Below are 56,783 nucleotides of genomic sequence, written 5' to 3' on the forward strand. Positions count from 1 at the left end.
GGGCCCGGCGGGTCCGTGCGCCGTGCCACCGCGATCAGCTCCGCCGCCAGGCCCTGCGTCCGCCGGGGGCCGTGCCACACCGCGCGCAGCTCGCGGTGCAGGTCCAGGACGGTGGGAACCTGCACCAGGGTGCCGGCGGCCACGGCGTCACCCACCGCCAAGCGGCTGAGCACAGCCGGCCCGGAGCCGGCCTGCACGCTGACCCGCACGGCCGCGTTGCTGGGCATCTCCAGCAGGGAGGTCACTGGCCGGCTCAGTGCCTCGTCCAGGGCCAGGCGGGTTCCGGAGCCGGCCTCCCGGGTGATGAGCGGTGTGGTGGTGAGCTCGGCGGTGGTCACCGGGTCCTGCCGTGAGGCCCACGGGTGTCCCGACGGCACCACGAGCACGAGCTCGTCCCGCGCCACCACCGTGTGGTGCAGTCCGGAGGGGGGCGCGGGCGCCTCGATGAACCCCACGTCCGCGGCACCGCGCAGCACGTCCCGGACCACCTCGTGGGAGTTGTGCACGGTGACGCGCACCCGTGACTCCGGGTGGGCGGAACGCATCTCCGCGAGCCACCGGGGGAGCAGGTGCTCTGCCACGGTCTGGCTCGCGGACACCCGCAGCGAGAGTGAATGGGAAGAGTCCTGCGCGAGGAGGGCGGCGCCGTCGACGAGTCGGCGGGACGCGGCCACCACGTCCCGAGCCCAGTCCGTGACCAGCAGGCCGGCAGGGGTCAGGGTGGAGCCGCGGGTGGAGCGATGCAGCAGGGGAACCCCCACCGAGCGCTCCAGCCGTGCCATGGACCGGCTGGCGTTGGGCTGGGCGGTGCCCACGGCGCGGGCCGCGGCGGCCAGGCTGCCGTGGTCCGCGACCGCCACGAGCAGTTCGAGTGCCGCCACATCCGGCCATTGAGACATATCCGCAGGATATACCCCGGATACGGGATCGAGGGCTACCCGGGCGAGCATGACAGCCGCATCCTGGAGAGATGACCCGCCCTTCCCAGCCCGCTGCTGCGCCCGTGCCCGCGCCCGCTGCTGCCTCCGCAAACGCAGAAACCCCTGCCTCCCGGACCGCCAGCCCGACCCGGTCCCAGAACGTCTCTCGCAGCGCATCCGGGGCGGCACCCGGGAAGAAGTCCACGGTCAACGCCCTCCCGCTGCCGCCCGCCGGCCCGCAGTGGTACGGCTCTCTCATGGGCACAGGCATTGCCGCGACCCTCACGCAGACGCTGAGCGGGGACCTTCCCGGTGCCCAGGCGCTCGCGGTGGTGCTGCTGGTGATCGGGTGGTTCATCTTCGTGGGCCTGACCGCGGCGTTCGCACTGCGGATCGTGCGCCGCCCGGCGGTGCTCGCGGGAACCATCCGGGACCTCCCGGTGCTCGCCACGTGGGGAATGGTGGCCATGGGTGTGCTGTCCCTGGGATCGGCCACCGCCACCGTGGTGCCCGCGCACTGGCCCTCTCTCGCCCCGGCCGCCTGGGCGGTGGACGGGGTGCTCTGGACCGTGGGAACGGTGCTCGGGATCCTCACGGCGCTGGGCTTCGCGGTGCGGCTGATCGGCCGGGACGTGGGGGCGCCCACCACCACGTGGGGTCTGCCGATCGTGCCTCCCATGGTGTCCGCGACCACCGGCTCGGCCCTGGTGCCGCACCTGGCCACCCGCGAGGGTCAGCTGCTGCTGGTGATCACCACCGTGGCGTGCTTCTTCCTGGCGCTCGTGCTCGGCCTGGTGGTCTTCGCCGTGGCCTACCACCACCACTGGCGCGTGGCACCGCTGCCGCTGGCCGCCTCCACGAGCGCGTGGATCCCGCTGGGCGTGGTGGGCCAGTCCACCGCCGCCGCGCAGGCGATCGCGGTGCAGGCGCAGCGCTTCGTGCTCCCGGAGGACACGACCACGCTGGTTCACGTGGCGAACGCCTACGGGATCGTGATGCTCAGCTGCGGCGTTCCGCTGATCGTGTGGGCCACGGCCATGACGGTCCGCGGGTTCCGGCAGGGGATGCCGTACTCGCCGGGATGGTGGGCGCTCACGTTCCCCATCGGCACCGTCTGCCTGGGCCTGCACGGGCTCGAGGGCGGCACGGGGGTCCGCGCCTTCGGCATCGCCTCGGACGCTGTGTGCCTGGTGCTGCTGTGCACCTGGACCCTGTGCACGGTCGCCACGATCCGCGCGGTGCGCGCCTACCTGTTCACCACCGAGGAGGCCGCGGAGGAGCGGATCCCGCGCACCGCGTCCTGACACCCACCGCGCCCGCACGGCGCGCACGGGAGCGGGCGGCGTCGTCGGGCTCGGGGGACGACGACGCCGCACGCCAGGCCCGGGGCCCACGTCACCGACGCGGCCCCGGGCCTCTGCATGCCGCCCCCGAGCGGCATCGCGGACGCGGATGTGACCGCCGCGACACGTTCAGGTTCGGCTCGTTAGCATGGGGATCATGAAGGCCACCGAAGAATCCCTCGTCCGCACCGAGATCGTCGGACACACCGGACTGCTGACCCTCACCCGTGACAAGGCGCTCAACGCCCTGAATCGCAGCATGTACCACCAGCTGGTGGACGCCCTGCAGATGTGGCGTGACGATCCCGCCATCACCGAGGTGGTCGTGCGCTCCGAGCTGCCCAAGGCTTTCTGCGCGGGCGGTGACATCAAGGAGGTGCGCACCGCCGCGCTGGAGGGTCACGAGGACGAGATCCGGGACGCGTTCGGCACCGAGTACTCCATGAACGCGGTGATCGCCCGCTACCCCAAGCCGTACGTGGCCATGATGAACGGGATCGTGATGGGCGGCGGCATGGGGCTCTCGGTCCACGGCTCGCACCGGATCGTCACGGAGACCACGGTCATGGCCATGCCGGAGACCGCGATCGGCTTCTTCACGGACGTGGGGGCCAGCTGGTTCCTGCCGCGCGTCACCCGCGGGGCCGGGGCCGCCATCGACGACGACGCCGCCCGCCGCGAGTCCCTCGCCGTGGCCCGGTACCTGGGGCTGGGCGGTGTGCGGATCACCGGGGCGGACGCGATCGCCCTGGGCCTGGCGGACGTGTTCATCGACTCCTCGGACGTGGACGCGTTCGTGGAAACCGTCACCACGGACGGTGTGGATGCCGCCGTGCAGAAGTACTCCAAGGACGCCCCCGAGTCCGAGTTCCCCGCCCGGTGGGACGACATCGTGGCAACCTACGGCGCGGACACCCTCGAGGAGGTCGTGCGCAACGCGGGCTCGGACCTGGACGGCATGAGCCCCACCTCCCTGGCCCGCGTGTTCGAGCTGCTGACCAAGGGCTCCGAGGACGACGACGTGGTGTCCTGCCTGGAACGCGAGCTGCGCATGGCGGAGGACACCGCGGTGGGCCACGACTTCATCGAGGGCGTGCGCGCCATGGTGATGGACAAGGACAAGTCCCCGCAGTGGGAGCCGGCCACCGCCGCCGAAGTGGACGAGAATCGCATCCGGGCTCTGGTGTCCGAGAAGTCGGAGCTGCCCATCCGGGTCTGAGCCGCCCATCCGGAGCTGAACCGCGCAGACCCCCTGAGACGCCGACACCCCGCACACGAGGACGTGTGCGGGGTGTCGTGCTGCGTGCCGCTGCTGCGGGTTCCCTGTGGCTTCCGGCGCACGCCCGTGTCCGGACCTGCGGGCTCGACCGGGTGGTGTCGGCGCCGGGCTGCCCGGGGGCCGGGTCGGGACCGAGCCCGCGCCCGCATGGTGAGGGTGCGCGCGGGGCCGGCTGTGCGGCGTCGTCGTTCGCGCGGGTGCTGGTAGCTCAGCCCAGGGGCGAGGGGCTCTGCGAGGTGTCCGGGGTGAGCGGGTCCGAGCCCACGGAGCCGCGGGCGCGCGCGATGGCCGCCATGAGGTGGTAGGCCACCAGGGCAGCTGCGGTGCCCAGGGCGATGCCGGCGAAGTCGAGCCCGGCCACGGACCAGGTGTAGTCGCCGATGCCCACGATCATGGCGATGGCCGCGGTGGTGAGGTTGACCGGGTTGGAGAAGTCCACGCGGTTCTGCACCCAGATCCGCACGCCCAGCATGCCGATCATGCCGTAGAGCACGGTGGCCGCGCCGCCCAGCACGCCCTGGGGCACGGTCGCGACGGCCGCGCCGAACACGGGGGTGACGCTGAGCAGGATCGCCACGAGCGCGGCCACCCAGTACGCGGCGGTGGAGTAGACGCGCGTGGCGGCCATGACCCCGATGTTCTCCGCGTACGTGGTGGTGCCGGAGCCGCCGCCGGCGCCCGCGATCATGGTGGCCAGGCCGTCGGACATGATGGCACGGCCGGTGTAGGGGTCCAGGTCGTCGCCGGTCATCAGGGCCACGGATTTCACGTGGCCGATGTTCTCCGCCACGAGCACCAGGATCACGGGGATGAACAGCCCGGCCATGCTGAGGTGGAACTCGGGCGCCTGGAACTGCGGCAGCCCGAACAGTCCCTGCTGCTCCCACGCGGCCTGGATGGCGTCGAACTTTACCTCGCCGCGCAGCACCGCGGTGAGGTAGCCGATGGCCACGCCCAGCAGGATGGACAGCCGGCCCAGCAGACCGCGGAACAGCACGGAGATCAGCACGATGGAGCCCAGCGTGACCAGCGCGGTGACGGGCGCGGCCGTGAAGTTCTCCTTGGCGGACGGCGCCAGGTTGAACCCGATCAGCGCCACGATGGTGCCCGTGACCGCCGGGGGCATGAGCTTCTGCAGCCACCCCGTGCCCGCGACCTGCACGATCACACCGATCAGGAACAGCGACGCACCGGCCATGATCACGCCGCCGAGTGCGCCACCCGGACCGTACTGGTTCACGGACGCGGTGATCGGGGCGATGAACGCGAACGAGGACCCCAGGTAGCTGGGCACGCGCCCCGCCGTGATGACCAGGAACAGCACGGTGCCGATGCCCGAGAAGAACAGCGTGGTGGCCGGCGGGAAGCCCGTGAGCAGCGGCACCAGGAACGTGGCGCCGAACATCGCCACCACGTGCTGCGCACCGATCGAGATGGTCCGCGGCCACGCCAGCCGCTCCCGCGGGGTCACCACGTCCCCCGGGGCCACGTGCCTGCCGTCTCCGTGCAGTCGCCAGTTCAGGCCCAGGCGCTCGACGACGCCGCCGCGCCGGTTCCGCCCGCGCGGCTCGTGCTGCTCGTCCTGCGTGGGCGGGGTGTGGTCGGGGGAAACCGGCGAACTCATGGGTGCTCCTTCTCCTGGGCGGGCCGTGGATGCCGCCCCGAGGATTCTAGTGCGCGGGCGGGGAAGGCCAGCGGGCCCGGAGGGGCATGACGGCGCGGGTCAGGGCCACCGGGGCTGCGCCGCGGGAATCGCGCGATGAGGGGCCCTCGCGGGACCACGTGCGCGCTGGTGAGGGCACCGGGGGAGGCGGCCGTGCGGCGTCGTCGGCCCCTGGCGCGAAACCTACGGGCGAGTACGGTGAGTGACGGGGGCCACGCCCGTGGTCCTCGGGCCCGCGGAGGCCGACTCGCGCGAGCGTGACTCACACAGGAGTGGGGGAACATCATGGCTGAACTGACCAACGTGACCGTGATCGGATCCGGGGTGCTCGGATCGCAGATCGCGTTCCAGGCGGCGTACTTCGGCAAGACCGTGACCGTGTACGACATCAGCGAGGAGATCGTCGGGGCGCTGCCCGGGAAGTGGGAGAAGCTGTCCCTGCTGTACACGCGGGACATGGCGGCCACGCCCGAGCAGCGGAAGGCCGCGACGTCGCGGTTGAGCGGAACCACGGACTTGACGGCGGCGCTCGCGGACGCGGACATCGTGATCGAGGCGGTCCCCGAGAACCTCGAGCTCAAGAAGAAGGTGTGGGCGCAGATCGGGGAGGCGGCACCGTCCGACACGCTGCTGTGCACGAACTCGTCCACGCTGCTGCCCAGCGACATCGCGGAGGCCACGGGCCACCCGGAGCGGTTCCTGGCGCTGCACTTCGCCAACGAGGTGTGGCGCAACAACACCGGCGAGGTCATGGGCCACGCCGGCACGGACCCCGCAGCGGTGCAGGCCGTCCTGCAGTTCGCGGAGGAGATCGGGATGGTGCCCATCCACATCCAGAAGGAGCAGGCGGGCTACATCCTCAACACCCTGCTGGTCCCGTTCCTCACGGCGGCGTCGCACCTGTGGGTCAACGACATCGCCCAGGCGGAGGACATCGACAAGACGTGGCGAACGGCCACCGGATCCCCGCTGGGCCCGTTCCAGATCCTGGACCACGTGGGCATGGAGACGTACTACCAGATCAACCTCAACGCGGGGACCGAGGAGTCCCAGCGGGTGGCGGAACGCGTGAAGCGGGAGTTCATCGACCAGGGCCACATGGGCCGCAGCTCGGGGCAGGGGTTCTACACGTACGAGTGAGGGGTGGTGCCCCGGCACCAAGCCGCGCACGGCCACTGCCTAAGCCGTGCAATAACGGAGCAAGTGCAGATCTGAGCGCCATTTCCTGCATTTGCTCCGTTGTTGCACGCCTCCTGCGAGCAGAAGCTCCGCTGCAGCGGCTCGGCGTGGGTCCTCGGTCTCTCCCGGGGTCCATGAATAATGATCGGCATGACCCAGGACGCATTCGGTGAACTGCTCGACAAGCTCTACTACGGGGCGCTGGACACCCGTGACCGCGGAGACAAGTTCGAGCGGCTGATGCGGTCCTACCTGCTCACGGACCAGGCGTACTCGTTCTCCAAGGTGTGGCTGTGGAACGAGTACCCGGAGCGGGGCAACCGCTCGGACATCGGCGTGGACCTGGTGGGCGTCCGCGCAGACACGGGCGAGAAGGTCGCGATCCAGTGCAAGTTCAAGGATCCGGACAAGGTGATCGCCAAGGGGGACATCGACTCCTTCATCTCCGCGTCCGCCACGGCTGAGTTCGGTGAGCGGCTGATGGTCTCCACCTCCCTCAAGGAGCTGGGCGGCAACACCCGCAAGACCATCGACAACCTGGACAAGCCGTGGTCCACGGTGGGGCTGGCCCAGCTGGCGGATGCCCCCATCGACTGGTCCCAGTTCAACCTGGACCAGCCGGAGCACATGGTCCGCACGGACGAGGGCAAGTCCCCACGCCCGCACCAGCTGCAGGCCATGGCGGCGGTCAAGGAGGGGTTCGAGAGCCACGACCGCGGCAAGCTCATCATGGCGTGCGGCACGGGCAAGACGTACACCTCGCTGCAGATCATGCAGGAGCAGACACCGGAGAACGCCACGGTGCTGTTCCTGGTGCCGTCCATCTCCCTGCTCTCGCAGACGCTCACCGAGTGGAAGCGGGACGCCTCCGAGGAGTTCCGCGCGTTCGCGGTGTGCTCGGACGTGAAGGTGGGCAAGAGCACCGCGGATGACATCTCCTCCACGGACCTGGCGCTGCCGGCCACCACGAGCGCCGAACGTCTGATCACTCAACTGAATCGCTTCCCGGACTACGCGGGCCGCACCGTGGTGTTCTCCACGTACCAGTCCATCGACGTGCTGCACCAGGCGCAGCAGATGGGTTTCCCGGACTTCGACCTGATCGTCTGCGACGAGGCCCACCGCACCACCGGCGCCACGCTGGCCGGTCAGGAGGACTCCGCGTTCGTGCGCGTCCACGACCAGTCCTTCATCCGCGGCACCAAGCGCCTCTACATGACGGCCACGCCGCGCGTGTTCGACGAGGGCACCCGGAAGAAGGCGGAGGAGAACTCCGTGGTGGTCGCGTCCATGGACGACGCAGCACTGTTCGGCCCCGAGTTCCACCGCCTGGGCTTCGGCGAGGCCGTGGAGGGCGGTCTGCTCAGCGACTACAAGGTCCTGGTGCTCGCGGTGGACGAGGCCGCGATCACGCGCCAGTTCCAGGAGCTGCTCACGGACGAGGACGGCCAGCTCAGCATTGACGACGTCGCCCGCATGGTCGGCTGCTGGAAGGGCCTGTCCACGCGCGGTTCCGAAGCTGGAATGCAGGCCTCCCCCCCCCGAACGCCCCCATGAAACGCGCGGTGGCGTTCGCCTCCAACATCCGCGAGTCGCAGCGGGTTGCTGACGCGCTGGAGCGGGTGAGCGAGCAGCTCACGCAGGACAACCCGCAGGATCTGCTGCTGCGCGCCGAGCACGTGGACGGCACCATGAACGTGGCGCAGCGGGGCGGCAAGCTGCGGTGGCTGGAGGCGGAGCCTGAGCAGGACGAGTGCCGCATCCTCACCAACGCGCGGTGTCTCTCCGAGGGCGTGGACGTTCCCAGCCTGGACGCGGTGATGTTCCTCAACCCCCGCAACTCGCAGGTGGACGTGGTGCAGTCCGTGGGGCGGGTGATGCGCCGGGCCAAGGACAAGGACTACGGGTACATCATCCTGCCGGTGGGCATCCCCTCCGGGGTGGCGCCGGAGGCCGCACTGAAGGACAGCAAGAAGTACAAGGTCATCTGGTCCGTGCTCAACGCGTTGCGCTCGCACGACGACCGTTTCGAGGCGATGGTCAACCACATCGACCTCAACCAGGACCGGGACGACCGCCTGGACGTGATCCCGGTGACCGTGGACGACGACTCCACGGTGGTGGTCCCCACCAACGAGCACGGCGAGCAGACCGTGCTGGACCTGCCGTTCGAGAATGCGCAGGAGTGGCGGGACGCCATCTACGCCAAGATCGTGCAGAAGGTGGGGGACCGCGAGTACTGGGAGAACTGGTCCGCGACCATTGCGGAGGTGGCGGCCAAGCACACCGAGCGGATCACCGCCCTGGTCACCCAGGATCCCACCCCGGAGGTCGCGGAGCAGTTCGACACGTTCGTGACGGCGCTGCGGGCCAACCTCAACGACGGCATCTCCGCCACGGACGCGATCTCCATGCTGTCCCAGCACCTGATCACCAAGCCGGTGTTCGATGCGCTGTTCGAGGGCTACGACTTCGCGGCGCACAACCCGGTGTCCGTGGTGATGCAGCGGATGGTGGACACGCTGGCCGGGCACAACCTGGAGTCCGAGACGACCACGCTGCAGTCTTTTTACGACAGCGTGCAGCGCCGGGCCACGGGAATCGACAACCCCGAGGGCAAGCAGCGGATCATCACGGAGCTGTACGAGAACTTCTTCACCAAGGCGTTCCCCAAGCAGGCGGACGCCATGGGGATCGTGTACACCCCGGTGGAGATCGTGGACTTCATCTTGCGCTCGGTGGACGAGCTCTCCCGCCGGCACTTCGGGGCGGGGCTCACGGACCGGGACGTGCACGTGCTGGACCCGTTCACGGGAACCGGAACGTTCATGGTGCGGCTCATCGAGTCCGGGATCATCTCCCCGCACGACTTTGCCCGCAAGTACGCGGAGGAGCTGCACGCCACCGAGATCATGCTGCTGGCCTACTACATTGCCGCGATCAACATCGAGGCCACGTACCACGGTGTGCAGGGCGGGATGTATGTCCCGTTCGAGGGCATTGTGCTGGGGGACACGTTCCAGATGTCCGAGGACCGGGACGTGATCGACAGCGAGGTGTTCACGGGCAACAACTCCCGCGCGCAGAAGCAGCTGGACGCGGACATCCGCGTGATCGTGGGTAACCCGCCCTACTCGGTGGGGCAGACGAGTGCGAACGACAACAACGCGAACCTGGCCTACCCCACGCTGGATGCGCGGATTCGGGACACCTATGCGGCTCTGGGAAGCGGCCAGAACAAGAACAGTCTCTACGACTCCTACGTGCGCGCCCTGCGCTGGGGGTCGGACCGGATCGGGGACCGGGGCATTCTGGCGTACGTGACCAACGGCGGGTACATCGACGGAAACTCGGCGGACGGCATCCGCAAGTCGCTGGTGCGGGACTTCGACCGGTTGTACGTGTTCAACACCCGCGGCAATGCACGCGGCGCGGGAGACCTGCGCAAGAAAGAGGCGGGAAACGTCTTCGGTGGGGGCAGCCGCACTACGGTGGCCGTCCTGCTCGCGGTGAAGGACCCCGCGCACACCGGGGACTGTGAGCTGCACTACCGGGACATCGGGGACTACCTCTCCCGCGAGGAGAAACTCGACATCATCCGCACTGCCGGTCTGAGCGACGAGGGCTGGCAGACCCTGGAGCCCAATGCCAAGGGGGAGTGGCTCAACCAGTCCACGGACGAGTTCCAGGAGTACGCGCCGCTGGGGGCCAAGAATACCGGATCAGAAAAGTCGACAGTTTTTCGTACGTTTTGCCGCGGATTGGAGTCGAGCCGCGACGCTTGGGTCTACGAGTTCTCAGCCCGTGATCTTGTCGAAAATATCGAGGGCATGACAGCCGCGTATGAAATTGCCCGTAAGCGCTTTGCACAGCAACGGACTGTGTCGCCGAACGAGTCCGCGGTGGCCCAATGGCTGAAATCCTCGCCCACCCACGCAGATCCCACACGGCTTTCGTGGAGCCGGTCGCTGCGTCAGTTGGCCGCCAAAGATCGCGCACTCACTCCATCGCCGGGGGCGGTGCGACAGAGCATCTACCGCCCATTCACGAAACAGCACCTGTACTTTGCGCCGGGATACAACCACGAGCGTGGGCAGCTGCCCAAGATGTTCCCGACCCCGGAGCACGAGAACTACGGGTTCTACATCCACGGGATCAATCCCGGCCAGCCTTTTGCCTTGATGGCGGTGAACGAAATCCCGTGTCTGGACCTCTTCGGCAAGGCGGGCCAGTTCTTCCCCCGCTACACCTACGAACCCCTGGGCACCCCCGCCGAGAACGAGAATCCCACGGAACTGGACCTGGGGCTGGGCGGGGGCGAGAGCGGCGTCGTCGTGGGTGGGTACCGGCGGATCGACAACGTGACGGACGAGACCCTGGCGCGCTACACGGAGGCGTTCGGGGAGGGCGTGAGCAAGGACGAGATCTTCGCGAGCGTGTACGCGCAGCTGCACGATCCGACCTACCGCCAGAAGTACGCGGCGGACCTCAAGCGGCAGCTTCCGCGCATCCCGCTGCCCGGCTCCGCCGAGAACTTCCGCGCGTACGCGCGGGCGGGGCGCGAGCTCATGGACCTCCACATCGGCTACGAGACCGTGGAGCCGTACCCGCTGACCGAGTCCCACAGCACGGGCGACGAGTCCGACCCCGCGTTCTACCAGGTCACGAAGATGCGCTGGGGCGGCACGGGCAGGGCCAAGGACCGTTCGGTGATCGTGTACAACGGCAACATCACGCTCAGCGGCATCCCGGAGGCGGCGCACGAGTACATGCTGGGCTCGCGCTCGGGGTTGGAGTGGCTACTGGACCGGTACCGGGTGAAGACGGACAAGGCGTCGGGGATCGTGAACGACCCCAACGACTGGGCGCTGGAGCACGAGAACCCCCGCTACATCGTGGACCTCGTCAAGCGCGTGACCACGGTGAGCGTGCGGACCATGGAGATTGTGAAGGGGCTGCCGGGGACCGTGTGAGGTGGGCCGGTCGGGGTGGTGCGTGTGTATGCCACGGTATACACTCGTATTATCAAGACCGGTTCCGCCCCCTCGGGGGTCCAGGGCCGGTCCTCTTTTTTCGTAGCATGGTGCCATGCGAACAGACGGTGGTGTTCCAGAACGGGAAAGGCCGCCCAAGGTCTTCCAGACCTACTCGGAGCAGGTTCGTCTGTTGCAGTCACGTGGGATGCAGGTGGCGGATCCCGCATTGGCCGAAAGCGTGCTCCGCACGACCAACTACTACCGGCTCAGTGGGTACTGGTACCCCTACCGCCGCCGGCACCTCGATGGTGAGGGCATGAGCAACACGTTCCTGGAGGGCACGTCCTTCGACGATGTGATGGCTCTCTACGAGTTCGATGCCAGATTGCGCGCGGCGGTTCTGGCTGCTCTCGGTCCCATCGAGCTCGCCATGCGGGCACTGCTGGGTCACGAGCTGGGGCGGATCGACCCGTGCGCTCATCTGGAGCCCCGACTGCTGGGGCCGACTGCGCGCGTGCAGGGCAGTGCTGCCGAGCCCTCGCTGCAGTATCGGCGGTGGTTCACACGTCACGCCGAAGACGTCAGGTGTTCACGTGAGGACTTCGTCGCGCACCACCGCGAGCACTACGGAAGCAAGTTGCCGATTTGGGCCGCCGTCGAGGTGATGGACTGGGGCAGTCTCTCCGCCTTGTACCGGCTTTCCCCGCTCAAGGTCCAGACTGTGTTGGCTGAGAGCGTGGGGCTCTCCTCCGCTCAGCTTGGATCGTGGTTGAAGTCCATGAACATGCTGCGCAACTACGCGGCCCACCAGGGCCGGATGTACAACCGCGTCTACACCCTCGTTCCCAAACTACCGCGCTCTGCCCACCCGGACTTCCCCGCCGGGGGCGAAGACGAGAACGCGCGGTGTTTTACACAGCTCACTGTGGTGCAGTACCTCGTGCGGACCCTCGGTGTGGGCAAAGCCAGGTTGTTGCCGGCTGTCCTGAGAAGTTTTCCGTCCGTCGCTCGTCTGGACATCACATCCATGGGCGCTCCGGACGGGTGGGAACGTCAATCGCTGTGGTCGTCATGACACCCACGGCCTGGTGCCAGTCACCACGGGATGGCAAGGACCGGCGGCCATGAGCGAGGATGACCCCATGCCCAGCCACCTGCACCGCTCCGGACCCCAGGTCGAGACTCTTCGCGCCACCCTGCGACGCATGGGCCTGCCCCTCGTGCTGGAGCCTCGGGCACGCCTGCAGGGGCTGCTGGGCCGCAGTGCCCCCGCGCTGCTGGGGGCCCTGACCCTCTTGCTGGGGGACACCATCGTGGAGGCCGCCGCGCGCGGGCTCACCCCCGCGCAGCTGGAGCACCCCTCCGAGGACGTACTGGTGGCCCTCGGCGTGGGCACCCTGGTGTCGTTCTGCTTTCCCCTGGTGTGGTGGCTCGCGAGCCTGGTCCTGCGGTGGTGTCCTCCGATGGTTCGGACGGTGGTGGGTGTCCTGACGGTGGCGGGCCTGGTGCTGCTGCCGTGGCTGGGCCCGGTGGGTGGCGGGTCCGGGTTCGCGGAGACGCTCGTGCTCCTGGCCGTGGTGCTGCTCGGTTCGTACTTCGGCGTGGGCACCGTGACCACGTGGGCGTTCCGCCGGGCGGCGCGGGAGCTCAACCACCTGGGGTCCATGGTGGGCCGGGTGCTGCCCATCCTGATGCTCGCGCTGCTGTTCTCCTTCTTCAACGCGGAGATCTGGCAGGTGGTGGCGCAGCTGTCCATGGGACGCACGTGGGCGATCGTGGGGGTCATGGCGGCCCTGGGGATCGCGCTCGCCACGCTCAACGCCCGGGACGAGATCTCCCAGATCATCCGCACGTACGACGACCGTTCCGGGGCCCGGGACCTGCGGTTCTCCGAACGCGTCAGCATCACCGCGATGTGCGTGCTCATCAGTCTCATCCAGGTGACCCTGCTGGGCGTGGTGGTCTTCGTGTTCTACGTGGTCTTCGGGGTGCTGTCGGTGTCTCCCGTGACGGCCACGCAGTGGATCGGCAGCCCGCCGGAGACCTTCGGCGGCGTGTTCGCGTCCCTGCCCTTCAACAAGCCCCTCGTGCAGGTCTGCCTGGTGCTGGCCGCGTTCAGCGCCCTGAACTTCATCGTGAGCATCGGCACGGACGCCACCTACCGCACTACGTTCCTGGAACCCGCGCTGGACGAGGTCCGCCACGGCCTCGACGTGCGGGACGAGTACAGGGCCCTGCGCGCGGGCGCGTCCCCGTCACAGGACCTGACGACGCCGCACGGTGACCCCTCGCGCGCAGCCCACGGCGCGGCGTCGCCGGGTGCCGCGGCGCCCGAAGCGACCCCGGACGTGAGCCCGGGCGCGGCCTCGGGAACGGACCGAGCGGCGTCGCCCCCGCCCGCCGTCCCTGGCGCGAACGCCGCGGGGCGAACCCTTGGGGACGTCCCCGGCGGGCCGCTAGCCTGAACCCGTGCATCCCGCAGAGCTGAGCCCGTCCACCCAGGACTACCTGAAGACCATCTGGCGGCTCGGGGAGTGGGAGCCGGAGCGGGTGACCACCACCTCGCTGGCCGCGCGCATGGGCCTGGCGGCCTCCACCGTCTCGGAGGCGCTGAAGAAGCTGACCGCGCAGGGCCTGGTGACCCGGCCCTCCTACGGGGTCGTGGAGCTCACCGAGCAGGGGCGGGACGTGGCCGTGCACATGGTGCGCCGCCACCGGATCCTGGAGATGTTCCTGGCCACCGAGCTGGGCTACTCGTGGGACGAGATCCACGACGAGGCCGAGGTCCTCGAGCACGCCGTCACCGACCGTTTCATCGACCGCCTGGACGCCAAGCTCGGCCACCCCTCCGAGGATCCGCACGGGGACGCGATCCCCTCACGGGACGGGGTGGTCACCCCCGCCCCGGCCGTTCCGCTCGCGGACGTCACCCACCCGGAGCCCGTGCGGGTCACGCGCGTCTCGGACGAGAGTCCCGAGACCCTGCGGGTGCTCGCCGAGGCGGGGATCCGGCCGGGCGCGGTGCTGCGGGTGCTTCCGGGCCCGGCCCGCAGCGCCACGGTGCGGGTGCGCGTGTCCGCAGGGGGCACGACGCCGGACGGTGGCCTTCTCGAGGACGGATCGCCCGTCACGGGGGATGCGGACCTGCCGGGGGACAGCTGCTCCGTCGCGCCGGACACTCGCGTTCCGGGGGGCGGCTCGCCCGCCGCTCGGCACATGCGGAGACCGCCCGGCACCGCGGGGACGGACGCAGCCGGTGGCGAGGCTGTGGACCTCGGCATCCTCGTGGCGGAGGCCGTCTGGGTGCAGGCCCTCACCCACGCGAGCTGACCGGGACGGACGCTCCCCGGGCCGGCAGCGGACAGCGTCAGCCTCGCGCTGGACCGACCGACGCCTCCCCAGGCTGTGGATTCCCCGCCGTGCCCGGCGCCGTCGCGGGCCTGCAAGATGAACAGCAGGTGACCGGAGCATGTCCTACCCTTGAAGAAACACGAACGCGAACGCGGCGGCACACCATGCCCGGGCCGCGGCGGTGCGGGCTGGCACCGGATGATCCAGGAACACGAGGTCCAGACATGTCCGAGGGTTTTCTGCGCGTGGGCAGGCGAGTGGGCCGCTGGACGGGCCGCGGGCTCTGCTACGGCCTGATCTGGCTGGGACTGACCCTGCTCGCGGCGGGCGGGATCATCCGGCACTACTGGGGCCAGATCTCGGTGGGGCAGATGCGCATGAACCTGATGTCCGTGCAGACGGACGGTGGCGGCGGGTCCGTGGTGTGGATCTCCGTGCTGGTCATCGGGGTACTTCCCGTCCTGGTCACCGTGGGCATCGCCCTCGCGCGCCGGGTGTGGCTGCGCAGAGCACGACGCGAGCACGGCACCCGGCCGCCCCGCGGCGTCGTGCGCTCCGCCTCCGCCGTGACCGTGGCGGCGGTGTTCGTGGCCGGGAGCACGAGCTTCGCGTCCGCGGTGGACCTGCCCCAGTACGTCAAGGCCGTGAAGTCCCCTCACGACATCGGCTCCACGTACGTCCAGCCCACCATCACGAGTGACGCGGACAAGCGCAACCTGGTGGTCATCTACCTGGAGTCCGGGGAGGCCACGCTCGCGGACGACCAGCTGTTCGAGAAGAACGCCTTCGCCCCGCTCGAGGACGTCACCCGGCCCGAGGACGGGTGGCGCAGCGTCGAGGACTTCCAGCAGTACGAGGGCGGTGGCTGGACCATGGCCGGGATCGCCTCCACGCAGTGCGGGATCCCTCTCAAGGAGTCGGGTGACGCGAGCTCCACGGACATCGGCGCCGGGCAGGAGCAGTACCTGGGCGGCGTGACCTGCCTGGGGGACGTGCTGCAGAACCACGGGTACACCAACACGTTCCTGGGCGGGGCCAACTCCTCCTTCGCGGGCAAGGACACGTTCCTGCGAAGCCACGGCTACACCGAGGACAAGGGTCTGGAGGACTGGCGTGCGGCGGGCGAGCCCGCGGAGAACTTCCGCAGCGACTGGGGCCTGAGCGACGAGCGGCTCATGGCCCACGCCAAGGACGAGGTGGACCGCCTGCACGCCGAGTCCGAGCGCACGGGCCAACCGTTCAACCTGTCCATGCTGACCCTGGACACCCACGAACCCGTCCACATCTACGACTCCTGCGATGTTGACACCCAGAACCAGGTGACCTCCGTGTTCGCGTGTTCCATGACCCAGGTGGCCGGTTTCGTGGAGCACATGAAGGCCCAGGGCTACCTGGAGGACACCTCCGTGGTGATCATGGGCGACCACCTCAAGCACATGAGCGCCGGGGACGCCTTCCACGAGCAGCTGGACCACCACCCCAACCGCACCGTGTTCAACCGCGTGTGGATCCCGGGCGAGACCGCCGAGCAGCCCCTGCGGGCCGGCGCGGACCAGCTCAGCATGTACCCCACCCTCCTGGAGGCGGCGGGTCTGTCTGTGCACGACGGCGCCGCGGGCCTGGGTGTGTCCGTCCGGCAGCAGGAGCCTCCCCAGGGTTCGGCGCAGGCCATGGACCCGGAGGAGTACCAGCAGCTGCTGGACTCGCGCTCCGCGGACTTCTACTCCCGGGCGTGGGACCCCGAGAACCCGGTGGGATGACCCCCTGACCTCTCCGGGAGGCTACTTCCCACCCGCCTGCTTCCCGCCGGTCAGCCCGGCACGGATGCGGCCGGTCGTCTCCCGAGCGCGCGTGCGCGCAGAGCCAGCCTCGTCCCGGGCGCGGCGGGCGGCGCGGTAGGCCGTGTAGCGGGGGAGACTGACGGGCACGTCCCACGTGCCGCCCAGTGCCACGTCCGCACCGCCGAAGGAGCGTTTGAACGCGCTGAACCCGGTCCACGGGTGCGCGGGGTCGCTCAACGGGGCGATCCCGAAGAGGTCGCCGATCGCGAGACCCTGCTCGGCGGCGTCGAGCAGCGCCTGGGCGATGAGCGGCTGGTTGGGGCGCAGCTTGCGCATGCTCGCGTCCATGCCGGAATGGGCGAAGATCCGGGTGGTGGGGGAGTCGTAGGTCAGCAGTGCGCTGACCACGGTGCCGTCCACGGAGCTCGTGTAGGCCGTGGAGTTGCCCGTGGCGCCCAGGCTGCGGGCGGCGGTGCGGAGGTAGTCCTCGCTGTGGGCCGTGAACCCCTTGCGCCCGGCGGTGCGGTGCTGCAGCTCGATCACCGCCTCGGCGGCGTCCGGGTGGGAGTCCGAGGCCAGGGTAATGCCCTTGTCCCGGTGGCGCCGCCACAGGTTGCGGTTGGTGCCCGTCATGGCGGACAGGATCTCCTGCGGCTCGCGGGACAGGTCCACCCAGCGCGTGTACGCGGGCTGGATGTCCCGAGGGGCCGGCCGTGCGCCGAGCCGACGCAGACCCGCCCCGAGGGAGGGCGCCGTGGCGTTCTGCCGCTGCACGGCTGCCGCGAAGGGCGTGCCCACCGGGGACGGCACCTGTGGCTCCACCCGCAACCACGCCACCGAGTGCTCGCGTGCCGCGGAGCGCAGCTCGCGCAGCGCCTCCGGCAGAACCTCGGGGTGCGCCAGGACCGGGCCGTACGGGGCGTACCAGACCACCCCGGCCCGGGAGCGCTCCTCGATGACAAGCGCGTGCCACCCGGCCCCGTCAAGAGTGTGAGTGCGGCGCGAGAGACCGGCCTGGAAGTGCTGCCAGGGCTCGGCCTGCAGCACGCTGGACGGGCCGAGAAGTGTGCGGGGGTCCGGTTGGGCGTGGGTGTGCCTCATGCGGGGTGCTCATCCTTGAGTGTCTGCCCCCGCTGCGAGGGATCGTCCTGGGGTCGCGGGGGTCGATCCTCATTAGATAGCCAACCTCGCCGTCCCGCAACAGCACCCGTGCGGCGTGTTCCCATGTGACGACGGCGTGTCCAGCGGCAGCAGCCCGTGGAACGTGTCCATGCCATGCCATGCCCCGCCGGCCGTTCGGATCCCGGGAGGGTCCGCGCGGCGGGTCAGAAGTCGCGCGAGTCCTCCGGAGCTAGTTCCGGGGAGATGCGCTGCAGGTGCACCCGCCGGGTGATCCGGATGCTGGGTCGAACCAGCATGAGTGCGCTGCCCAGCACGAACAGCCACGTCCCGGCGTAGACGGTGGCGTCCTGAAAGAAGAGGATCGAACCCACCAGGAAGATCAGGCCGATCAGGATGTCGTTGACGATCGACAGGGTCTCGTACCGGCCACGGATGACCAGCTCGCGGTGCCCCACACGGACCTCGATCGGCTTGGCGGCCCTGGACAGGGAGTCGGAGGTGGCGCTGGCGGAGGGAGTCACTGCTCGGTTCCTTTCACGAAGGCGCAGACCGGGCGGGCCGGCGGGAACGGCCGGTGGGTCACGCCTGCGGCGCGCACCACCGGCCGACCAGCCTACGGGAGGAGCCGGCGGCTCAGCACGCGGCGTGCTCGCCGCCGGTGTCGTCCCCATCTCATGCCCAGGGCGTCACTGCCCCTCGACCACCGCCGGGTGCAGCAGGGCGAGCCCGCCCTGAGCACTCGGCACGGTGGCGAGCGACGTCCCGGGATCGAACGACGCCGCGGCCCCGCTGTGCTGCAGCGTGTGGAAGCGCTCCAGCAGCGCGGGGTCGTGGCACCACCAGGTCCGGGTGCTGCCGTCTGGGAAGGCGGCCTGCACCGTGTTCCCGTGCGGCGCGCCGAGCTCCACCTGGACCCACCGGTCCTGGCTCTCGATGGCCAGGCGGGACTGGATGTAGTGCGCGTTGTGCCCCGGGTGGTAGCTCCGGCAGGCGGAGTCTCCCGCCGCGTGGACGCACGGGTGTTCGGGAGTGGGAGCGGAGTTGCTCATGATGGTGACCTTTCGCAGACTTCCGCGCGGCGGGTGCCGGGCGGCGGATCTTCCTCCGGGGGCACCGGGTGCGAACAACCGGTTGCCAGCCGACCAGCCGGAGGGCTGATGGTCGGGCTTCTTGATCCGGGAACATCACAGTACAGCGCTCCGACACGCACAAGCGTCTGCGCCGTTCGGTCACGACGAGGGGCCGCCGAGCAGCACGGGAGAACCCCGTACCGCTCGGCGGCCCCTGCGCAGCAGGCCGGTGCGGGAGCCCCGCACCACGGCCCTCAGCCGATGACCGAGTCCACGAGAGCCTTGGCCTCCTGCTGCACCTGCTTGAGGTGCTCCTCGCCCTTGAAGGACTCCGCGTAGATCTTGTAGACGTCCTCCGTGCCGGAGGGGCGGGCCGCGAACCACGCGTTCTCCGTGGTGACCTTGAGCCCGCCGATCGCCGCACCGTTGCCGGGGGCCTCCGTGAGCTTGGCGGTGATGGGCTCACCGGCCAGGGTGTCCGCGGTGACCTGCTCGGCGGAGAGCTTCTTCAGCGCCGCCTTCTGCTCGCGGTTCGCCGGGGCGTCGATGCGCTGGTACACGGGATCCCCGAACTGCTCGGTGAGCTCGCGGTAGCGCTGGGAGGGGGTCTTGCCCGTGGTGGCGGTCATCTCCGCGGCGAGCAGCGCCAGGATGATGCCGTCCTTGTCCGTGGTCCACACGGAGCCGTCCCTGCGCAGGAACGAGGCACCGGCGGACTCCTCCCCGCCGAAGCCGATGGAGCCGTCCAGCAGACCCGGCACGAACCACTTGAAGCCCACGGGCACCTCGTCCAGGCGGCGACCCAGGGACTGCGCCACGCGGTCGATGATCGAGGAGGACACCAGGGTCTTGCCCACCCCGGCGTCACCGCGCCAGCCATCGCGCGTGCGGTAGAGGTAGTCGATGGCCACCGCGAGGTAGTGGTTGGGGTTCATGAGCCCGGCATCCGGGGTCACGATGCCGTGGCGGTCGCTGTCCGCGTCGTTGCCCGTGGCGATGTCGTACTTGTCCCGGGCCCCGATCAGAGAGGCCATGGCCGAGGGGGAGGAGCAGTCCATGCGGATCTTCTCGTCCCAGTCCAGGGTCATGAACGCCCACTGCGGGTCCACGGTGGGGTTCACCACTTCCAGGTTCAGCCCGAAGCGCTCGCCGATCTCCTGCCAGTACGCCACCGACGCCGAGCCCATGGGGTCCGCACCGATGCGCACCCCCGCAGCCTTGATGGCGTCCAGGTCGATGATCTCCGGCAGCGCGGACACGTAGCTGTCCAGGAAGTCGAACGTGCCGGTGGTCTCCGCGGCCTTCGCCTCCTCCAGGGACACGCGCCGCACGCCCTCCAGGCCCGCCTCGATCAGCTCGTTGGCGCGGTCCGCGATCCATCCGGTGGCGTCCGTGTCCGCGGGGCCGCCGTGCGGGGGGTTGTACTTGAAGCCGCCGTCCGTGGGCGGGTTGTGGGACGGGGTGATCACGATCCCGTCCGCGCGGTCCTTGGGCCCGGACGCGTTGTACGTGAGGATCGCGTGGGACAGCGCCGGGGTGGGGGTGAAGCCGCCCCGGGAGTCCAGCAGGGTGCGCACGCCGTTGGCGGCGAGCACCTGCAGCGCGGTGTCCTGCGCGGGCCCGGACAGCGCGTGGGTGTCCTTGCCCATGAACAGCGGACCGGTGATGCCCTGCCCGGCGCGGTACTCCACGATCGCCTGCGTGATCGCGGCGATGTGGTCCTCGTTGAACGAGGTCTTCAGCGAGGAACCGCGGTGCCCGGAGGTTCCGAACGCCACCCGCTGGTCCGGGTTCCCGGCATCCGGCGTGCGGTCGAAGTACGCCGCCACGAGGTCGTCGATGTCCACGAGGTCACTGGGTTGGGCAACGGTGCCCGCACGGTTGGTCATGCCACCAACCTAGTCCCGAAAGCGCGCCCCGTCAGGCCGTGCGCCGCTCGGTTTCGGGCCCCGGCCCTGCCCCGGCGGACGACGACGCCGCGCGGCCACCTCCCGCGCCGAACCGCCGCTGCCCGCGGGGAGACGGCGCGGCGTGGACTCCACGAGCCCTTGCGCAGACCGGGCCGAACCGTCGGTCTGCCCGCGGAGCCCAGGACCGGTGGGCCGTCAGCAGCCCGGTGGGGGGCGCTGGACCGGGCTGCGGCCCTCCGTGGGCAGGTGCGCTCAGGCGACGAGGTGCGCGTGCGGCGTGGTGGGCGGGTCCAGCTGGGCGGCCAGGGCGAGCAGCTGCGCCTCACCGGACGCGCGCCCCACGAGCTGGACGCCCATGGGCACCGGACCCGGGTATTCGCCGGTCTCGGGGGTGCGCCACGTGGTGGGCACCGTGATCGCGGGCAGCCCGATCACGTTCACCACCGAGGTCCACGGCGTGTACTGGCACTGGCGCCTGTAGTCCTGGTCCGCGCCCGCCGGATCCGCGATGTCGAAGCCCTCGTGGAACCAGCCCACGGGCCGTGGCGGCATGGCCAGGGCCGGCGTGAGGATCATGTCGAACCGGGAGAACTGGCGGATCAGGTCCGCCTCGATCCCGCGCAGCACGGCGAAGGCGTCCGCGAGCTCCACCGCGCTGCGGGACAGGGCGCGCTCGCGGAACGAGCGGGCCAGCCCGGTGAGCAGGTGCTCGGTGCCATCGAGGGGCAGCTGACCCATGGCCGTGGTCCAGAGCCGCGAGAAGGCCTCGGGGTAGGAGGGGTCGTAGAGAACGTCCGCGTCCTCCACGGTGTGGCCCAGTGCTCCGAGCGCGCGGATCCCCTCGTCCAGCGCGGCCCGTGCCTCGGGGGACACCGTGATCTCGTACGTGCCGTCGAACGGAGAGGCCGTGCTCACCCCGATGCGCAGGGACCGCTCACCCCACGGCGCATCGCCCTGCCGAGCACGTTCCACGACCCGCGAGAACGACGCTTCGGGCGCGGCCACCACGGGCCGGTCGATCCGCTCGTGGCCCGGTGTGTGACACAGCACGTCCAGGAGCAGGGCGGCGTCCGCGGCGGTGCGGGTGATGGGTCCGTTGACCCCCAGCTGCCCGACGTTGGACAGCGCATCGCTGCTGGGCACCCTGCCCCGGTTCGGTTTGAGCCCGATGAGCCCGCATGCCGCAGCGGGGATCCGCACGGAACCGCCGCCGTCCGAGCCGATGGCCGCGGGGAGGATGCCGGCGGCCACGGCGGCGGCCTGGCCACCGGAGGAGCCGCCCGCCGAGCAGTCCAGGGCAAAGGGGTTGCGCGCTGGAGGGTATGCCCGGTTCTCGGAGTAGCAGTTGAGCAGGAACTCGGGCACCTGGGTCTTGCCGAGCAGCACGGCTCCGCTGTCCTGCAGGGTGGCGGCGAGCTCGTCCGAGCGTTCCGCCCGCGGGATGCTTCCGTCCTCCCCGCGCGCGGTCAGCGAGCCCCAGGAGGTGGGCATCCCGGCGACGTCGTGCCCGTCCTTCAGGGACAGGGGGACGCCGCGCAGGACGGCCGCTTCCGCGCGGCCCCGGGATGGGACCGCGGAGGGACGCGTTCCGCCGTGCCGGGTGGCTCCGCCGGACTGCTCGGATTCCGGTGCCCGAGGGTCGTCGAGGAGGCCCCCGCAGCGCAGCCGCTGGTCCGCGTCGCGCGCCGAGGTCAGAGCGGCCTCCCGCTCAACGTGCACGAACGCCCCGAGGTGATTGTTCAGGGCATCGATGCGATCCAGTGCCGCGGTGGTCAGGGCTTCACTCGTGGTCTCGCCGTGGCGCAGGGCGGCCACGGTCTCGGTCAGGGTGGGGAAGTGCGCCACGGGATCCTCTCGGGCGGTCGGTGGGCGGTGGCGGATCAGGCCGTGGGCGTCGCGGCGGGAGCCGCGGTGTCGGCTGCCCGGCGGCGTCGCAGGTTGCGGCGCACGAGCGGCCAGAACACGGCGAGCACGGCGACGGCCACGAGGCTCGTCCACACCTGGGTGCGGCTTGCATCGTCCGCGACCAGCATGACCACCACGATCCCCGCGACGGCCACGATCACCAGGATGCCGAGCCACGGGTGCAGCCACATCTTGAGCTTCAGGTTCGCGCGCTCCTCGGGGCTCATCTGAGAGCGCAGCTTCATCTGGGTGATCGCCACGAACACGTACACGAACAGGGCCACGAGACCCGCCGAGTTCATGATGAAGTCGAAGATCCCGGACTCCGGGGCCAGGAAGTTCACGAACACCGCCGCATAGCCGCCCAGGGTGGAGGCGAGCACGGCCACCACGGGGACGCCGTTCTTGGACTTCCGTGCCACGATGCGCGGAGCCAGGCCCTCGCCCGCGAGAGCGGAGAACATGCGCGCTGCGGAATACAGTCCGGAGTTCAGCACGGAGCACACTGCGGTGAAGATGACGATGCTCATGATCATCTCCGCGCCGGGGACGCCGAAGAGGTCGAAGACGTACACGAACGGTGCCTGCACGTCCGGGTCCGGGAGTTCATTCCAGGGCACGATGGTCACGATCAGCAGGATGGATCCCACGAAGAAGATCAGGATGCGCCACACCACGGTCACGGTGGCCTGGCGGATGCCCTTGGCGGGGTCCTCGGACTCCGCGGCCGCCATCACGGCGATCTCCGTGCCGAAGTAGGAGAAGATCACCACTGCCACGCCCGAGATCACGGCCCAGCCGCCCTGCGGTGCGAAGCCGCCGTGCTGCCACAGGTTGGGGATCGAGAAGTCCGCGCCCGGCCAGAGCCCGAACGCGAACAGCGTGCCCACGGCCAGGAACGCGACGATCACCGCCACCTTGACGCTGGCGAGCCAGAACTCGACCTCCCCGAACGAGCGCACGGAGATCAGGTTGGTGGCGGTGAAGATCAGCAGCAGGATCACGGAGCCCAGCCACACGGGCATGGCCGGGAACCACCCCGCGAGCAGCGACCCGCCCACCACGGCCTCGAACGCGATCACACCCACCCAGAAGTACCAGTAGAGCCAGCCCACGAAGTACCCGGCCCAGTCGCCCAGGCCCACGCGCGCGTACTCCATGAACGAGCCCACGGCGGGGCGCGACGCCGCCATCTCCCCGAGCATCCGCATGGCCAGGAACACGAGCAGCCCGCCCAGCAGGTAGGAGAGCACCGCGGCGGGACCTACCATGCGGATCACGTTGCCGGAGCCCACGAACAGGCTGGCTCCAATGATCCCGCCCAGCGTGATCATGGTGACGTGGCGCGAGCGCAGCGCCTTGTGGGTGATCTCGGGGGAGTCCCCGCCCGCGGCGGCAGAGCTGCCGGCCGGTGCTGGTCCCTGTGGTGCCTTGCCGGTGCTCATGGCTGGTCCTCTCGACTGCTGGAAACGGGGCCCGCAGAACGGCCGGGTCTGGGTGCGGATAGGTGAGTTCTACCACACGAGAGGCGCGGGCGGCGTCGTCGTACGCCGTGCGGCGCACGGGTGGATCTGCGCCGTTGCCGCAGGTCCGGGCCGGCCCCCGTGGAACGGTGCCGGACCGGGCGCGGTGCCGCAGCAGGTCCCAGCAGCGCGGCGTCGTCGTGCCGGGCAAGCGAGTGGCACGCGAACGGGCGGCCACCGGAGAACCGGTGGCCGCCCGCGGTGCACGTGGCGTCAGATCAGCAGGCTCAGGCGCCGGCCTCCTGGATGGCCCCGGCGAACACGCCGAGGGCGTCGCGCAGCAGGTCCATGTCGATGACCAGCGGCGGGAGCAGGCGCACGATGTTGCCGTACGTGCCGCACGTGAGGATTGCGACGCCCTGCGCGAGGCAGCGCGCGGCGATCTGCTTGGCGGCGTCCGGGTTCGGGTCCGTGGTGCCGGGCTTCACGAACTCGAGCGCGATCATCGCGCCGCGGCCGCGGAGGTCTCCCACCACGGGGGAGGACTCCGCCACGGAGCCCAGCTCCTCACGGACGACCTTTTCGATCTCCCGCGCGCGCTCCACGAGACCCCACTCCTCGATGGTCTCCAGCGCGCCGAGGGCCGCGGCGCACGCCACGGGGTTGCCGCCGTAGGTTCCGCCCAGGCCGCCGGGGTGCACGGCGTCCATGATCTCGGCGCGGCCCACCACGCCGGACAGCGGCATGCCGCCGGCAATGCCCTTGGCGAAGGTCACGAGGTCCGGCTCCACGCCCTCGTGCTCGGACGCGAACCACGCGCCGGTACGCGCAATGCCGGCCTGGACCTCGTCCGCAACGAACACGGCGCCGTTCTCACGGCACCACGAGGACAGTGCGGGCAGGAAGCCCTCGGCGGGGACGATGAAGCCGCCCTCGCCCTGGATGGGCTCGATGACCACGGCGGCCACGTTCTCCGCGCCCACCTGCTTCTCGACCATGGTGAGCGCGCGCTTGGCGGCCTCCGCGCCCGTCATGCCCTCGGGGTCGCGCAACGGGTAGGACATGGGCACGCGGTAGACCTCGTTGGCGAACGGCCCGAAGCCCTGCTTGTACGGCATCACCTTGGCGGTCATGGCCATGGTGAGGTTGGTGCGCCCGTGGTAGGCGTGGTCGAACACCACCACGGCCTGGCGCTTGGTGTGCACGCGCGCGATCTTCACGGCGTTCTCCACGGCCTCGGAGCCCGACGTGAACAGCGCGGTGCGCTTGTCGAAGGACCCGGGGGTCAGCTGCGCCATCTTCTCGCCCACGGCCACGTAGTCCTCGTACGGGGTGACCATGAAGCACGTGTGGGTGAACTTGGCCACCGCGTCCTGGACGCGCGCCACCACCTTGGGGGCGGAGGCACCCACGGACGTCACGGCGATGCCGGAGCCCAGGTCCACCATCTGGTTGCCGTCCACGTCCTTGATCACGCCGCCGTCCAGCTCGTCCGCGAAGACGGGCAGGGAGGAGGCGACGCCGGCGGCAACGGTCTGTGCGCGGCGCTCGGCGAGCGCCTGGGACTTGGGCCCGGGAATGCTGGTCACCAGCTCGCGCTTCTGCGGGAGCCGGTACTCGATCTCTGCCATCTCAGATGGTCCTTTCATGCTGTGCGCGGTGCTGCGCCGCGGGATGCGGTGCGGGCGGATCGGGCCCGCGGTGTCAGGTGCGGGATCAGGCCCAGGGGGAGGGCATGCCCATGTACTGCACGGTGGTGTACTCGGCGATGCCCTCGGCGCCGCCCTCGCGGCCCACGCCGGACTCCTTCACGCCGCCGAACGGTGCCGCCGCGTTGGAGATCACGCCCACGTTCAGGCCCAGCAGGCCGTACTCAATGCGCTCGCCGATGCGCAGCGCACGGGAAATGTCCTCGGTGAACACGTAGGAGGCCAGGCCGTACTCGGTCGTGTTGGCCAGGCGCACGGCGTCGTCCTCGTCCGTGAAGGTGATCACGGGCGCCACGGGACCGAAGATCTCCTCCTGGAACACGCGGCAGTCCTCGGTCACGCCGGTGAGCAGGGTGGGCTCGAAGAAGTAGCCGGGCCCGTCCACGGGCTTGCCGCCCACGACGGCGCTCGCGCCCTTCTCGAGCGCGTCCTGGACGAACTCGGTGACCGAGTCCAGGGCCTTCTTCTCCACCATGGGGCCCACGGTGGAGTCCTCGTCCAGGCCGTCGCCGGGCTTGAGCGCCTTGAGCTTGGCCGCGAACTTCTGCGAGAACTCCTCGGCCACGGACTCGTGCACCAGGAAGCGGTTGGCGGCGGTGCAGGCCTCGCCCATGTTGCGCATCTTCGCGGCCATGGCGCCCTCCACGGCCTTGTCCAGGTCCGCGTCCTCGAACACGATGAACGGGCCGTTGCCGCCCAGCTCCATGGAGGTGCGCAGCACGTGGTCCGTGGCCGTCTTCATGAGCTGCTTGCCCACGGGCGTGGAGCCCGTGAAGGACACCTTGCGCAGGCGCGGGTCCGCCATGATCGGGTCCGAGACGTTGGACGCGGACTTGGAGGACACCACGTTCAGCACGCCCGCGGGGATCCCCGCCTCGATCATGAGTTTGGCGAAGAACTGCGAGGTCAGCGGGGTCAGGCGTGCGGGCTTGAGGATCATGGTGCAGCCCGCGGCCACCGCGGGGGCCACCTTGCGGGTGGCCATGGCCAGCGGGAAGTTCCACGGGGTGATCAGCAGGCACGGGCCCACGGGCTTGTGGGACACGAACATCTTGAGGTTGCCCTCGGGCGTGGACGCGTAGCGGCCGTAGTGGCGCACCGCCTCCTCGGAGAACCAGCGCAGGAACTCGCCGCCGTAGACCACCTCGCCCTGGGCCTCCTTCAGCGGCTTGCCCATCTCCAGGGTCATCAGCAGCGCGAGGTCCTCCTTGTGCTCCTGGACCAGGTCGAAGGCGCGGCGCAGGATTTCGGAGCGCTCGCGGGTGCTCGTGCGGGCCCAGGACTCCTGGGCGTTCGCGGCGGCGTCCATGGCCGCGCGCGAGTCCTCCTCGGTGGCGGAGGCGAGCGTGGCCAGGATCTCCCCGGTTGCCGGGTTCTCGACGTCGAACGTGCCGCCGTCCGACGCATCGCGCCACTCGCCGTTGATCAGCAGACCCTTGGGCGTGGCCTCGAGGACGGCGGAAACCTTGTCGTGGATGCTCATCTGATTCCTTTCACGCGCTCGGGTGCGCTGCGGACTCTGGGTTCTGGGGACAGGGCTGTCTGCGATCATCGTATGCCCGGGCGCAAGGGGCTCCGGGCTCGAACCGTCCATTGTCCAGGGGGTGGACGCCCGCGCGCCGATTGTTCCGGTTCGTGACGCCCGTCATGCTGGTCCTGGTCCTGGTCCTGGTCCTGGTCCTGGTCCCGCGTGCCTCTCGCCCGTGACCCCGCACGACGCCGCACGGTGCGGTCCGCGACCGGCGTGCCGCGGCGTCGTCGTCCTCGACTCTCGCCCTCGGTGAACCCCCCTGCCATCGCGGTGTGACGCGCCATACGCTGGAGCCATGGCTTACGCAACCACCAACCCCGCGACCGGGGAGACCGTCAAGACCTTCGAGACCGCCACGGACGAGCAGATCCGCGATGCCGTGGCCCGTTCCGCCAAGGAGTACACCTCCTGGCGCACCGTCCCGGTGGCGGAGCGCGCGCGGCTGATGCACACCATGGCCGGGCTGTACCGCGACCGCGAGGACGAGCTCGCCGCCCTGATCACCGAGGAGATGGGCAAACCGCTCGCGCAGTCCGTGGAGGAGGTCCGGCTCGTGGCGGACATCTACGACTACTACGCGGACAATGCCGAGGAGTTCATGAAGGGCCGCACCCTGACGCCCTCCACGGGTGGCGAGGCCCGCGTGGTGCTCGACTCCACGGGCGTGCTGCTGGGGATCATGCCGTGGAACTTCCCCTACTACCAGGTGGCGCGCTTCGCCGCCCCCAACGTGATGCTCGGCAACACCGTGCTGCTCAAGCACGCGGGCAATGTGCCCCAGGCCGCGCTGGTGCAGGAGGAGCTCTTCCGTGACGCAGGCTTCCCGGAGGACGTCTACATCAACATCTTCGCGTCCAACGAGCAGATCGCGGACATCGTGATCCCGGACCCGGCTGTGCAGGGCGTGTCCCTCACGGGCTCGGAGCGCGCGGGCTCGGCCGTGGCCGCCGCCGCGGGCAAGAACCTCAAGAAGGTCGTGCTGGAGCTGGGCGGCTCGGACCCCTTCATCGTGCTGGACGCCGAGAACGTGGAGCGCACCGTCAAGCAGGGTGTCTTCGGGCGCATGCTCAACAACGGCCAGGCGTGCACCAACTCCAAGCGGTTCATCGTGCTGGAAGAGGCGTACGACGCGTTCGTGGAGAACTTCGCGCAGGCCGTGCAGGGCGTGACCCCCGGGGACCCCATGGACCAGAAGACCTTCCTGGGTCCGCTGTGCGCCGTGGAGGCACGTGACGAGATCATGGAGCAGGTCCAGGACGCCGTGGACAAGGGCGCCACCGTGCTCGCCGGCGGCAAGAAGCTGGACAAGCCCGGGGCCTGGATGGAGGCCACGGTGCTCGCGGACGTCACCCCCGAGATGCGCGCGTACGCCGAGGAAATCTTCGGCCCCGTGGCCGTGGTCTATAAGGTCAAGGACGCGGACGAGGCCGTGGAGCTCGCCAACTCCTCGCCGTTCGGTCTGGGCGGTTCCGTGTTCGGCGCGGACGAGGAAGCCGCGCTGGAGGTCGCGCAGCGCGTGGACTCCGGGATGGTCTACGTCAACGAGGTCACCGGCACCGCCCCGGACCTGCCCTTCGGCGGCGTCAAGCGCTCCGGCGTGGGCCGTGAGCTCGGCCCGTTCGGCATCGAGGAGTTCGCCAACAAGAAGCTGATCCACACGCCCAAGAAGAAGTAGTCGGCACAGGCACCCCGTGTCCGCCGCCCCTGCGCCTGCACAGGTGTGGGGGCGGCGTCGTACCCGGGGGCGGTGACGGCGCCGGGCCCGGTGGGTGGGCCGAGGCCCCGGAGTCCGGGCCAGGCGTCCCGCGGGCCGCTGCGGGCGGCGTCGTACGCGGGGACGGCGACGCCGCGCGGTACCGGCCGCGCGCGGGCGTCAGTCCTCGCGCTGGTAGCGGATCTGGGAACCCACCACCGTGGCCTCCACCACGGTGTCCCGCACGGCCTCCGCGTCCACCGCGAAGATGTCCCGGTCCACGCACACGAAGTCCGCGAGCATCCCGGGGGCCAGGCACCCCTTCTGGTTCTCCTCGTAGGAGGCGCGGGCCACGGAGTGGGTGTAGTGGGACACGGCCTCCGGGCGGGAGATGATCTCGTGCGGCTGCCACCCGCCCTCGGGGGAGCCGTCCCGGGTGCGGGTGATGGCCGCGTGGATGCCGTGGAACGGGTTGGGGTCCTCCACCGGGGCGTCGGAACCGAAGACCAGCTCCGCGCCCGCCCGCCGCAGGCTGTTCCACCCGTAGGCCACGAGGTCCCGGTCCTCCAGGAACCCGTTGAGGGGGATGTCCGTGGTGCAGTGCATCGGCTGCAGGGAGGCGGTGACCTCCAGCTCCCGGAACCGGGGGACGTCGGTGCGCTTGACGTACTGCGCGTGCTCGATCCGGTGGCGCAGTCCGAAGGCCCGGGAAATGGCCTGGTTCGCCTCGATGGCGTCCAGCGCCTCCGTGGCCGCCTGGTCCCCGATGGCGTGCACGGCGGCGGCGATCCCCGCCGAGGCCGCCCGGTGGATCCAGTGCTCCAGCTCCTCGGGCTCCATCACGGCCATCCCGTGGTCCTGGGTTCCGGGCCACGCCTCGGACATGTGGCACGTGTGGGAGCCCAGGGCGCCGTCCGCGAAGAGCTTGAGCGGGCCCATGGAGATCCACTCGTCCCCGGAGTGGGTGCGGATCCCGCGCCGGATGAAGTCCTCGATCTGCTCCTGCCGAAGGATCTTGTGCACGCGGATGTCCAGCTCACCGCGGTCGTGGAGCTTGCGGTACGCGTGCAGGCAGTCCACGCCGTCGATGTCGTGGATGGAGGTGATGCCGCGCTGGAGCAGCTCGCGCTGGCCCAGGGGCAGGTAGCTGTCGATGCTCCCGGAGACGTCCGACTGCATGAGACCGTCCCGGATGGGGATCGCGGCGGCCTCCTTGAGCACCCCGGTGAGCTCCCCGTGCTCGTCCCGCTCGAACTCGCCGCCGTCCGGGTCCTTCACGGTGCGGTCCAGCCCCAGCTCGGTCAGCGCGCGCGAGTTCAGCCACAGTGTGTGCAGGTCCAGGGAGCTCAGCGCCACGGGAACGTCCGGCGCCACCGAGTCCAGCACGTGGCGGTCCGGACGCTCGGGGCTCGTCCACGCGTTGATGTTCCACTGCCCACCGAAGATCCACGTGATGGACGGGTCCGTCCTGGCCTGCTCCACGTAGGGCCTCAGCACCGCCAGGGCCTCGTCCAGATTCACGCAGCCGCGCATGTCCGGCTCGATGAGGGAGCGCGAGTACATGGCCGAGTGGATGTGCCCGTCGCCCATGCCGGGCAGGACGTAGGCGCCACCCAGGTCCATGCGCTCGGTGCCCAGCGGGGCCATGTCACGCAGCCGCCGGTACTCGCCCACCGCCACGATCCGGTCCTCCGAGGTGAGGATGGCGTCGGGGTGCGGCATGTCGTGGGAGTGCCACTGGCCCTGCGGGGTCCAGCCCGTGGCCGGGTTCATGGCGTGGACGGTGGCGTTGTGGAACAGGCGGTGCATGGGACTCCTCGTGGTGCGCCGGGGCGACGACGGCGCGGTGGCCTCCGGTCGTCAGGCACCACCCTACGACGACGCCGCCGCCCACCCGAGGGGCGCGGTACGTCGTCGTTGCGGGGACAGCTACATGCCGGGCAGGAGCTTCGCGGGGTCCGCGACCACGTGCACCACGGCCGGGATCCGGTCCTCGGTGACGGCCCGCACGGCGTCGGCGACGACCCCCTCGATGTCCTCGTTGCGCTCCAGGCGCGCCCCGAAGGCCCCGTAGCCGCGGGCCACGGTGGCGAAGTCCGGGTTCTCCAGCTGGGTTCCCGAGACCCGCCCGGGGTAGTGGTTCTCCTGGTGTGCGCGGATGGTGCCGAACTGGCCGTTGTCCAGCACCAGGATGAGCGGGTGAGCGCCGAACTGCCGGGCGGTCGCCAGCTCCTGCGAGTTCATGAGGAACTCGCCGTCGCCGGCCACCGCGACCACGAAACGTTCGGGCTGCTCCAGGGACACGGAGACCGCGCCGGGCACGGAGTAGCCCATGGTGCCGTTGCGCACCGACAGCTGCGAGGGGTAGGCCCCCGTGGGCACGTACGTGTTCGCCCACGCGGTGTGGTTGCCGGAGCCGTAGACCACCGCCGCGTCCTCGGGCAGGTGGGGGATCAGCGCCTTCATCACCAGGGTCATGTCCGCGGTGCCGGGCGCGTTGTCCCCCGCGGAGGCCGGGATCTCGTAGCGGGCGCGGCGGGCGGCCACGGGCTTCTCGAGCCACTGCGACCAGTCCGGGTGCTCACCCAGCTGGAGGCCCTCCAGGGCTCGGCCGAACGCCACCGGGGAGGCCAGGATCTGACGGGTGACGGCACCGGAGTGCTGGCGCAGCGAGGTGTCGATGTTGACGATCCAGTTCACGGCGGAGCGGTCCTGGCGCACGGTGAACCCGTCCGTGGGGATGTCCGAGAGCGTTCCGCCGACCACGAGCAGCACGTCCGCGTGCTCCAGGGTCTCGATGGTCTCCCGGCTGCGCCCGTAGCCGGTCTCGCCCGCGTTCACGGGGGAGGTGCCGGGGACCCGGTCCGCCGCCCGCCAGTCGGAGACCACGGGGATGCCGTGGCGCTCGGCGAAGTCCGTGACCTGCCGCGCGGCCTCCGGGCTCCAGCGGGGTCCGCCCACGAGGATCGCGGGATGCTCCGCCGCCTCCAGTGCGCCCCGCAGCTCGGCCAGCTCGTCCGCACCCACGGCACCCTCGGCCACGGGGACGGGCGGAACCACGGGCGCGTCCGTGAGCTGGGTGATGACGTCCTCGGGCAGACCCACCACCACCGGCCCGGGCCGTCCGGAGCTTGCGGCGAAGAACGCCTCGGCCACGTACTCGGACGCACGGTCCGCCTCGTCCAGGACCATCACGCGCTTGGCCTGGGAGCCGAACCACTGGTGCGGGTCGAACTCCTGGAACGCCTCCTTCTCCCGGTGGGCCACCGGGACGAGGCCCACGAAGAGCACCAGGGGAGTGGAGTCCTGCCACGCCAGGTGGATGCCCACGAAGGCGTTAGAGGCCCCCGGACCGCGGGTCACCATGGCCACCCCGGGGCGACCGGTCAGCTTGCCGTGCGCCTCCGCCATGTAGGTGACCCCGCCCTCCTGGCGGCACACCACGTTCTGCACCCCGGAGTCGTAGAGCCCGTCCAGGACGTCCAGGAAGCTCTCCCCGGGCACGCTGAACACGCGGTCCACGCCGTGGGCCTTGAGGGACTCGACGATGAGGTGGCCGGCGGACTGCTGGGGCATGGGGTTCTCCTGACTCCGGATCGAGTGTGGCCCGGATCACCGTTCTGGGGCTTGTCCGGCGATCCTACCGCCGGAGCGTCACACGGAGCCGTGCGCCACCTCGCCGCCCACCACCGTGGCGGTCACCCGCAGGTCCCGGATGGTCGCCGGGTCCACCGTGTAGAGGTCCTCGGAGAGGACCGCGAAGTCCGCGAGCATCCCCGGCACCAGCCGCCCCTTCTCGTGCTCCTGGTGGGAGGCGTACGCGCTGCCCACGGTGTACGCGTGCACCGCCTCGGCCACCGTGACGCGCTCCTCCGGCACGAACGGGGCGCCGGAGGACGTGGACCGGTTGACCATGTCGTGGATATTGGCCAGCGGCGGGTAGTCCACCACGGGTGCGTCCGTGGAGGCGGGGACCACCATCCCGGCGTCCAGCAGGGACCTCATGCGGTAGCAGAACCGGGTGCGCGGCTCGCCCATGGCCCGGGCGATGCCGTCCCCGAGCTCGTTCACGAACCGGCCCTGGGGCACGGGGACCACGCCGAGCCGGGCGGCACGCGCCACCTGTTCGTCGCTGGCCACGCCGAAGTGCTCGATGCGGTGGCGGCAGTCCTCGCGGGGGAACCGCCGCTGCGCCGCCTCGAGGACGTCCAGGACCACGTCCACCGCCCCGTCCCCGATGGCGTGCACGGCGAGCTGCCAGCCGTTCGCGTGCGCGGCGGTCAGCCGCTCCTCGAGCCACTCCCGTGGGAACTGCAGGTACCCGGCGTTGGCCACTCCGGCCTCGGTGTCCGCCGCGTAGTCCTCGGTCATGAACGCGGAGCGGCCGATGAGCGAACCGTCCGCGAGCACCTTCACCGCGCCGATGCGCAGCCGGTCGTCCCCCAGCCCCGTCCGCAGCCCCAGGTCCAGGCCGAAGGGCCGGTCCGCGTGGTCCCCGTCCGCACCGGCCGCGCCCGCGCCGGAAGGGGACCCAGCGGCGTCGTCACACCGGGCGTCTGCGGCGCCCGGCGCGTCCGGCGCGCCCACCGGGTGCAGCGTGGTGAGGTACGGCATGACGGTGGCGCGCACGCCCAGCCGCCCCTGCTCCCGCGCGAGCTGGTATGCCGCGAGGTCCGTGACGGACTGCCCCAGGTGCTCGGGGGCGCCCAAGCCGGGTTCCGTGACGGACGTTATCCCAGCGGCCAGGGCGACGTCGCTCGCGGCCCCGATCTGCTCGGCCACCTGTGCGGCGGTCTTGGGCGGCATGGCCCCGGAGACCAGGCCGCGCGCCGTCTCTTCGAGCAGCCCCAGCGCGGCGCCGTGCTCGTCGAGCGGCACGCTGCCGCCCTCGGGGACGGTGAACCCGGTGCGTCCGGGGTACCCCGCGGCCTCGAACGCGGCGGTGTTGACCACGGCCATGTGCCGGGAGTTGTGCCACAGCCACACGGGGTTCTCCGGCGCCACGGCGTCCAGCGCCTCGGCGGTGGGGTGGGAGCCGCCCAGGTGGTTCTGGTCGTAGCCCTGCCCCAGGACCCACTCGCCGGGTGCGGCGTCCCGCGCGGCGGCGGCCACGGCGTCGAGCAGCTCGGCCAGGGTCGGGACGGTCGTCGGCCGCAGGTCCACCTGCACGAGGGCCTCTCCAAGCATGGTGAGGTGGCAGTGGGCGTCGTGGAAACCGGGGACCACGGTGGCGCCGCGCAGGTCCATCGTGCGGTCGAAGAGCTCCGGTGCGAGGTCGTCGTCCAGGCTCACCACCCGGCCGTGGTGGACCCCCAGGGCACGGGCCACGGGGCGCTCCGGGTCCTGGGTGTGGATGGTGCCGTTCGTGAAGATGACGTCGAGGGCCATGGGTGCCGTCCTGCTTCCGGTCGGTTCGGGCCGCACGTGCCCGCTGCGTGCCGCGCGGGTCGGTCCACGACTCGCGGGCAGAGGCCCATCGTCTCGCGCGCCGTCGCCCGTGTCACGCCTCGCGCCGCGCGCGACGACGGGCCCCGCGCCGTGCGCGACAACGCGCCGTGCGCCGTGAGCGACGACACGCCGCGGGCACCGTGGCCGTGAACGGCGCGGAACGCGGTCCGTCCCGCGGCGCGGATGCCGTCCAGGTCCCGTCCAGGTCCCGTCACGACGCCGCACCGTCACCCCGGGCGCACCGTGTGCCGCTAACCTCGTGGACAACGAAGTGTGCTTCCGGTGCGAGTGCCGGACGCCGGGCGCATCACGAGCGCCACGGACGCACACCCCCTCCCACCCAGGAGAACTCATGCCCTTCGACCCCAAGGCGCCGGCCACCGGCCCCATGCCCGTCTACAAGGAGAGGGGCGACCAGGGGTACAAGAAGTCCCTGGGCAACTTCCAGATCCAGATGATCGGCATCGGCGGTGCGATCGGAGTGGGCCTGTTCCTGGGCATCGGCGAGCGCCTGGCCACTGCTGGACCTGCCCTGGTCCTGTCCTACCTGGTGGTCTCCACCGTGGTGTACCTGCTCATGCGGGCGCTCGGGGAGCTCGTGATTCACCGCCCCACCACGGGTGCGTGGGTCTCCTACGCGCGCGAGTTCGTGGGCAACCGGTTCGCGTTCATGACCGGGTGGATCTACGTGGCGCTCTCCGCGGTGGCCGGCGTGGGGGAGATCGCGGCGCTCGCCGTGTACGTGCAGTTCTGGTGGCCCGAGATCCCGGGCTGGATCCCCTCCCTGGTGGCGGCCATGACCATCGTGGGCTGCAACCTGCTGAGCGTGAAGCTCTACGGGTTCATCGAGACCTGGGCCGCGGCCATCAAGGTGCTCGCCATCCTGCTGTTCCTGGGCGCGGGCATCATCCTGGTGGTGGCCGGCGACATCTTCAACGCCCCCACCGCGGCGTCCGTGTCCAACCTGTGGAACCAGGGCTTCGCACCCAACGGGGCGCTGCAGCTCGTGGTGGTGATGACCGGCGTGGTGTTCTCCTTCTCGGCCATCGAGATCGTGGGCGTCTCCGCCGGCGAGGCCAAGGACCCCGAGGAGTCGATGCCCAAAGCCATCAACTCCGTGGTGCTGCGCATCGCCATCTTCTACATCGGCTCCATCCTGGTGCTGTCCATGCTGCTGCCCACCTCCGAGTACTCGGGTGAGCAGTCGCCGTTCGTCACCGCGCTGTCCTCGCTCAACATCCCGGCGCTCGCGGGCATCATGAACTTCGTGGTGCTCACGGCGGCGATCTCCGGTGTGAACGCCACGCTCTACGCGTGCGTGCGGCTGCTGCGGAACCTCGCGGCCCACGGCCAGGCCCCGGAGGTGATGTCCAAGGTCTCCCACCGCGGAGTCCCCTCCGGAGCCCTGCTGTGCATCTTCGTCTTCGACCTCTTCGGGATCGTGCTCATCTACGCGCTGGGTGCCGCGGACGCGTTCGAAGTGGTGCTGAGCGCTTGCTCCGTGTTCGTGCTCTTCGGGTGGATCTCGATCTTCGTGTCCCACCTGGGCTACCGCCGTCAGGTGGACCGCGGCCAGGTGGCGCCGGTGCACTTCAAGATGCCCGGCGCACCGGTGACCAACTACGTGTGCCTCACGTTCCTGGTGGTGCTCTCCCTCTACATCATGTTCGACTTCAGCAACCCGCACTGGTACTACAGCCTGCTGGCCGGTGTGCTGATCATCGTGGCCACCACCGTGGGCTACGAGTTCTCCAAGCGCCACGTGGCCAAGAAGGGCCTGCCCGAGCTCAAGACCACAGGTGAGGACGACGACCACGTGGCCGCCGAGCCCGGCGAGAACGAGGTGCGCTGAGCGGCGTCGTCCCCGGCGGTCGGCGCGGCGCACCAAGGGCGGCGGGGCGACGGCGCACGGCACTCGGGCGTTCGGACGAGGGTGCCGCGCCGGGTCCAGCTCGCGCTGAACCGTGGCGCGGAACGTGATCACGCTCATGGGCACTATGGTGGGGCACCGGAAGAAACGCCCGGGCCCACTACGGAGGAACCCATGGACAACGTGAACAACCTGCCGTCCGCAACCGTGGACGAGATCCCGGCGGACGCTCCCGTGCTGGACGTGCGCGAGCAGAACGAGTGGGACGCGGGGCACATCGAGGGCGCGCAGCACCTGCCGCTGTCCGAGCTCGCGGAGCGCTCCGAGGAGGTCCCGCTGGACCAGGACGTCTACGTCATCTGCCGTTCCGGCGGTCGCTCGCTGCGCGCCACCGCGTACCTCGCGCAGTACGGCTACGACCCCGTGAACGTGCTGGGCGGCATGGGTGCGTGGGCGGACGCCGGCAAGCCCATCGTGTCCGAGACCGGGGAAGCGGCGCGCGTTCTGTGAACGCCGCTGTCTCCGGCGTGGCCCCGGGTCCGGTGGACCCGGGGCCACGTGCCCGTCGGTACGCGTTCCTGGGCCCGGCGGGCACGTTCACCGAGGCCGCCCTGATGCAGGTCCCGGGCGCCGACGCCGCCGAGCGGACTCCCATGAACTCGGTGCCCGCCGCGCTGGCCGCCGTTCGTGAGGAACGCGTGGACGCCGCCGTGGTGCCCATCGAGAACTCGGTGGAAGGTGGCGTGACCGCCACGCTGGACGACGTCTCCTTCGGCGCCGAGTTGCGGATCCTGCGGGAGATCGTGGTCCCCATCCGGTTCTCGCTCGTGGCGCCGACGGGTACCGAGCTGGCGGACGTCCGCACCGTGTCCACCCACACGGTGGCGTGGGCGCAGATCCGCCGCTGGGTGGAGAAGAACATGCCGAATGTGGCATACGTTCCGGCACCCTCCACTGCGGCGTCCGCCGTGGCCATGCTGGACGGCGCGGGCGGGGTGAGCACCGAGGGCCTCGGCTACGACGCCGCCGTGTGCTCACCCGTGGTCGTCACGGCCCACCCGGAGCTGCACGTGCTGGCCGAGGACATCGGGGACAACAAGCAGGCCGTGACCCGCTTCGTGCTCGTGGCCCGCCCGGACGCTCGGATGCCCGCCCCCACCGGAGCGGACAAGACCTCCCTGGTGGTACCGCTGTGGCAGGACCGCCCCGGGGCGCTGCTCGACATCCTCGAGCAGTTCGCCACCCGCGGGGTCAACCTCACGCGCATCGAGTCCCGCCCCGCCAAGACCCACCTGGGCGACTACTTCTTCTCCGTGGACATCGACGGGCACATCCAGGACGACCGGGTGGCCGACGCCCTCATGGGCGTCCGCCGGATCTGTCCCCGCACCCGGTTCCTCGGGTCGTACCCCCGGGCTGACCAGCTCGTGGTCCCCGTGGCCTCGCACCACAGCGACGCCGCATTCGTCCAGGCCCGTTCGTGGGTCGACAACCTGAAAGGACAGTGACGTCCATGGAGATCGAGGGCTGGAGCCAGACGCTGACAGCGGGCCCGCTCCTACTCATCGCAGCGGCGGCCATCGCGGTGCTGCTGGTGCTCATCATCAAGTTCCGGGTGCACGCGTTCCTGGCTCTGATCATCATCTCGGCCCTCACAGCCTTCGTCACGGGAATCCCCACCGACCAGGTGGTCCCCGTGATGCTCTACGGCTTCGGCAACACCCTGGCCAACGTGGCGCTTCTCGTGGGCCTCGGGGCGATGCTCGGGCGCCTGCTCGAGACCTCGGGCGGTGCGCAGGTGCTCGCGGACAAGCTCATCGGGGTCTTCGGTGAGAAGCGGGCACCGCTCGCACTGGGGGTGGCCTCGCTGCTCTTCGGCTTCCCCATCTTCTTCGACGCCGGCCTGGTGGTCATGCTGCCCGTGGTCTTCTCGGTCGCGCGCCGGCTGGGCGGCAGCGTGCTCACGTATGCTCTGCCCGCCGTGGGCGCGTTCTCCGTGATGCACGTGTTCCTGCCGCCCCACCCCGGGCCGGTCACGGCGGCCACCTTCTTCGAGGCGAACGTGGGCTACATCATCCTGGTGGGCCTGATCTGCGCGATCCCCGCGTGGTACCTGTCCTCCTACCTGTTCGGCAAGATCGTGGGCCGACGCATCAACCTCCCCGTGCCCACCATCCTGGGCCGCGCTGAGGACGTGGCGAACCTTCCCGCCGTGGGCACCGTGGTGGGCATCCTGCTGCTGCCCATGCTGCTGATCTTCCTCAACACCGGGCTGGGCACCCTGGCCAAGTCCGGGGCCGTGTCCGAGGAGACGGCGTCGCAGACCTGGTTCCAGCTGCTGCGCGCGATCGGTGAGACCCCGATTGCCCTGACCCTGACCCTGATCGTCGCGGCCCTGGCCATCGGCAGGGCCCGCGGGCTCAGCGGTTCCGCGATCGAGAAGACCTTCGAGTCCGCCCTGGGCCCGGTCTGCTCCGTCATCCTCATCACCGGCGCCGGTGGCATGTTCGGCGGTGTGCTGCGCACCTCCGGGATCGGCGACGCCCTCGAGGACGTCCTCTCGGACCTCGGCATCCCCGTGATCCTGGCCGGGTTCCTGATCGCCGCCGTGATGCGCGTGGCGCAGGGCTCCGCGACCGTGGCGCTGACCACGGCCGCCGGTCTGATCGCCCCAGCGGTGCTGGCCGGGGGCTACAACGAGGTCCAGCTGGCCGCCATGGTGGTGGCCGTGGCGGCTGGTTCCGTGGTGCTCTCCCACGTCAACGACTCCGGGTTCTGGCTGGTGGGCCGCTTCCTGGAGATGGACGTGCGCACCACGTTCAAGACCTGGACGGTGCTGGAGACCATCATCGGCGTGGTGGGCTTCACGGTGGCCGCCGTGATCTTCGGGCTGGCCGGCGCCTTCTGACGCGCCTCTGCCTGAACGAGAGCGCCCCGGCCCGGAAGAACATCTTCCGGGCCGGGGCGCCCTCCGTTCTGGACGGGGGGCCGCTCAGGCGCCCCGTGCGGGATCCCGCTGACGGATGCCGGCGTCGTCGGCCTGGGACGGTGGGACGCGCACCTTGAGCGAGCGGTGGTCAATGGTGGTCTCGAAGGCCTTGACGTCCCCCAGGGGGTCGCCGTCCACCTCGGACTCGATGGGCTCGTGGAACTCCACCCGCACGGTCTTGCCGCTGAAGTAGTTGATTACCGGCGGCTCGTGGCGGTGCTGCAGCACCACCTTGGCCATCATGCGCAGCCAGCCCACCACGGAGCGGGGGGTCATGACCACGAGGTCCAGGAAGCCGTCGTCGAGCTTGGCGTTGGGCACCAGCACGATCCCCGCTGTGAGCTCCCCGCAGTTGCAGATCATGACGGAGCGCACCAGGCGCGAGACCCACGGCCCGCCGTCCAGGCTGAAGCGGGCCCACCGGGGGCCGCTGAACAGGTGGCGCGCCCCTGCTTCCGCGTACGCGGCCCAGCCCACGAGGTCCTTGAGGTTGTCCTTGGTGTCGGCCATGATCTGCGCGTCGAAGCCCGCGCCGCCCATGACCAGGAAACGGTGGTCCTCGGTGCGGCCGTCCGCGGTCTCCAGGTGCATGACCACGGTGTCGATGGACCTCTCCGAGCCGAACAGGGCCACGTCCACGGAGTGGTGCGGATCCGCGAGGTCCGCCTCGAGGTTGCGGGCCAGCAGGTTGCCCGTGCCCAGCGGCACCAGGCCCAGGGGGACGTCGCCGCCGGCGAGGGACTCGCCCACCGCGCGGATGGTGCCGTCACCGCCCGCGGCCAGCACGACGTCGGCGCCCTGCTCCACCGCGCGGCGCGCCATGGAGAAGCCGGGATCGTCCGCCTCGGTCTCGTAGAACACGGGATCTGCCCAGCCCGCCTTGCGGCACGCGATGATGACCGAGTCCCGGGCGACGTCGGCAAGGGCCTTGATGGGGTTGACCACGACGGCCACTCGCTGGGGTTCCCACGGATGATCCTGCACGGGCACCCTTTCCTGGATCGGTTGAGAAGGGGGTGGAGACGGTAGCGGCCAGTCTACGGTGGCGGGGCCGCCGTGGCGGCCCGGGACGCTGTATCGCGCCCCCGAGCATCCGTTGGATACCCTGGACGGGTGATCGACATCAACGAGCTGCGCGCCGACCCTGACACCTACCGTGCCTCCCAGACCGCCCGCGAGGCGGACCCGGGACTCGTGGACCGCATCCTCGAGGCGGACTCCCGGCGCCGCAGCGCGATCACCGAGTTCGAGTCCCTGCGGGCCGAGCAGAACGCGTTCGGCAAAAAGGTGGCCAAGGCCCAGGGCGAGGAGAAGCAGCAGCTGCTGGCGCAGGTCAAGCAGCTCGCCTCGGACGTGAAGGCCGCCCAGGCCGCGGCGGACGAGGCCCAGGCCACGCAGCAGGAGCTCGTGGCCCAATTCCCCAACCTCATCGTGGCGGGCATCCCCTCCGGCGGTGAGGACGACTTCGTGCAGCTGCGCACCGAGGGCACGCCCCGGGACTTCGCGGCCGAGGGCTTCGAGCCGCGCGACCACCTGGCCATCGGCGAGCTGCTGGACGGCATCGACATGGAGCGCGGCGCCAAGGTCTCCGGCTCCCGTTTCTACTTCCTCAAGCGGGACGTCGCGCGGCTGGAGACCGCGCTGCTGATGGCCGCGCAGGACCTCGCCCTGGACAACGGCTTCATCCCCATGACCACGCCCAACCTGGTGCGCCCGGGCATCATGAACGGCACGGGTTTCGACGTGGAGCACGACGACGAGATCTACCGCGTGGGCAAGGACGACCTCTACCTGGTGGGCACCTCCGAGGTGGCACTGGCCGGCTACCACGCGGACGAGATCCTGGACCTCTCAGACGGCCCGCTGCGCTACGCCGGGTGGTCCTCGTGCTACCGCCGCGAGGCCGGTTCGGCGGGCAAGGACACCCGCGGGATCATCCGCGTGCACCAGTTCAACAAGCTGGAGATGTTCGTCTACTGCCACCCCGAGGACGCCGCCGCGGAGCACGAGCGGCTGCTCGCGTGGGAGGAGCAGATGCTGCAGGCGTGCGGGCTCGCGTACCGCGTGATCGACACCGCCGCAGGTGACCTGGGCACGTCCGCCGCCCGCAAGTTCGACTGCGAGGCGTGGATCCCCACCCAGGGCAAGTACCGCGAGCTGACCTCCACCTCCAACTGCACCACGTACCAGGCCCGCCGCCTCAACATCCGCGAGCGGCTGCCCGAGACCACGGACGCCGGTGGAAAGGTCAAGAAGGGCGGCACCCGCGCCGTCGCCACCCTCAACGGCACGCTGGCCACCACCCGCTGGCTCGTGGCCTTGCTCGAGACCCACCAGCAGGCCGACGGCTCCGTGACGGTCCCCGAGATCCTGCGGCCCTACCTGCGGGGCCAGGACGTCCTGCGTCCCGTCGCCTGACCGCGTCCTGCCGCGGCCCGTCCACGACGCCGCCCGCCCACCGTGCCCGCGCGCGGCGAGCGGGCGGCGTCGTGCGTGGCGGTGCGCAGGGGACTTCACCCCCGCGTCACCCGGGCGTCCACCGGCGGACATGCCCCCGTGCTCATGTGACACCATGACTCTCATGACTGACATCCAGGCCGGCACCGACGACCGGCGCACCGACGACCGCGCGAAGAGCGCCGCGGACGCCTTCGCGCCCATGAAGCTCCAGACCCCGCGCTCCAGCTCCTGGACCAGGGAGGACGGCGTCCAGTACCTCGTGGCGCTGGACGTGGACGGCACGCTCGTGGACCACGACGGACACATGTCCCGCGGGGTCAAGGACTCCCTGCGCGCCGTGGTGGCCGCCGGGCACCACGTGGTGATCTCCACGGGCCGCTCCATGGGCGCCACCCTGCCCGTGATCCGGCAGGGCCACATCGAGTCCGGTTTCGCGGTGTGCTCCAACGGTGGCGTGACCCTGCGGCTGGACCCCGAGCTGCCCGAGCACTACGAGGTCACCAACCGCGTGAGCTTCGACCCCGCCAACGCCCTGAAGGCACTGGCGAGCAAGCTGCCCACCGCCAAGTTCGCGCTGGAGGGCGCGGACGGGCGGTTCTACTCCACCGAGCGCTTCCAGGACGCCTCCTTCGGCATCGAGGCCGTGGGCGTGGACATCCACGAGCTCGCCGAGATCCCGGCCGTGCGCCTGGTGGTCTACAGCGCCACGGACGCCCCCGGGGACTTCGCGGACGCGATCGAGCAGGCCGGTCTGCACGGCGTGGCCTACTCCGTGGGCTGGTCCTCGTGGCTGGACGTGGCCGCGAACGGCGTCTCCAAGGCCAGCGCCCTGGAGCAGATCCGCGAGCACCTGGGTGTGGACCCCGCCCACACCGTGGCCATGGGGGACGGTCGCAACGACATCGAGATGCTGCAGTGGGCCGCCCGCGGCGTGGCCATGGGCCAGGCCCCGGACGAGGTGGCCGAGGTCAGCTGCGAGGTCACGGGCAGCGTCTACGACGACGGCGCGGCGGCCGTCCTGCGCACCCTGCTGTGAGGTCCACGCCCACCGGCGCGGGACACGACCTGTGAAACCTCATGGAACTGCGATACTGAGACCGTGTTCGTCCTGACCCTGACCCAGCGCGTGGCGGACGCATCCCGCCCGGATCCCGACACGGACCGCGAGGTGTGTCGGCGGCTCAGCGCGCTGCCCACCCGCGCACCGTTCCAGCCCTCGGCCCCCGGTGTGGTCCGCGGTCTCACGGAGGACCCGCAGGCCGCGGTGGACGCGGCCATGACCGGGTTGCGGAACAGCGCCTACGCCGTGGGCATCGGGGTGGGGGACGTGTACCTCACGCGCGTGGACCAGCCGGACGGCCGGGTGGCCGTCACCGCGGAGGGCCCGGGCATGGGCTTCGGGCACCACGCCGCCCAGCACACCCGCAGCACCGACCGTGTGGCCGTGCGTGTGAGCGCGGCGGACCCGGAGGCCGCGGCGCAGGCTGAGGCCGTGCTGCGGATCGTGGGCCACATCGTGGCCGTGCGCAGCGAGGCCGAGTGGCGCGTGGTGGACCTCATGGTCCCCGGTGCGCGAGGACAGCAGAAGGCCGCCGCGCAGCAGCTGGGAATCACCCCGCAGGCGGTGTCCAAGGCCGTGGTCCGCTCCCTGTGGAACGAGGAGTGGCGGGCCCGCCCCGCGGCGGCCACGCTGCTGCGGCTGTGCGAGGCCCCCGGGACGTTCGAGGGATAGCGCCCTGGACCAAGAGCGCACGCTCCCACCCCGGGGAGAACCCGTCCCCGGTTCTCACCACCAGGTGTCCACGGGATGTCCGGCCCCCGTCAGGTCCGCCGCCAGCAGGGGCAGGCACTCTGCGGGCAGCCGCAGCGAACCAGCCACGTCCCGGGCGTCGAAGTAGCCCGTGAGCCACGAGAACGCGGGGTGGTCCTGCGCCAGGGCCTCGCAGCGGGCCACCACGGCCGGGACGTCCTCCTCGGGAGGGAACACCCAGAAGGACTCGAGGTCGGTCAGCTGGAACAGTCCGATCCCGTGGTGCCGCGACCCGGCCGGACCGTGCGTCTGCGCGGGAGGCCTGGCAGCTGCGGGCTGGTCCCAGGCCCGGGACGGACTGCGCACCCACCCGCCCGACGCCGCCGGACCCAGGGCGGGGGCCAGTGGATCCAGTTCCCAGCGAGGTGCGCCCGCGAGCCAGTCCGGAGTGGTGGGTGGGAACAGGGGCGCCTGCGGTGACTCCGGCCACCGGTCCCGCCAGGTGGCAAAGCTGCCCGCCTCGATCCGGTCCCAGAACCGCTCGGCACCCAAATCCACGGAGACCTCGGCCACGCTGCTGCGCTCCCGCGACCACGGGGCGGGCCCGGTGTCACCGGGCAGCTGAGCGGCCTCCGAGGTGAACGGTCGGGAGGCGATGTCCGGGTGGGCGGTGGGTGAGGGCAGCGGCACGGCGCCGGCCGCGGAGATCAGGGTGCGGACCCGGTCCATCAGGTGCTCCGGACCGAGCACCTGGGTGGAGTCCGTGCCGTGGAAGACGTAGACGCGCGCGGCGCTCTCGTCCTGCGGGTCGTGCACGGTCACCTCCGGGGTGGGCAACGGGTGTGCGGTGGGGGTCACCGCCGCGGGAGAGCTTCGTCAGAGACCATCGCGCCGCCGAGCCCTCCAGGTGGCGCCGCGATCATTCAGGATCATCCGACCACGGCCCGGTGACACGCATAAGGAGCCGTGAGACGACGGGGTCCCCGCCGCCGGAGCGCTCCGGCAACGGGGACCCCTCGGAGTCCTGTGGGAATCAGCCGTCCTGCTCGGCCTCCGCGGCGGAGTCGTACTGCGACTGCTCGAAGCGCTGCTGGGCCTCGACGATGAGACGCTCGGCGGTCTCCTTGCCCTCCCAGCCCTCACCCTTGACCCACTTGTTGGGCTCCAGGTCCTTGTAGCGCTCGAAGAAGTGCTGGATCTCCTTCTGGCGGAACTCGTTGACGTCCTCCAGGCCCTGGATGTCGTCGTAGCGCTTGTCGGTGGACACGCACAGCACCTTGGCGTCCCCGCCGGCCTCGTCCGTCATGTTGAACACGGCAATGGGACGGGCCTCCACGATCACGCCGGGCATGATGTCCACGTCCATGATGACCATGGCGTCCAGGGGATCGCCGTCCTCGCCCAGGGTGTCCTCGAAGTAGCCGTAGTGCGTGGGGTACTGCATGGAGGTGAAGAGCACGCGGTCCAGGCGGATCCGGCCGGTCTCGTGGTCGATCTCGTACTTCACGCGAGAGCCGCGGGGGATCTCGATGGTGACGTCCAGCTCCATGGTGACACTCCTTGAGTCGTGATGATGTGACCCGGGCAGCGCGCTCACCCGGCACCCACGGCGCACCGGGCGCGTGGGCAGATGACTCCACGATACCGGCCACGCCCGTCACGGTCCCACCGGCCGCCGCGGGGCCCGGGAACCGGGAGGTGCGTTGTCCCCGTCGGAGCGGTGCAGAACAATAGGGCCATGCCATCTCCCTCCCGGCGCTCGCCGGCCGCCCGCCTCGCGTGGGTGCTCGTGTGCGTGCTGCTGACGCTCGCCGTGGCGGTGGCGGGTGTGCTCGCGGTCCCCGCGATCGCGGGCGAGCTCGCACCCGCGGCCCAGTGGCGGCGGACCCACGCGGAGCTCGAGGCCGGCGCCTCACCGGAATCGTCCTCCTCCGGATCGGACGCTCACGACGCCGCCGCGGGAGAACCGGGGTCCGGAACCTCGAGCGCGTCCGCAGGGGCGGAGGACGCGGGGCCCCGGGCGTCGTCGTCGTCCGAGGAAGCCGCCGCCCCCGCGCCCCTGGACCCCGCAGAGGTGGAGCGCGCTCTGCACGCGGGGCTGGACGGGGCGCCGGGCACCGCGGCGGCCACCGTGAAAGAAGCTGGGCAGGACACCGCGCTCGCGGGGCGGTCACCCGGAAAGCCCATGGTCCCGGCCTCCAACCAGAAGGTTCTCACGGCCCTGAGCGTGGCCGATCACGTGGCGCCCCAGGAGCGGCTGGCCACCACCGTGGTCGCGGGCGAGGAACCCGGGGAGCTCACGCTCGTGGCGGGCGGGGACACGCTGCTCGCCCCCGGCGCGGGGGACCCCGGGGCCGTCAACGGCCACGCCGGGCTGGGCACGCTCGCCCAGCGCACCGCCGAGACCATGCGCCAGGAGACCCCGGGAGGCGTCTCGGGGTCGGTGACCGTCACGGTGGACACGAGTCTGTTCGCGGGACCGGACCGCAACCCCGCGTGGGAGGACGAGGACGTGGCGTCCGGGGAGATCACGCGGGTCTCCCCGATCGCCCTGTACTCGCACCGTGTGCCCGCCCGGGACGGCACGGATCCGGGGGCCGCGGGGGAGCGGCCCGAGGATCCCGCGGTGGCGGCCCTCGACGAGTTCGCGCGCCAGCTGCAGGCAGAGCTCGGCGACGCCGCCCGGGTCACCGCGCGCGGCCGGGCCGGTGCGCCCGCGGAGGCCCGGGAGATCGCCCGCGTGGAGTCCGCGCCCGTGCACGAGCAGAGCGCCTACATGCTCGCGCACTCGGACAACTCCCTCGCGGAGACGCTGGCCCGTGTGGCCGCCGGGCGCTCCGGGCAGGAGGCCGGCGTGGCCGGCGTCCAGGACATGCTGCCGGCCACCCTCCGGGAGCACGGGATCGATACCACCGGCCTGCACGTCCTGGACGCCAGCGGCATGGCACCGGGGAACAGGGTCACCCCCACCACGCTGGCGGGCGCCCTGGACACGCTGCTCACCGAGCCGCGTTTCGCCCCGTACGCCCGGGGTCTCCCCGTGGCCGGGGGCACCGGCACGCTCTCGGAGCGCTTCGACGATCCGCAGGAGGCTGCCGCCCGTGGCGTCTCGCGTGCCAAGACGGGCACGCTGCTGGACGTCGTGGCGCTCACCGGGTACGTGCAGCGGGAGGACGGGCGCGTGCTGGTGTACTCCGTGGTGCTCAACGGCGTCACGGGGAGCACGGACGAGGCCAAGGACCACGTGGACCGCACGGTCGCGGAGCTCGCGCGGACCGGGTGACTCCGGGTCGCACGCAAGGTCGTGCGGGACGGCCGACCCGGGCGTGCCGGCGTGGTGCGCTCCCTCCGTTCGGCGGTCTGCGGCGGGTGACTTCCCACCGAGCACGTCAGTCCGGTGTGGTTGAGTGAGCGCATGAGCCGAGAACTGACCCGCCGCTCGCTGGTCGACTGGGACGCCGCCGCCCAGATCGCCGCCAAGGTGACCCCCGCAGGACCCACCCCCTCCCCGCGGGAGATGTCCAGAGCCGTGGAGTCCCTGCGCTACTTCGCGCACGAGTCCGTGCACCACGTGCACGCCATCACGGGACTGGACGCGGCCGAGAACCTGCGGGACTCCACGGTGCTCGTGGTGGACCGGGCGGGGTGGTCCAAGGCCAACACGCAGACGTTCTCCGTGCTCCTGCAGCCGGTCTTCGACAGGCTCCGCAGCAAGGACCCGGCCACGTTCGACGCCGCCGGGCGCGGGATGGCACCCACGGCCGCCGCCGCGGAGATGGGTGCGCTGGTGGGCTTCCTGTCCTCCAAGGTGCTGGGGCAGTACGACCCGTACGCGGGCCTCGTGTCCGAGCAGGCGGCCCGCTCCCACCCGGGCGGGCGGCTCATGTTCGTGGCCCCCAACGTGCTGTGGACCGAGCGGGAGCTCAACGTGTCCCCGGAGGACTTCCGGCTGTGGGTGTGCCTGCACGAGCAGACGCACCGGGTGCAGTTCGCGGCCGCGCCGTGGCTGCGGGACCACATGCTGGGCCAGATCTCCCAGCTGGGCTCGCTGGATGCGACCGCGTGGCAGAGACTGCGTTCCGTGGGCGCCTCGCTTGCGGGCCGCTCCAAGGACCCCCGCCCGGACGCGGGACTCGGTCCCATGACCCACCTCCTCACGGACGCCGAGCGTGCCACGCTGTCCCACGTGACCGCGGTGATGTCCCTGCTGGAGGGGCACGCGAACGCGGTCATGGACGCGGTGGACGCGAGCATCGTGCCCTCGGTGAAGACCATCCGGCGCCGGTTCGACTCCCGCTCCTCCACGCACGGGGCCCTGGACCGCCTGGTGCGCTCCCTGCTGGGCATGGACGCCAAGATGCGCCAGTACAGCAACGGTCAGAAGTTCGTGGAGCACATCGTGCAGCGGGTGGGGATGGAGCAGTTCAACACGGTGTGGAGTTCCCCACAGACGCTGCCCACCGAGGCCGAGATCCACGACCCCCAGTCCTGGATGCGGCGGGTTCTCGGCTGAGACCCCGTTCCACGCCCCGGGGCGGCGTCCAGCTCCGGTGTGTCAAGATGAGCCCGTGAGCTCTGAAAACATCAATCAGCAGATTCGGCTGTACGGTCAGCCGTTGTCAGAGCGTTTTGGCGCCGTGGTGGGGGCCTACGGCATTACGCAGCGCAGACTGGCCCAGGTCCTGGGCCTGTCCGCGCCCATGCTCTCCCAACTCATCAGCGGCAGACGCATCAAGATCGGAAATCCGGCCGTCTACGAACGGCTGGTCATGCTCGAGGACAGCACGGAGGCCTCGGACCTCGAGGCGGTCCTCACCAGGGTGGAGGCATCGCAGCCGGTGCTCTCCACGTCCCAGATCCGCACGGGGATCACCAAGGACACGGATGCCGTGTCCGCGCTGGCCGGCGTGGTGCCGACGGGGGAGCTGGAACGCGCCCTGGTGATGCTCGGGGACAGCACCCCGGTGCTCTCCAAGGTGCTGGCCATGGCCGAGGAGTGCGCTCGGCGCACCGGCACCACCCAGGACTGAGCGCGTGCAGCAGGGACGCACCGGGCGCTTGAATCCCGCCGTGGCACGGGCGCGGCGCGCGGTGCAGCGCACCGTGGACGCGGCGCTCGGGCCGGACCTGGGGAACGGCACCGCCCCGCCCCTGGTGCTCGTGGGCTGCAGCGGAGGCGCGGACTCTCTCGCCCTTGCGGCGGCCACCGCCCACCTGCTGCGCCGGGGAAGGCTGCGGGTGGGGGCCATGGTGGTGGACCACCAGCTGCAGGAGGGCTCGGCGGAGGTGGCCTCACGCACGGCCGCCACCCTGCGGGGCATGGGACTGGATCCGGTTTACGTGGAACGGGTGCACGTGGCCCGCACCGGCACCGGTCCGGAGATGGCCGCACGCCTCGCCCGGTACGAGGCGTTCCGCGCCGTCGCCGAGCGCACGGGCGCGGCCGCGGTGCTGCTGGGCCACACCCGCGACGACCAGTCGGAGACCGTGCTGCTGGGTCTCACCAGAGGATCGGGCACGCGCTCGCTCTCGGGCATGCCCGAGAGCCTCGTCAAGGACGGTGTGCGCTACCTGCGTCCGCTGCTCAACATCACCCGCGCGGAGACTGAGACGGTGTGCGCGGCGGAGGGTCTGCAGCCCTGGCACGACCCCAGCAACGCGGACACGGCCCTCACCCGGTCCCGGATCCGCCACGAGGTCCTGCCGTTCCTGGAGTCCCAGCTGGGTCCCGGCGTCGCGCGCGCCCTGGCCCGCACCGCGTCTGTCCTGGGGGCGGACGCCGACTACCTCGAGGAACAGGCCGCCGCCGCGTACGACGACGCCCGGGTGCAGGTGGAGGGCACAGCGGCGTCGTCCGTGCTGCTCGACGGCGCGGGGCTCCAGCAGATGCCGGCCGCGCTGCGGCGTCGTGTGCTGGCCCGGGCGTGCGTGGACGCGGGCGGGGAGACACCCACGTTCGAGCGGCTGGGCGCACTGGAGGACTTCGCCCTGGGCTACGGCGCCGCCGGGCCCGTGCAGATGGCGGGTAAAGTGGCCGCGTGGCGGCACCGCTCGGACGCGGACCACGCGCGGGGGTGCCTGGAGCTGCGCGGGGAGCCCACCCCGGCGGCTCAGCAGACATCGTCCACCCAGAACAACCCCGGGAGCGCCCAGTGAAGGCCGAACACGTCAAGGACGACCTCAGCGGCGTCCTGTTCACCAAGGAACAGATCGCCGAGAAGGTCCGCGACCTCGCCCAGCAGATCGACCGCGACTACGAGGGACGCGACGTCCTGCTGGTGGGTGTGCTCAAGGGTGCGGTGCCGATCATGGCTGACCTCATGCGCGAGCTCGACGGCCAGTACCCCATGGACTGGATGGCGGTGTCCTCCTACGGCTCCGGGACCAAGTCCTCCGGCGTGGTGCGCATCCTTAAGGACCTGGACACGGACCTGCACGGCAAGGACGTGCTGATCGTGGAGGACGTCATCGACTCCGGGCTCACGCTGTCCTGGCTGCGCACCAACCTGGAGTCCCGCGGCACCAGGTCCGTGGAGATCTGCACGCTGCTGCGCAAGCCGGACGCCATGAAGACCAGCGTGGACGTCCGCTACGTGGGCTGGGACATCCCCAACGAGTTCGTGGTGGGCTACGGCCTGGACTTCGCGGAGAAGTACCGGAACCTGGACTGCATCGCCACGCTCTCGCCGCACGTCTACGAGTGAGTGGGCGGCGCACACACCCGGTCCAGGGTGCGCTCGCACGACTCCTAGAGAACACCGGGACGGCGCGTGTACCGTGATCCGATCGTGTGCGCTGTGAAAGAACGAACGGCACCCGAGGCGCTGCGGCGCCACTCGAAACGATAGATTGTGCGATACGCGCCACGGCCGCCGTGTCCGCCCCGGGCCCCGGGGACGGCACTCAGAAACGGTGAACCGCGGCAGAGCGTGACACGTCCACGGGAGGATCAACGGCTTGGCCACGGCAAAAAAACCCACCAGTTTCTTTAGAGGTCCCCTCTTCTGGATCCTCCTGGCCATTGTGGTCCTGGTGCCCGTGGGCGCCAGCTTCTTCAGCCCCACCACTGCGCGTGTGGACACCAACGTGGGCCTCGAGCTGCTGGACGAGGGCCAGGTCAACGAGGCCAAGATCTACGACGGCGAGCAGAAGGTGGAGCTCTCCCTCAAGGAGGACTACCACCAGGGTGACCAGAACCTGGGCAAGGAGGTGGAGTTCTACTACGTGAAGCCCCGAGCCGAAGAGGTCGTCAAGACCATGGACGAGGCCAACCTGGAGGGCTTCACCGACCAGCCGGTGGAGAACAACTGGTTCCTGTCCCTGGTGCGCTTCCTGCTCCCGTTCCTGATCATCATGGGCCTGTTCTGGTTCATCTTCTCCCGCATGCAGACCGGCGGGCAGGCCATGAAGTTCGGCCGCTCCAAGGCCAAGATGTTCAACAAGGAGAACTCCGAGGTCACGTTCGCGGACGTGGCCGGCGCGGACGAGGCCGTGCAGGAGCTCGACGAGATCAAGCAGTTCCTGGTGGAGCACGACCGCTTCACCGCGGTGGGCGCCAAGGTGCCCAAGGGTGTGCTGCTCTACGGTCCTCCCGGCACGGGCAAGACCCTGCTGGCCAAGGCCGTGGCGGGTGAGGCCGGCGTGCCGTTCTACTCCATCTCCGGCTCGGACTTCGTGGAGATGTTCGTGGGCGTGGGTGCCTCCCGCGTGCGGGACCTCTTCCAGCAGGCCAAGGAGAACGCCCCCGCGATCATCTTCGTGGACGAGATCGACGCCGTGGGCCGCCAGCGCGGCGCCGGCATGGGCGGCGGCAACGACGAGCGCGAGCAGACGCTGAACCAGCTCCTGGTGGAGATGGACGGCTTCGACGCGAACACCAACGTGATCCTGATCGCCGCGACCAACCGCCCGGACGTCCTGGACCCCGCGCTGCTGCGCCCGGGCCGGTTCGACCGTCAGATCGGCGTGGACGCGCCGGACATGAAGGGCCGCGAGCAGATCCTGCGCGTGCACGCCAAGACCAAGCCGCTGGCCGAGAACGTGGACCTGGCCTCGGTGGCCAAGCGGACCCCGGGCTTCACGGGTGCGGAGCTCGCCAACGTGATGAACGAGGCCGCGCTGCTGACCGCCCGCTCCCACGCCCAGCTGATCGACGACCGCGCCGTGGACGAGGCCATCGACCGCGTGATCGCGGGGCCGCAGAAGCGCTCGCGCGTGATGAAGGAGCTCGAGCGCAAGGTCACGGCCTACCACGAGGGCGGCCACGCCCTGGTGGCGGCGGCCCTGCGCAACACGGACCCGGTCACCAAGATCACCATCCTGCCGCGTGGCCGGGCCCTGGGCTACACCATGGTCATGCCCTCGGACGACAAGTACTCGACCACCCGCAACGAGCTGCTGGACCAGATGGCCTACGCCATGGGTGGGCGCGCCGCGGAGGAGATCGTGTTCCACGACCCCTCCACCGGGGCCTCCAACGACATCCAGAAGGCCACGGACACCGCGCGCAAGATGGTCACCCAGTACGGCATGAGCTCCAAGATCGGCTCCGTGAAGATCGGCGGGGACAACTCGGACCCGTTCGTGGGCCGTGAGATGGGCTCCGGCTCCAAGGAGTACTCGGATCGCACCCTGGCCGTGGTGGACGACGAGGTGCGGCTGCTGCTCGAGCAGGCGCACGACGAGGCCCACCAGATCCTGCTGCAGAACCGGCCCGTGCTGGACCGCCTGGCGCTGGAGCTGCTGGAGAAGGAGACCCTCAACGAGGCCCAGATCCGCGAGATCTTCCGGGACGTGACCCTGCGGGACGTGCGTCCCGTGTGGCAGTCCGGTGAGGAGCGCGAGATCTCCCACGTGCCCCCGGTGGTCACCGCCGCCGAGCACGAGGAGGCCCGCCGCAAGAACCTGCAGGACCCCAGCACCATGGCGCCCCAGGACCAGGCGGTTGCCGCCAAGCCGGAGCACCCGCTGGAGGTCCCGGAGCACCAGGACCCGCAGCCCGGGGGCCAGTCCTCCTCCGGTTCCGGGAGCACGCCGGGCGGGGAGCCCGGCCAGGAACCGGGTGGTGTCCGGCGGGAGAACCGCTGAATGACGCACCAGCACGAACCCGGTGAGCCCGTCTCCGGCTCGTACCTGGAGCACGTGGCGGGTGCGGAGACGGCCGCCGCCGTGGATCAGCCCCGCATCGCGGCGGCCGTCCGGGAGATCCTCCTGGCCGTGGGGGAGGACCCGGACCGCAGCGGTCTGCGGGACACCCCCGAACGGGTGGCTCGCGCCTACGCCGAGGTCTTCGCGGGGCTCCACGAGGACCCGGCCGAGCTGCTGGCCACGTCCTTCGACATCGGCCACTCGGAGATGGTCCTGGTGCGCGACGTGCCGTTCTACTCCACGTGCGAGCACCACCTGGTGCCGTTCCACGGGGTCGCGCACGTGGGCTACATCCCCGGTCCCGAGGGCAAGGTCACGGGGCTGTCCAAGCTCGCGCGCCTCGTGGACCTCTTCGCCAAGCGGCCGCAGGTCCAGGAACGGCTGACCACCCAGGTGGTCGAGGCGCTCGTGGAGCACCTGCACCCCGCCGGCGCGATCGTGGTGGTGGAGTGCGAGCACCTGTGCATGTCCATGCGGGGCGTCCGCAAGCCGGGAGCCAAGACCGTGACGTCCGCCGTGCGGGGCCAGCTGCGCGATCCCGCCACGCGGGCCGAGGCCATGAACCTGATCGCCGCGGGGCACTCGCGGTGACGGGCGATCGCGACGCCGCCACCGGCCTCCCGGCCGCCGCGACCGGCGCCCGGGGCGTCGCGACAGGCGCTTCTCACGTCGCAACCGGCGTCCACGACGCCGCCCGCCACGGTTCTCGTCCGGACGCACCGGCCCGAGCGGGCGGGGGCGCGCCCCTCGGGTGGGGCTCCTTCGACGCGCTGCCCACCGGGCGCACCCTGGTGATGGGCGTGCTGAACGTGACGCCCGACTCCTTCAGCGACGGTGGTCGGCACGACTCCGAGGCCGCCGCCGTCGAGCACGGCCTGCGTCTCGCCGAGCAGGGCGCGGACATCGTGGACGTGGGCGGGGAGTCCACCCGGCCCCACGCGCAGGGAGTGGACCCCGCGGAGGAGCGCCGTCGGGTGCTGCCCGTCATCCGCGAGCTGAGCCGGCACGGCGTGGTGGTGAGCGTGGACACGTTCCACCCGGACACCGCGCGCGCCGCGATCGAGGCCGGCGCCCACATCGTCAACGACGTCTCGGGAACCGCCGCGAGCGACGAGATGATCGAGCTGGTCGGGCAGAGCGGCGTGCCGTACGTGCTGATGCACTCTCGTGGCACCCCGCAGACCATGACCGGTCTGGCCACCTACACCGACACGGTGGGCGAGGTGCTCTCGGAGCTCACGGCCGTGCGCGACCGTCTGCTCGCGGCCGGGGTCCGTCCCGAGCGGCTCGTCGTGGATCCCGGGCTGGGCTTCGCCAAGGCGGGTGGCCAGGACTGGGAGCTGCTCCGAGCGCTGCCGCGGCTGCGGGAGCTCGGCCACAAGGTCCTCGTGGCAGCCTCCCGCAAGCGGTTCCTGGGGGCGCTGCTCGCGGAGGGCGGCACCCCGCGCCCGGTCACGCAGCGCGACGGCGCCACGGCCGCCGTGAGCGCACTGTCCGCGTTCGGCGGGGCCTGGGCCGTGCGCGTGCACGACGTGCCCGCTTCGGTGGACGCGGTCGCCGCCGCCCACGCGTGGCGGGGGATCGAGCCACCCGTCCTGCGCCCCCGTGACACCGAGAGCTGAGGCCACCATGACCACCACGACCCCCGATCCGAGCAGCCACGACCGCATCGTCCTCACCGGACTGGGCGCGGTGGGCTACCACGGCGTCTTCGAGAAGGAACGCCGCAGCGGTCAGCCCTTCTTCGTGGACCTGGTCCTGCACATGGACCTGCGCCCCGCCGGGAGCACCGACGACCTCACGCGCACCGTGCACTACGGCGAAGTGGCCGAGATGGTCCGGGAGATCATCATCGGCACGCGGTTCCAGCTCATCGAGGCCCTCGCGGAGGAGATCGCGCGCAGCCTGCTGGAGACCTTCCCCGCCGTGGCGGTGCTGGAGGTCACGGTGCACAAGCCCAAGGCGCCGATCGACGTCACCTTCTCGGACGTGGCCGTGAGCATCGTCCGACGCCGCCCCGTCCGTTCTGAGGACGGCAGCTGATGCCGCTGCGGTGCGTCGTGGCGCTCGGGGCCAACCTCGGGGACCGGATCACGGCGCTGAGAGAGGCCGTCCGGGAGCTGGCCGCGACCCCGGGCATTGCTCTGCTGGCAACCTCTCCCGTGGTGCGCACCCGTTCGGTGGGCGGGCCCGAGGGCTCACCCGACTACCTCAACGCGGTGGTGGAGCTGTCCTCGGACCTCACCCCGTTCGAGCTGCTGGAGGTGTGCCAGGGGATCGAGCACCGCCACGGTCGCACGCGCGAGGTGCGCTGGGGCCCGCGCACCCTGGACCTGGACGTGATCTGCGTGGCGGGAGTTCGCAGCACCGACCCCCGGCTCGAGCTGCCGCACCCGCGCGCGGCCCAGCGCGCCTTCGTCCTGCGCCCGTGGGCCCTGATGGACCCCGCTGCGGAGCTGGACGGCGTGCCCGTGGCGCGTCTCGCGGACGCCGCCCCGGACCGCGAGGACCTCGTGGTCACCGAGCACACCCTGCGACCGGAGGAGCCGCCGTGCGCTACCTGAACCCGCTGTCCCTCGCGGCCGCGGCACTCGTGGCCGCCGCCATCGGCTGGAGCATGACCCAGGTGGTGGCCGGTGGCCGCCAGAGCCTGCTGGTGCTGCCCTGGATCAGCGTGCTCGCCGAGGTGGGGGCGGGAGTCGTGCTGGCCTACCTGGGACTGCGGCTGCGTGCCTACCGCGACCCCGGGAAGGGCGCCGGGCGGCGTCGTGACCCCGCGAAGCGCAAGCCCTACGATCCCGTGTGGGCCGTGGGCACGGCGGCGGCGGCGCAGGCGGTGGCCTACTACGGTGCACTGTGCGCGGGATGGCACGCGGGGGTCGGGCTGGACCAGCTCACGCTGCTGGGCGTGCGCTCAACGCAGCAGTCCCTGTGGCAGTGCGTTGCCCAGGTGGTGGTGGGAGTGGGCCTCACCGTGCTCGGGTGGATCGTGGAGAAATCCTGCAGGCTTCCTCCCGATGACCCGGACGCGGAGGAGGAGACCCCTTACGGTGGACGGCAGGAACCGTACGCCACTGGAGAGGGAGGCTATGCCCGCCACCGATGAGCTCAGCCCGCCGGATCTGTCCTGGCGGCGGGTCTCACCCAAGTACGTCACGGTGCGCGTGATCGGCGCGGTGACGGCCACGGTGGTGTGGGTGGTCCTCATGGCGGTGCCCCTCGTGCTCGCGCTGCTGGGGCTCTGGGACCGCGGGACCGCGCAGTGGCTGTGGCTGCTGCCCGCGGTGGCTCTCGTGTGGGGTGGCATCAACCTCGCCCTGGTGCCCCGCAGGGTGCGGGCGATCGGCTATGCGGAGGCACCCACCGAGCTGTGGCTGCGCCGGGGCCTGTTCTTCCGCACCGTCACGGTGGTGCCCTACGGGCGCATGCAGTACGTGGACATCAAGACCGGGCCCCTGCTCAGCGCGTTCAACCTCGCGTCCGTCACCCTGCACACGGCCGCCGCGAGCACCGACGCCGTGCTGCCCGGGCTGCCCCGCGAGGAGGCGGACCGGTTGCGCGAGCAGCTCACGGAGCGCGGGGAAGAGCACATGGTGGGCCTGTGACGGGCCGGGACTCCGCCGCAGGAGCACCCGCGGAACGGCCCGTCGGCCACGCCCCGGAGATCACCGTGCGCGGTGACGCCGAGGGCGTGTGGCACCGGGTGCACCCGCTGACCCCGTTCGTGCGCAGCTGGCTGCTGCTCGTGGCCCTGGTGTGGGGCATCGGCAACGCGTTCGTGGACGACCTCGTGTCCTCGCTGGTCAAGCACGAGCCCCTTGAGGTCAACGTGAGCGGGGCGGTCGAGGTCGTCGGCCTGGGCCTGGCGCTCGCCGTGCTGTGCGGCGCCCTGGGTGTGCTGATCGCCCTGGGTCTGCTCTCCTGGTGGTTCATCCGCTACCAGATCACGGAGGACCACGTGCGCTTCCGCAGCGGGTGGCTGTTCCGCACCCAGCGCCAGGCGCGCCTGGACCGGGTGCAGGGCATCGACATCGAACGCCGGTTCCTGCCACGCATCCTGGGCCTCGCGTCCCTCAAGTTCGACGTGGCCGACGGCGGGTCGAGCGTTCTGGAGCTGTCCTACCTCGGGCGGGAGCACGCGCAGCAGCTGCGCCGCCAGCTCCTCGTGGCCGCCCAGCGCGCGGCCACCGACCACCTCGGGTCCGCCTCCGAGGACGCGGGCCC

The 56,783-nt window shown here is 70.8% G+C and carries 46 protein-coding genes and 1 riboswitch; of the genes, 30 read left to right on the forward strand and 16 right to left on the reverse strand.

The features are described from left to right. The coding region (locus QL985_RS03465) for a LysR substrate-binding domain-containing protein (RefSeq protein ID WP_259906096.1) at nucleotides 1-899 on the reverse strand (899 nt) is incomplete at its 3' end. A gap of 71 nt (nucleotides 900-970) precedes the next feature. Between QL985_RS03465 and QL985_RS03470 the strand changes: the two genes are divergently transcribed. Next, on the forward strand, nucleotides 971-2,224 hold the full coding sequence (locus QL985_RS03470; RefSeq protein WP_259906098.1) for a TDT family transporter: 1,254 nt from the start codon (nucleotides 971-973) through the stop codon (nucleotides 2,222-2,224). 196 nt (nucleotides 2,225-2,420) lie between these two features. After that, a complete protein-coding gene (locus QL985_RS03475; protein ID WP_259906169.1) occupies nucleotides 2,421-3,482 on the forward strand; it encodes an enoyl-CoA hydratase/isomerase family protein in 1,062 nt (353 codons plus the stop codon). A 268-nt stretch (nucleotides 3,483-3,750) separates the two neighbouring features. On the opposite strand, the gene QL985_RS03480 is transcribed toward QL985_RS03475, so the two are convergent. Then, nucleotides 3,751-5,166, reverse strand: coding sequence for a solute carrier family 23 protein (locus QL985_RS03480; RefSeq protein WP_257744673.1), 1,416 nt, complete (start codon nucleotides 5,164-5,166; stop codon nucleotides 3,751-3,753). A 324-nt stretch (nucleotides 5,167-5,490) separates the two neighbouring features. Here QL985_RS03480 and QL985_RS03485 point away from each other — a divergent pair, with 324 nt between their 5' ends. From QL985_RS03485 to QL985_RS03515, 7 genes are all read left to right on the forward strand, one after another. Continuing rightward, complete coding sequence (locus tag QL985_RS03485) at nucleotides 5,491-6,345, forward strand: 3-hydroxyacyl-CoA dehydrogenase (protein ID WP_019310584.1); 855 nt, start codon at nucleotides 5,491-5,493, stop codon at nucleotides 6,343-6,345. Nucleotides 6,346-6,534: 189 nt separating this feature from the next. Next, entirely contained in the window at nucleotides 6,535-7,941 is a 1,407-nt protein-coding gene (locus tag QL985_RS03490) for a DEAD/DEAH box helicase family protein (protein WP_290147589.1), read from the forward strand. After that, nucleotides 7,938-11,357, forward strand: coding sequence for a type ISP restriction/modification enzyme (locus tag QL985_RS03495; protein WP_245190502.1), 3,420 nt, complete (start codon nucleotides 7,938-7,940; stop codon nucleotides 11,355-11,357). Before QL985_RS03490 ends, QL985_RS03495 begins: the two co-directional genes overlap by 4 nt. Nucleotides 11,358-11,472: 115 nt before the next feature. Continuing rightward, nucleotides 11,473-12,435, forward strand: coding sequence for an Abi family protein (locus tag QL985_RS03500; RefSeq protein ID WP_050899493.1), 963 nt, complete (start codon nucleotides 11,473-11,475; stop codon nucleotides 12,433-12,435). A gap of 49 nt (nucleotides 12,436-12,484) precedes the next feature. Continuing rightward, nucleotides 12,485-13,825, forward strand: coding sequence for a hypothetical protein (locus QL985_RS03505; protein ID WP_208546739.1), 1,341 nt, complete (start codon nucleotides 12,485-12,487; stop codon nucleotides 13,823-13,825). Between the two features lie 4 nt (nucleotides 13,826-13,829). Continuing rightward, nucleotides 13,830-14,690 carry a metal-dependent transcriptional regulator gene (locus QL985_RS03510; RefSeq protein ID WP_208546741.1) on the forward strand — a complete coding sequence of 287 codons (861 nt, stop codon included), beginning with the start codon at nucleotides 13,830-13,832 and terminating at the stop codon, nucleotides 14,688-14,690. Between the two features lie 245 nt (nucleotides 14,691-14,935). Then, on the forward strand, nucleotides 14,936-16,471 hold the full coding sequence (locus QL985_RS03515) for a sulfatase-like hydrolase/transferase (RefSeq protein WP_209199465.1): 1,536 nt from the start codon (nucleotides 14,936-14,938) through the stop codon (nucleotides 16,469-16,471). 21 nt (nucleotides 16,472-16,492) lie between these two features. On the opposite strand, the gene QL985_RS03520 is transcribed toward QL985_RS03515, so the two are convergent. The 8 genes from QL985_RS03520 to QL985_RS03555 form a co-directional block, all read right to left on the reverse strand. Beyond that, nucleotides 16,493-17,593, reverse strand: coding sequence for a peptidoglycan bridge formation glycyltransferase FemA/FemB family protein (locus tag QL985_RS03520; protein WP_208546745.1), 1,101 nt, complete (start codon nucleotides 17,591-17,593; stop codon nucleotides 16,493-16,495). 224 nt (nucleotides 17,594-17,817) lie between these two features. Then, nucleotides 17,818-18,135: a YrhK family protein gene (locus QL985_RS03525; protein WP_208546747.1), complete on the reverse strand. Its 318-nt coding sequence runs from the start codon at nucleotides 18,133-18,135 to the stop codon at nucleotides 17,818-17,820. 165 nt (nucleotides 18,136-18,300) lie between these two features. Further along, a complete protein-coding gene (locus QL985_RS03530) occupies nucleotides 18,301-18,663 on the reverse strand; it encodes a hypothetical protein (protein ID WP_144802744.1) in 363 nt (120 codons plus the stop codon). Nucleotides 18,664-18,674: 11 nt separating this feature from the next. After that, a riboswitch (SAM riboswitch) is annotated at nucleotides 18,675-18,790 on the reverse strand. Nucleotides 18,791-18,938: 148 nt separating this feature from the next. Beyond that, a complete protein-coding gene (gene pgm / locus QL985_RS03535) occupies nucleotides 18,939-20,573 on the reverse strand; it encodes a phosphoglucomutase (alpha-D-glucose-1,6-bisphosphate-dependent) (protein ID WP_144802741.1) in 1,635 nt (544 codons plus the stop codon). A gap of 273 nt (nucleotides 20,574-20,846) precedes the next feature. Next, the gene (locus QL985_RS03540) at nucleotides 20,847-22,439 is read right to left on the reverse strand and encodes an amidase (RefSeq protein WP_208546749.1); all 1,593 of its coding nucleotides are present in this window, start codon (nucleotides 22,437-22,439) and stop codon (nucleotides 20,847-20,849) included. A gap of 35 nt (nucleotides 22,440-22,474) precedes the next feature. Beyond that, nucleotides 22,475-23,944: an amino acid permease gene (locus QL985_RS03545; RefSeq protein WP_208546751.1), complete on the reverse strand. Its 1,470-nt coding sequence runs from the start codon at nucleotides 23,942-23,944 to the stop codon at nucleotides 22,475-22,477. A gap of 305 nt (nucleotides 23,945-24,249) precedes the next feature. Further along, the gene (gene gabT / locus QL985_RS03550) at nucleotides 24,250-25,593 is read right to left on the reverse strand and encodes a 4-aminobutyrate--2-oxoglutarate transaminase (RefSeq protein WP_259921766.1); all 1,344 of its coding nucleotides are present in this window, start codon (nucleotides 25,591-25,593) and stop codon (nucleotides 24,250-24,252) included. Nucleotides 25,594-25,678: 85 nt separating this feature from the next. Beyond that, nucleotides 25,679-27,154 (reverse strand): NAD-dependent succinate-semialdehyde dehydrogenase, encoded by a 1,476-nt coding sequence (locus tag QL985_RS03555; protein ID WP_208546760.1) that lies wholly within the window; start codon nucleotides 27,152-27,154, stop codon nucleotides 25,679-25,681. A gap of 343 nt (nucleotides 27,155-27,497) precedes the next feature. Between QL985_RS03555 and QL985_RS03560 the strand changes: the two genes are divergently transcribed. Next, nucleotides 27,498-28,877, forward strand: coding sequence for an NAD-dependent succinate-semialdehyde dehydrogenase (locus QL985_RS03560; protein WP_047978285.1), 1,380 nt, complete (start codon nucleotides 27,498-27,500; stop codon nucleotides 28,875-28,877). A 198-nt stretch (nucleotides 28,878-29,075) separates the two neighbouring features. Here the strand turns inward: QL985_RS03560 and QL985_RS03565 are convergent, their stop codons facing one another. The 3 genes from QL985_RS03565 to QL985_RS03575 all read right to left on the reverse strand — a co-directional run bounded on the left by QL985_RS03565 (nucleotide 29,076) and on the right by QL985_RS03575 (nucleotide 34,283). Then, the gene (locus QL985_RS03565; RefSeq protein ID WP_208546762.1) at nucleotides 29,076-30,704 is read right to left on the reverse strand and encodes an amidohydrolase; all 1,629 of its coding nucleotides are present in this window, start codon (nucleotides 30,702-30,704) and stop codon (nucleotides 29,076-29,078) included. A gap of 120 nt (nucleotides 30,705-30,824) precedes the next feature. After that, nucleotides 30,825-32,471 carry a thiamine pyrophosphate-binding protein gene (locus QL985_RS03570; RefSeq protein WP_208546764.1) on the reverse strand — a complete coding sequence of 549 codons (1,647 nt, stop codon included), beginning with the start codon at nucleotides 32,469-32,471 and terminating at the stop codon, nucleotides 30,825-30,827. 78 nt (nucleotides 32,472-32,549) lie between these two features. Further along, complete coding sequence (locus QL985_RS03575; RefSeq protein ID WP_208546766.1) at nucleotides 32,550-34,283, reverse strand: amidohydrolase; 1,734 nt, start codon at nucleotides 34,281-34,283, stop codon at nucleotides 32,550-32,552. Nucleotides 34,284-34,695: 412 nt separating this feature from the next. On the opposite strand from QL985_RS03575, the gene QL985_RS03580 reads away from it, so the two are divergent. The 4 genes from QL985_RS03580 (at nucleotide 34,696) to QL985_RS03595 (ending at nucleotide 39,121) form a co-directional block, all read left to right on the forward strand. Next, nucleotides 34,696-36,195 carry an amino acid permease gene (locus QL985_RS03580; protein ID WP_208546768.1) on the forward strand — a complete coding sequence of 500 codons (1,500 nt, stop codon included), beginning with the start codon at nucleotides 34,696-34,698 and terminating at the stop codon, nucleotides 36,193-36,195. Nucleotides 36,196-36,387: 192 nt separating this feature from the next. After that, complete coding sequence (locus QL985_RS03585) at nucleotides 36,388-36,723, forward strand: rhodanese-like domain-containing protein (protein WP_208546770.1); 336 nt, start codon at nucleotides 36,388-36,390, stop codon at nucleotides 36,721-36,723. After that, nucleotides 36,720-37,721 (forward strand): prephenate dehydratase, encoded by a 1,002-nt coding sequence (gene pheA, locus QL985_RS03590; protein ID WP_208546772.1) that lies wholly within the window; start codon nucleotides 36,720-36,722, stop codon nucleotides 37,719-37,721. Before QL985_RS03585 ends, pheA begins: the two co-directional genes overlap by 4 nt. A gap of 5 nt (nucleotides 37,722-37,726) precedes the next feature. Beyond that, a complete protein-coding gene (locus QL985_RS03595) occupies nucleotides 37,727-39,121 on the forward strand; it encodes a GntP family permease (RefSeq protein ID WP_208546864.1) in 1,395 nt (464 codons plus the stop codon). Nucleotides 39,122-39,205: 84 nt separating this feature from the next. On the opposite strand, the gene QL985_RS03600 is transcribed toward QL985_RS03595, so the two are convergent. After that, nucleotides 39,206-40,186, reverse strand: coding sequence for a diacylglycerol kinase family protein (locus tag QL985_RS03600; protein WP_245190501.1), 981 nt, complete (start codon nucleotides 40,184-40,186; stop codon nucleotides 39,206-39,208). Between the two features lie 129 nt (nucleotides 40,187-40,315). On the opposite strand from QL985_RS03600, the gene serS reads away from it, so the two are divergent. The 3 genes from serS (at nucleotide 40,316) to QL985_RS03615 (ending at nucleotide 43,394) form a co-directional block, all read left to right on the forward strand. Beyond that, complete coding sequence (gene serS, locus QL985_RS03605; protein ID WP_208546776.1) at nucleotides 40,316-41,620, forward strand: serine--tRNA ligase; 1,305 nt, start codon at nucleotides 40,316-40,318, stop codon at nucleotides 41,618-41,620. A gap of 163 nt (nucleotides 41,621-41,783) precedes the next feature. Continuing rightward, the gene (locus QL985_RS03610; protein ID WP_208546778.1) at nucleotides 41,784-42,698 is read left to right on the forward strand and encodes an HAD family hydrolase; all 915 of its coding nucleotides are present in this window, start codon (nucleotides 41,784-41,786) and stop codon (nucleotides 42,696-42,698) included. A gap of 63 nt (nucleotides 42,699-42,761) precedes the next feature. Beyond that, a complete protein-coding gene (locus tag QL985_RS03615; protein WP_047978290.1) occupies nucleotides 42,762-43,394 on the forward strand; it encodes a hypothetical protein in 633 nt (210 codons plus the stop codon). Nucleotides 43,395-43,448: 54 nt separating this feature from the next. On the opposite strand, the gene QL985_RS03620 is transcribed toward QL985_RS03615, so the two are convergent. Further along, the gene (locus tag QL985_RS03620) at nucleotides 43,449-44,270 is read right to left on the reverse strand and encodes a hypothetical protein (RefSeq protein WP_121241982.1); all 822 of its coding nucleotides are present in this window, start codon (nucleotides 44,268-44,270) and stop codon (nucleotides 43,449-43,451) included. Nucleotides 44,271-44,445: 175 nt separating this feature from the next. Next, complete coding sequence (locus QL985_RS03625) at nucleotides 44,446-44,961, reverse strand: inorganic diphosphatase (protein ID WP_259906121.1); 516 nt, start codon at nucleotides 44,959-44,961, stop codon at nucleotides 44,446-44,448. 189 nt (nucleotides 44,962-45,150) lie between these two features. Here QL985_RS03625 and dacB point away from each other — a divergent pair, with 189 nt between their 5' ends. The 13 genes from dacB to QL985_RS03690 all read left to right on the forward strand — a co-directional run. After that, on the forward strand, nucleotides 45,151-46,695 hold the full coding sequence (dacB, locus tag QL985_RS03630; protein ID WP_191550747.1) for a D-alanyl-D-alanine carboxypeptidase/D-alanyl-D-alanine-endopeptidase: 1,545 nt from the start codon (nucleotides 45,151-45,153) through the stop codon (nucleotides 46,693-46,695). A gap of 132 nt (nucleotides 46,696-46,827) precedes the next feature. Further along, entirely contained in the window at nucleotides 46,828-47,925 is a 1,098-nt protein-coding gene (locus QL985_RS03635; RefSeq protein WP_208546779.1) for a zinc-dependent metalloprotease, read from the forward strand. 55 nt (nucleotides 47,926-47,980) lie between these two features. Then, nucleotides 47,981-48,442 (forward strand): DNA-binding protein, encoded by a 462-nt coding sequence (locus QL985_RS03640; protein WP_208546781.1) that lies wholly within the window; start codon nucleotides 47,981-47,983, stop codon nucleotides 48,440-48,442. Between the two features lie 4 nt (nucleotides 48,443-48,446). Further along, entirely contained in the window at nucleotides 48,447-49,568 is a 1,122-nt protein-coding gene (gene tilS, locus QL985_RS03645; RefSeq protein ID WP_259906125.1) for a tRNA lysidine(34) synthetase TilS, read from the forward strand. Next, nucleotides 49,565-50,116 carry a hypoxanthine phosphoribosyltransferase gene (gene hpt / locus QL985_RS03650; protein WP_019310552.1) on the forward strand — a complete coding sequence of 184 codons (552 nt, stop codon included), beginning with the start codon at nucleotides 49,565-49,567 and terminating at the stop codon, nucleotides 50,114-50,116. Before tilS ends, hpt begins: the two co-directional genes overlap by 4 nt. 253 nt (nucleotides 50,117-50,369) lie before the next feature. Then, nucleotides 50,370-52,499, forward strand: coding sequence for an ATP-dependent zinc metalloprotease FtsH (gene ftsH, locus QL985_RS03655; protein WP_121566838.1), 2,130 nt, complete (start codon nucleotides 50,370-50,372; stop codon nucleotides 52,497-52,499). Then, nucleotides 52,500-53,150, forward strand: coding sequence for a GTP cyclohydrolase I FolE (gene folE / locus QL985_RS03660; RefSeq protein ID WP_019310550.1), 651 nt, complete (start codon nucleotides 52,500-52,502; stop codon nucleotides 53,148-53,150). Nucleotides 53,151-53,329: 179 nt separating this feature from the next. Then, nucleotides 53,330-54,181 carry a dihydropteroate synthase gene (folP, locus tag QL985_RS03665; RefSeq protein ID WP_050899497.1) on the forward strand — a complete coding sequence of 284 codons (852 nt, stop codon included), beginning with the start codon at nucleotides 53,330-53,332 and terminating at the stop codon, nucleotides 54,179-54,181. Nucleotides 54,182-54,188: 7 nt separating this feature from the next. Then, complete coding sequence (folB, locus tag QL985_RS03670) at nucleotides 54,189-54,602, forward strand: dihydroneopterin aldolase (protein ID WP_019310548.1); 414 nt, start codon at nucleotides 54,189-54,191, stop codon at nucleotides 54,600-54,602. Continuing rightward, entirely contained in the window at nucleotides 54,602-55,123 is a 522-nt protein-coding gene (gene folK / locus QL985_RS03675; RefSeq protein WP_019310547.1) for a 2-amino-4-hydroxy-6-hydroxymethyldihydropteridine diphosphokinase, read from the forward strand. Before folB ends, folK begins: the two co-directional genes overlap by 1 nt. Further along, the gene (locus tag QL985_RS03680) at nucleotides 55,111-55,665 is read left to right on the forward strand and encodes a DUF3180 domain-containing protein (RefSeq protein WP_019310546.1); all 555 of its coding nucleotides are present in this window, start codon (nucleotides 55,111-55,113) and stop codon (nucleotides 55,663-55,665) included. Before folK ends, QL985_RS03680 begins: the two co-directional genes overlap by 13 nt. Continuing rightward, nucleotides 55,649-56,164, forward strand: coding sequence for a PH domain-containing protein (locus QL985_RS03685; protein ID WP_019310545.1), 516 nt, complete (start codon nucleotides 55,649-55,651; stop codon nucleotides 56,162-56,164). The genes QL985_RS03680 and QL985_RS03685 overlap by 17 nt, the downstream gene beginning before the upstream one ends. Further along, nucleotides 56,161-56,783: PH domain-containing protein (locus QL985_RS03690; protein ID WP_290147590.1), on the forward strand; the 623-nt coding region annotated here is incomplete at its 3' end. The genes QL985_RS03685 and QL985_RS03690, both read left to right, overlap by 4 nt.

Source organism: Kocuria sp. APC 4018, from assembly GCF_030407675.1.
GTDB lineage: Bacteria > Actinomycetota > Actinomycetes > Actinomycetales > Micrococcaceae > Kocuria > Kocuria rhizophila.

What these genes read in the sequence shown, in the direction of transcription:
- QL985_RS03470 (WP_259906098.1), top strand. Translation starts at nt 971, where the DNA reads ATGACCCGCCCTTCCCAGCCCGCTGCTGCGCCCGTGCCCGCGCCCGCT.
- QL985_RS03475 (WP_259906169.1), top strand. Translation starts at nt 2,421, where the DNA reads ATGAAGGCCACCGAAGAATCCCTCGTCCGCACCGAGATCGTCGGACAC.
- QL985_RS03480 (WP_257744673.1), bottom strand. Translation starts at nt 5,166, where the DNA reads ATGAGTTCGCCGGTTTCCCCCGACCACACCCCGCCCACGCAGGACGAG.
- QL985_RS03485 (WP_019310584.1), top strand. Translation starts at nt 5,491, where the DNA reads ATGGCTGAACTGACCAACGTGACCGTGATCGGATCCGGGGTGCTCGGA.
- QL985_RS03490 (WP_290147589.1), top strand. Translation starts at nt 6,535, where the DNA reads ATGACCCAGGACGCATTCGGTGAACTGCTCGACAAGCTCTACTACGGG.
- QL985_RS03495 (WP_245190502.1), top strand. Translation starts at nt 7,938, where the DNA reads ATGAAACGCGCGGTGGCGTTCGCCTCCAACATCCGCGAGTCGCAGCGG.
- QL985_RS03500 (WP_050899493.1), top strand. Translation starts at nt 11,473, where the DNA reads ATGCGAACAGACGGTGGTGTTCCAGAACGGGAAAGGCCGCCCAAGGTC.
- QL985_RS03505 (WP_208546739.1), top strand. Translation starts at nt 12,485, where the DNA reads ATGAGCGAGGATGACCCCATGCCCAGCCACCTGCACCGCTCCGGACCC.
- QL985_RS03515 (WP_209199465.1), top strand. Translation starts at nt 14,936, where the DNA reads ATGTCCGAGGGTTTTCTGCGCGTGGGCAGGCGAGTGGGCCGCTGGACG.
- QL985_RS03520 (WP_208546745.1), bottom strand. Translation starts at nt 17,593, where the DNA reads ATGAGGCACACCCACGCCCAACCGGACCCCCGCACACTTCTCGGCCCG.
- QL985_RS03530 (WP_144802744.1), bottom strand. Translation starts at nt 18,663, where the DNA reads ATGAGCAACTCCGCTCCCACTCCCGAACACCCGTGCGTCCACGCGGCG.
- pgm (WP_144802741.1), bottom strand. Translation starts at nt 20,573, where the DNA reads ATGACCAACCGTGCGGGCACCGTTGCCCAACCCAGTGACCTCGTGGAC.
- QL985_RS03545 (WP_208546751.1), bottom strand. Translation starts at nt 23,944, where the DNA reads ATGAGCACCGGCAAGGCACCACAGGGACCAGCACCGGCCGGCAGCTCT.
- gabT (WP_259921766.1), bottom strand. Translation starts at nt 25,593, where the DNA reads ATGGCAGAGATCGAGTACCGGCTCCCGCAGAAGCGCGAGCTGGTGACC.
- QL985_RS03555 (WP_208546760.1), bottom strand. Translation starts at nt 27,154, where the DNA reads ATGAGCATCCACGACAAGGTTTCCGCCGTCCTCGAGGCCACGCCCAAG.
- QL985_RS03560 (WP_047978285.1), top strand. Translation starts at nt 27,498, where the DNA reads ATGGCTTACGCAACCACCAACCCCGCGACCGGGGAGACCGTCAAGACC.
- QL985_RS03565 (WP_208546762.1), bottom strand. Translation starts at nt 30,704, where the DNA reads ATGCACCGCCTGTTCCACAACGCCACCGTCCACGCCATGAACCCGGCC.
- QL985_RS03570 (WP_208546764.1), bottom strand. Translation starts at nt 32,471, where the DNA reads ATGCCCCAGCAGTCCGCCGGCCACCTCATCGTCGAGTCCCTCAAGGCC.
- QL985_RS03575 (WP_208546766.1), bottom strand. Translation starts at nt 34,283, where the DNA reads ATGGCCCTCGACGTCATCTTCACGAACGGCACCATCCACACCCAGGAC.
- QL985_RS03580 (WP_208546768.1), top strand. Translation starts at nt 34,696, where the DNA reads ATGCCCTTCGACCCCAAGGCGCCGGCCACCGGCCCCATGCCCGTCTAC.
- QL985_RS03585 (WP_208546770.1), top strand. Translation starts at nt 36,388, where the DNA reads ATGGACAACGTGAACAACCTGCCGTCCGCAACCGTGGACGAGATCCCG.
- QL985_RS03595 (WP_208546864.1), top strand. Translation starts at nt 37,727, where the DNA reads ATGGAGATCGAGGGCTGGAGCCAGACGCTGACAGCGGGCCCGCTCCTA.
- QL985_RS03610 (WP_208546778.1), top strand. Translation starts at nt 41,784, where the DNA reads ATGACTGACATCCAGGCCGGCACCGACGACCGGCGCACCGACGACCGC.
- QL985_RS03625 (WP_259906121.1), bottom strand. Translation starts at nt 44,961, where the DNA reads ATGGAGCTGGACGTCACCATCGAGATCCCCCGCGGCTCTCGCGTGAAG.
- dacB (WP_191550747.1), top strand. Translation starts at nt 45,151, where the DNA reads ATGCCATCTCCCTCCCGGCGCTCGCCGGCCGCCCGCCTCGCGTGGGTG.
- QL985_RS03635 (WP_208546779.1), top strand. Translation starts at nt 46,828, where the DNA reads ATGAGCCGAGAACTGACCCGCCGCTCGCTGGTCGACTGGGACGCCGCC.
- folE (WP_019310550.1), top strand. Translation starts at nt 52,500, where the DNA reads ATGACGCACCAGCACGAACCCGGTGAGCCCGTCTCCGGCTCGTACCTG.
- folB (WP_019310548.1), top strand. Translation starts at nt 54,189, where the DNA reads ATGACCACCACGACCCCCGATCCGAGCAGCCACGACCGCATCGTCCTC.
- folK (WP_019310547.1), top strand. Translation starts at nt 54,602, where the DNA reads ATGCCGCTGCGGTGCGTCGTGGCGCTCGGGGCCAACCTCGGGGACCGG.
- QL985_RS03685 (WP_019310545.1), top strand. Translation starts at nt 55,649, where the DNA reads ATGCCCGCCACCGATGAGCTCAGCCCGCCGGATCTGTCCTGGCGGCGG.